Here is a 56,040-nt window from a genome sequence, read left to right on the forward strand (position 1 = left end):
CCGCCCGTCACCTCACCGGTGGCGGGCGGCCGGCGTCTCAGGCCGACTTCTCGTCGAGGCCGTCGGCGAACAGCAGCCAGGCCTCCGCGCACTCGCGCGCCAGGTCCGCCACCATCGACGCGCAGTGCGCGGGCACCGCGTCGGTGATCCCGCTCCACCCCGACGGCGACAGACTGTGCAGGTCCAGCATTCGCAACAACGTCCGCCCGTTCTCGGTGAACCGCAGCGACGGGTCGCGGCGCAGCGCGTAGACCGCGGCCCCGTGGTTCGCCGGCCGCACGGGCGGTTGGTGCTTCGGGCGTTCCGGTTGCGGTACGGGCGCCTGCACCCGTTCCGGCTCGGTGGTGCGGGCCGGGGTGGCGCGCGCGAGCACCCGGCGGGTCCGGCCGTCGAGCCCGACCCTGTCCCCCGACTGAGGAATTTCCTCACTTGACATCCGCGACCGCACCGCCCCCGCCGTCTTCGGCGAGATCCCCGCGACGGACGCGACGCGGCGGTCCGACCAGTCCGGGTACGCCCGCACGATGCGGACGGCCGCGGCCCTGCGGTCGGCGAGGCTCAACGGCAGGCCGTGGCCGCCGTTGGCCTCGACGGCGAGCACGAACGCCGCCGCCTCGTCGCCGTCGAAGAAAACGACCGGGATGTCGTTCTCACCTCGGGCTATCGCGGCCTGGACCCGGTGCACCCCGTCGATGACGCGCATCGTTTGGCGGTGCACCACGATCGGCGGCAGGTCCTCGACACCGGTGAGCACGCGGACGTGCTCGGCGTCGACGCCGGCCTGCCGGGGCGTGTCAGCCGGTCCCAGCAGGGAGATCGGCACGGTGACGCGCTCAGCCGGTTCCCGGACGGCCCAGTGCGTGCCTTCCTCGCGCAGCAACTGCACAGACAACTGTCTCCCCCAACAGTGTGGAACGCATGGTCGAACCACGGCCTCGGCCGTGTGGTGAACGGACGACCCGGCGTGGCGCCGGGCGGGTCTCAGCCGCGGGCAGGTACCTCCAGCCCGAGGTGGTCGCGCAACGTGCGGCCCCGGTAGTCCTTGCGGAACAGGCCGCGCTGCTGCAGCACCGGCACGACCAGTTCGGTGAACGCGGTCACCGAACCGGGCACGTAGGCCGGGTAGATGTTGAAACCGTCGGCCATCCGCTCCTCGAACCAGAGCTGGATCTCGTCGGCGATCTCCTCCGGGTCGCCGACGACGACGTGCGAGAGCTGTTGCGGGGTGCCGTGCACGAGGTCCGCGTAGGTGATCGTGCCGGCGGTGCGCCGGGTGAGCCGGGTGATCTCGGCGAGGCGCCGCTGTCCGTCCTCGGACACCCGCGCCAGCACCTCGACCGGGACCACGGCGGCGAGGTCGTTGCCGCGCACGTCGACGCCGAACGCCTCGGACGCGGAGGTGAGGTTGCGCTTGAAGCCCTCGCCGATGCCGCCCGCCCTGACCAACTCGCTCGCCTCGACCTCGGGGTCGAGCAGGATCAGCGAGTTCAGGTGGTCGTGCAGCGCGACGGCCTCCTCGGTCGTCGGCGCGACGATCGGGGTCAGGCCGGGCACCACCGTGACGTGGTCCTCGCGGCCGTAGCGGGCCGCCCGCGCCTTGATGTCGGCGTAGTACTCCTTGCGCTTCGCGAGCGTCGGCTGCGGTCCGGCGAACACCATGTCGGCCTGGCGCGCGCCCAGTTCGCGTGCCTGGTCTGAGGTGCCCGCGTTGAGCAGGACGACGTGGCCGCTCGGCGGACGGGGCAGGCCGAGCGGTCCGTCGACCTGGAAGTGCTCGCTGCGGTGGTTGATCGGTTCGTCGCCCGAGTCCCAGAGCTTGCGCGCGATCTGCAGCGTCTCCTCGGCCCACTCGTAGCGCTTCTGCGTGTCCCAGTGCTGCTCGCGGCTGTAGTTCAACGCCGCCGCGGCGTCCGCGCCGGTCACCAGGTTCCAGGCCGCGCGGCCCCCGCTGACGTGGTCGAGCGAGGCGAGGTTGCGGGCCACGCCGTACGGGTCGGAGTACGTCGGGTTCGCCGTGACGACGACGCCGATGTGCGTGGTGGCGGCGGCGATGGCGGCGGCCGCGGCGAACGGCTCCAGCCGGGAGATCTGCGCCGGATTGCTGTGCTGCAGGGAGGGGTCGCACGCCAGGCGGTCGCCCAGGAACACGAAGTCCAGCTTCGCGCGTTCGGCGGTGCGGCTCACCTCCTGGATGAGGTCGATGTCGTAGGCCGCGTCGGGGCTCGCGTCCGGGTGCCGCCAGCCCGCCTGGTGCGTGCCGGTGGCCCAGAACATGAGACCGAGGTGCAGTTCGCGGTCAGCGGGCATTGCTGGTGAGCTCCTCGTCCTTGGTCAGGGCAAAGCGGTTGGGCGCCGGTGCCAGGCCCAGCCGTGCGCGCAGGGTCGTGCCGGCCGGGCGGATCCCGTCCCTCAGCAACGGCAGCACGTCCCGCAGGAACGCGGTCAGCTCGCCCTGGGAACCGCACCGCACCAGGACGTGCGGGTGCCGCAGCCGTGCGGCGACCTCCTCCCGGCCACCGGACGCATCGGCCATGAGAGCGTGACCTTCTTGCGGTGTGGCGGAAAACAGGACGTCGGCGTGGTCGGCGAGAACGTCGTCGGCAGTCGCGAACACCACCGGCTGGCCCTGCGGCGGGCGGATGACGTTCAACGGCCCGCGCACGGCGAGCGCCTCGCCGACGTGGTCCACGACGTGGATCCGGTCCGCGTCGACGAACCTGCCGGTGTCCTTCTCGTGCACGAACGCGCCGTCCTCCCAGCTGTCCCACAGCGCGCGGACCAGCGGCACGAACTCGCGGGCCCTGACCAGCGGGTTCCTGGCCGGGTCGTGGCCCTCGCGGCGGTGGTTGGCGTCGGAGGCGGGGTCGGTCGTGCTGTCGGCGAACCAGCCGACGCGTCCCGCGCTGATGTGGTCGAGGGAGGCGATCTGGCGGGCCAGGCTGTAGGGCTCGTGGTAGCTGGTGGCGGCGGTGACGACGATGCCGATGTCGTCGGTGTGCGCGGCCAGGAACGCAGCGGCGATGAGCGCCGTCGGCGGGCTCGCGCCGTCCGGTGCGGCGGCGGTGCGGTCAGGCAGCACCAGATAGTCGACTCCGGCTGTTTCCGCAGCCTGCGCGGTCACCACGAGTTCGCTCACCGGACGCGTCAAGTCCATTCCGGACAATTGAACGCCGACGGTCGTTGCTGAGGACGAATAAGCGCCGGAGCGCATGCGCCAACCCCCACACAGTTGTTGGTTCTCGAGGTAGCCGTTCGTGGCACGCGTCGCACCGGCAGCCCCCACGGCCGAACGCCAGTAAACCGGCGCGGTGCGAATATCGCAAGATGAGCAATGACCAGGAACTGATTACAAGCAGTCGTGCGAGCACGATGATTTGCGGTCCCCCGCACGGCAACTGCCGGTCAGCGCCGGGCCAAGATCAACCGTTCAGCGCATTGCCTGAGCACACACACTTCCAGACAGTCCGCGGCTCCTTCCTTTGATACCGCCGAACGGTGTACCTCCACCTCGCTCCCACCAATGAGCGATTTCGGCGGTTCCGCCACTTCATGCCGATCTGACATCCGGAAAACATCTGCGCTTCGGGTCGTCGTCACCCAGCGTAAAAAGAAAATGCTCCATCCGAGTGAGAACGACGGCGCTCCCATTGCCTTGCCGGTGTGCGGACGCCACTTATACCGTCCGAACCGTCCGGTTATCGGGGGAAGGAATTTTGTGGACGAGCAAGAATTCGACGTGGTGGTCGCCGGCTCCGGCGGCGCGGGTCTGCTCGCCGCCGCACGGGCCGCCTCGGCAGGACTGTGCGTTGTCGTGCTGGAGCGCTCGGACGTGCTCGGCGGCACGACCGCCGTCTCCGGAGGGATGCTGTGGGTGCCGGACAGCTCCGTCATGAGGCGGGCCGGGCTGCCCGACTCGCCGCAGGACGCGCTGCGTTACCTGGAGCGGGTCGCCGAGGGCACCGTCGAGCGCGACCGGCTGGAGCACTACGTCCGGACGTCACCGGAGATGCTCGACTGGCTGGAGGAGCACACCGGCGCCCGGTTCTTCCCGATCGACCGCCCCGACTACCACTCCGGCTGGCCGGGCGCGGTGGACGTGGGCCGGTGCGTGGACAACGAACCGTTCGACACCGCCCCCTTCCCCGGACTGCTGGAGCGCGTGCGCCGGGGCCCCCAGTTCCCGCCGCTGACCTACGACGAACGGCACCGCGCCCGCTTCACCGGTCCGGACGAATCCCTCCTGGCACAACGACGTGAGCGCGGCGTCCTGACCGTGGGCGCCGCTCTCGCCGCCGCACTCGTGGCCGCCTGCGACGCGCTCGGCGTGACCTTCCGGACCCGCACGCGTGCCACCGCGCTGACGTTCACCGATGGTTCGGTGTCGGGCGTGAGCTGCGAGGACGGCCGCACGTTCGCCGGTCGCGCCGTCGTGCTGGCCAACGGCGGCTTCGAGTGGGACCCGGCGTCGGGCGCGTTCCTCGGCGACACGCCGGTGGTCCCGGTGAGCCCGCCCGTGAACACGGGCGACGGCCTGCGCATGGCCCTGTCGGCGGGCGCCGCCGTCGAACGCATGAACCAGGCCTGGTGGGTGCCCGCGCTGCGCGGCGTCCCGGAGGAGTACGACGGCGCCCCGCTGACGCGGCACCTGGTGGGCGAGCGCTGCCTGCCCGGTTCGATCATGGTCGACCGGCACGCCCGCCGGTTCGTGAACGAGGCGGTCAACTACCACGACATCACGCGCGTGCTCTTCAACTTCGACGCCGACGGCCACCACCCCGCGCACCTGCCGGTGTGGCTGGTGTTCGACGAGAAGTTCCGCACCAGCTACAGCGTCGGCCCGGCTTCCCCGCGCGCACCGGCGCCGTCGTGGCTGACCAGTGCCGCCACCCCGGCACTGCTGGCCGAGGCGATCGGTCTGGACCCGGCGGAGCTCACCAAGACCGTCGACCGCTTCAGCGCGCACGCTCGAGCGGGCACCGACCCCGACTTCCACCGCGGCGAGACCTCACACGACCGCTACTACGGCGATCCACGCGTGCCGGGCAACCCGTGCCTGGGCGAGCTGGTCACCCCGCCGTTCCACGCGGTGCAGGTGGTGCCGGGAGCGCTGGGCACCAAGGGCGGCCCGGTCACCAGCACGTCCGGCGAGGTGCTGACCCCGTCCGGAGAGGCGGTGCCGGGGCTCTACGCGTGCGGCAACGTCTCGGCCGGCGTCTTCGGCCCCGGCTATCCGGGTTCGGGCGGCACTCTGGGTCCCGCACTGACCGCCGGTTATGCGGTGGGAACGGCGCTGGCGGTCGCCCTCGGGTGATCAGTACGGTCCCGTGAGGCCTGTTCGCCGCTCCCGCGTGTCCCTCGGCGAATGGCGCTCTGCGAGGGCGCGTCCTCCAGCCGGAAGAACGACGACGGCGAATCCGAATCGACCTGGAATCCTTTGTTCCGGGCGATTTCCCGACGACCGGTGCCGAACGTCGAACATCGTGTGACGCGTGGAGTCCGAACACCGGGAACGGAGTGCGGACCAGACCTGCGAGGTGTCAAAACACGACCCGATAGGCCTGACCTGCGCATCAAGCCGCTGCAGGTTCGTACTCGTTGCTCAAGCCGCCGTGTACTCGCCGGCGACGTGCGGACCTGCAGTCACGCTCTGCGAGAGCCGAATCGAAAGTCGCCGGCCCGATCGTCAAGCCTCACCAGGAGGTTGCGGGCCTGCTGGGTGGTCCACGGCGCGTCAGGGTTGGCAGTAGTACCGAGGACATGGACATAGCGCTGTGTGTGCCGAAATTACATTCACGCAGGTTAAGCAACGTGACGACACTCGTGGATGACTCCGTCGAGGCGGTCCCCTCCGATCCATGGCTAGGCAGCGGTTCTGGATCGAGGTCTTCGCCAAGATCCCACGCTGGTGGCACGGCCCGGAACGATGCCGCTAGTCCGCAGGCTGGCGGTGCACGCTGCGCACCGCCGCCACGTCCGCGGGCACCGGCGGCCGTGCGGGAATCGCGGCGCTCAGCGCGTCGAGCCTGCGCCGGATGCTGCCCGCGACTCCCTTGCCCAGCACGAAACGGGTGGGCGTGGCCGCGCGCTGGGCGCCGTCGAGCAACCGGTGCGCGGCCTGGCTGCCGATGCCGGTGTTGCTCAGCACCAGGTGCCGCAACCGGTGCGGCCGCTCCGCCAGCGCGTCCGCGATGGCGGAAGTGGCCTGTGCGTCCAGCCGGTTGTCCTCGGCGCCCAGCACTCCGGCGGCCTTGACCCGGCCGAGATCGCACACCTCGACGCCGGCGGCCGCCGCCGCGGTCACCAGGCGGGCCGCGGCCCGCGGACCGATCCCGTTGCTGGCCACGGAGATCCGCCGCAGCCTGCCGGTGACGAACGCGTCGGCGATGGTGTGCGCGCCGTCGTCGCCGAGCCCCGCCGCGGACACGTACAGCTCGCTCACCGCGTCGGCGGCCAGCAACGCCGCGAGGTGGGTCGCGCCGGCCGGGCCGAGCGGATTTCCGCCGAGGTAAAGACGTTCCACCGGCCTGTTGCCCGTGGCCGCGGTGATCACGGCGGCCACCAGCCGTTGCACGGCCGTGGCGTCGAGGCCGGTCTGGACGAGGTCGAGCGTGCGCAACGACCGTGCGGACTCGACGAGCCCGGCCGCCGCGTCGCCGTCGCCGATCGGGTTGCGCTTGAGCCAGATGCCGGTCACCCGGCTCGCCTGGGGCGACATCCGCAGGTTGTCCGCGATGCGGCACGCGCCACCGGCGGTGATCCCGTTGCAGCCCAGGTAGAGCGTCTCGACCTCGCGCTGCACCGCCTCCCCCGCCACGTCGGCCGCGCCGTCGCCGAGACCGTCGGTGCCCAGCAGCAGGTGCTTGACCACGCCGGGCCGCAGCGCCTGCGCCACCAGCTCCGCACCACCCGGCCCGAGGTCCTGCTTGCAGAGGTCCAGCCTGCCGTCGGGCAGCGCGGTGCCGGTCGGGAAGTCCAGCCGCTCCCCCGCGGTCGTCCCGGTGCGCAGCCAGGCCAGCAGTGGTTCCAGCGAGCTCACCACGCCGCCTCCCGGTAGTCCTTGAGGAACACCCCGGCGACCGGCGATCCCGCCTCGCCGCGCACGATCGGGTCGTAGACGCGCGCCGCGCCGTCCACGACGTCCAGCGGCGTGCGGAACCCGACCTCCGCCAGCCGTGCCTTCTTCGGCGCCGGGTTCTCGTCGGTGATCCAGCCGGTGTCGACGGAGCACATGTAGACGCCCTGCTCCGCGAGGTCGGGCCCGCTTGTGCGGGTCAGCATGTTGAGCGCGGCCTTGGCCATGTTCGTGTGCGGATGACCGGAAGTCTTGTTCCGCACGGCGAACCGGCCCTCCACGGCGGTCACGTTGACGACGTACCGGCGCGGATGCGGCGACGCGAGCAACAACGGCAACAACCGGTCGCACAGCAACGTCGGCGCGAGCGCGTTGACCAGCTGCGTCTCCAGCACCTCGGCCGCGTCGAGCTCGCCGACCCTGGCGGACCACGAGTTGACCGGCGCCGTGTCCGGCAGCAGCCCGGCCTCGTCGATCTCCGCGAGAGCCAGCGCACCGCTGTTCTGCCCCAGCGCCAGCATCGGGCTGAACCCCGGCGCCAGCAGGACCTTCTGCGGTGGCGCACCGCTCTCACCGGCGATCAACGCCGCATACGACTCCGGCGGCCGGCGCACGGTCTGCGCCGCGTTGTTGACCAGCACGTCGAGCGGCCGCCCGTCCTCGCGCAGCGACTCGGTGAGCGCGAGCACCTGCCGCGGATCACGCAGGTCGATGCCGACGATCGTCAGCCGGTCCAGCCACTCCGCGCTGCCCGGAGCCTCCTCGAACCGCCGCCGCGCGTCGCGCGGGAACCTCGTCGTGACCAGCAGCTCGGCCCCGTCCCGCAGCAGCATCAACGCCACCTGGAACCCGATCTTCACCCGGCCACCGGTGAGCAGCGCCCGCCGCCCGCTCAGATCGGTGCGCGCGGTGCGGCGCTCGGTGTTCTCGCGCGCGCAGGAGGGGCAGAGCCGGTGGTAGAACGCGTCGGCACGCCGGTAGAACTCCTTGCACACGTAACAACGCCGGGCACGCGACAGCTCCCGTTCCGGCACGTCCTCGACCGGCGGCAGCGGCGCGTCCTCACGGCGGTCCAGCGCACCCGTGGCGGTCGCGGCGTCGACAGCCGCGTCGGCCAGGGCCTTTTCCCCGTCGCGCACCTTCTTGCGGCTCTTCCTGCCCTCACGCGCGAACGACTCGGCGACCCGTTCCGCCTTGAGCCGCACCGGATCATCCGCCGGAAGCGCGCGCAACCGCGCGACGGCCTCGTGGAACGTCGCGAGCTCGGCTTCGGTGATCCTGTCTGTCATGGTGTGGTCCCGGCCGGATTCGAACCGGCGTGATCCGCCCTGCAAAGGTGGCGCGACTGCCTCTGCGCTACGGGACCTGGCCTGCCGGGGCGGCCGGATTCGAACCGGCGTGATCCGGATGTGGAGTCCAGTGCGACTGCCTCTGCGCTACGACCCCGGCATTGGCGCCATCGTAACCAGCGGATCTTCCGTGCCGAGGGCACGGTCCCTACTGGACGGCGAACGGACCGTCGCCCACGAACGCGTACCGCGCGAAGCGCTCGCCGATCAGTTCGTGCGTGGCCGTGTCGGGGTGCAGGGCGTCGGGCAGCGGGTGCGTGACGGCGTCCTGCTCGCCGTAGAGGCGCGTGCCGTCCAGGTAGTGCAGGTTCGGGTCGTTCTCGCGGCGTTCGGCCAAGGATGCCAGCGCCTCGCGGATGATCCGCAACGTCAGCTGCGGCGCGTCCCCGTGCGGACCGGTGGCGGTGAAGACCACCTTGCCCGCGTCGAGCGCCTCCAGGTCCATGCCGCCCGGTCCCGGCGTGTCCTCGTAGCTGCCGCAGAAGATCGGCGACATCAGCACGAGCGGCGTGCTCGGATGACCGTCGCGGATCGTGTCCAGGAAGCCGTGCACGGCCGGCACGAACGCCCGCAGCCGCATGACGTCGAAGTTCACGACGTTGATGCCGAACTTGACGCTGATCAAGTCGGCGGGGCGGTCCCTCATCACCCGCGCGACGAACGGGTCGACCAGCGCGCTGCCGCCGAACCCGAGGTTGTGCAGCTCGACGCCGCCCCGGCGCGCGGCGACCGCGGGCCAGGTGCGGGCCGGCGTGGCCGCGTTGGACCCGCTGCTGATCGAACTGCCGTGGTGCGACCAGATTCGGCGGTCCTCGCCGGCCGGGCGCACCGGCGCGTCCGTGCGCAGGGCGACCAGGTCGACCACCTCGTTGTGCGGCAACCAGATCTCGACGACCTTGTCGCCGGCGGCGAGATCGGTGAACCGCGCGGTGAACGCCGGCCCTTCGTGCACCTCACGCGCTCCGGTCCGCACGTCGACCTCGGCGTGGTCGCCGCCGACGAGTTGCTCGCTGACGAGGAGTTCGCCGTCGGCCACCAGATCGACGCTGCCCCGCAACCGCTCGACGCCGCGATAGGAGACCGCGCTCGGGTGCAGGACCAGCTCGATCACCCGCGCCTCGGTGGCCATCACCAGCCGCACGCCGGAAGGCCTGCTCTCCGCGGTCATCAGCTGCGGGTCGGGGAAGCGCTCACGCACCCAGGCAGGCAGGCGGTGCGGGCGCACACCACGAGCCGTGGCTTCCAGTTCGGCGGCGCCACGCACGAGCTCGTCGGTCAGAGGTGTGGTGATCATGTGCTCACCATGCTCGCACCGGTGCGGGCGGCGCGCTCGACACCCCAGTCGTAGAGCGCCTGCAGGGCGGGTCCCAGGCTCCGGCCCTCGTCGGTCAGCGAGTACTCGACGTGCGGAGGCACCTCGGCCCGCGCGACCAGCCCCGACTCCTGCAGCTCGCGCAGCCGCTGCACGAACATCTTCTCGCTGATGCCGGGCACCTTGCGCCGCAGCTCGCCATAGTGGTGCGGGCGTTCCTTCAGGTGCGCCAGGATCACCGCGCGCCACTTGCCGCCGATGACGTCGAGGGCCAGCTCGACCGGGCAGTTGTACATCGGCGCTCCTCACCAAAAAGTGCGTACTTGCCGGGCATTTCGCGTGCTGCTGGAGTGGCGTCGTGATCAACGACCAGTCAACACCTTCTCTCTACACGTGGGCCGGGGGCGCGGAGGCGCTGCTCCGGCTGACCGAGGCGTTCTACCGCAGGGTCGCGGACGACGCGCTGCTCGCGCCGGTGTTCGCCGGCATGGACCCCGGCCACGCGCGGTATGTGGCGCTGTGGCTGGGCGAGGTGTTCGGCGGGCCGGCCGCGTACACCGGGGAGCGCGGCGGCTACGAGTTCATGCTCTCCCAGCACCTCGGCCGGGCCATCACCGAGGAGCAGCGCCGCCGCTGGCTGAACCTGATCATGGACGCGGCGGACGAGGTGGCGCTGCCGGACGATCCGGAGTTCCGCGCCGCGTTCGTGTCCTACCTGGAGTGGGGCACGCGGCTCGCCGTGCAGAACTCCGCGGCGGACGCCAAGCCGTTCCACGGGGCGCCGGTGCCGAAATGGGGCTGGGGCGAGGCGCCGCCGTACATCGCTCCCTGATCCTTCCGTGGCGAGCACCACACCGCACTGACGGCATCCTCGTGAGACAGTTTGTTCAGAACGTGACACTTCGTTCAGAACAGGAGGTCGAGCGTGCCGGACAACACCGCGGACGCCGTGTTCGCCGCGCTGACACCCGTGCTCGACGGCATCGTGGCGACCTTCGGCCGCAGCTGCGAGGTCGTGCTGCACGACTACCGCGACCCGGAACGGTCCGTCGTCGCGGTCGCCGGGTCGGTCACCGGCCGCGAGCCAGGGGACGCGATGAGCGAGATCGGCCTGCGGGTGCTCGGCGCCGGAGCCGACGCCCGCAACGAGGTCGGCTACCTCACCCGCGCGCAGGACGGGCGGGTGCTCAAGTGCACGACGCTGCCGTTGCGCGACGCCGACGGGACGCTCATCGGCGCGTTGTGCATCAACATCGACGTGTCGGCCATCAACCGCGCCACCGGCGTGCTGTCCGACCTGCTCGGGCTGTCGCCGGTCGAGGAGATCAGCGCGACGACGAACTTCTCCGGCGACCTGGACCAGGTGGTCGAGTCGCTGATCGAGCGGGCCGAACGCGCGCACGCGGTGCCCGTGGCGGCGCTGGGACGCGAGGAGCGGCTGACGCTCGTCCGGTCGTTGAACGAGGCCGGTGTGTTCAGCCTGCGCGGCGCGCCCGCCCGCATCGCGAAGCGGCTCGGCATCTCCCGCACCGGCCTCTACAACGACCTGGCCGAACTCAAGAAGGACAAGCCGTGACGACGTTCATCAGCGAGGCGGAGTCGGCGGCCCTCGTCGACGACGAACTGGCGCTGGAGGCGGCGAGGGAGGCGTTCCTCGCCGCCCTGACGGGATCGACGTTCCCGGTCGTGATCGGGCATTCCTCCGCGCCGAACACCAGGTTCACCCTCAAGTCCGGTTCGGCGGGCGGGCTCGCGGGCGTGAAGATCGGCAGCTTCTGGCCGGACAACACCGATCTCCCCCGCCACAGTTCGACGATCGTGCTGCTGGACCCGGCCACCGGGCGGCTCAGCGCCGTGGTCGAGGCGGCGGCCGCCAACGCCTACCGCACGGCCGCCGCGGACGCGCTGGCCGTGGACGCGCTGGCCCGTGCCGACTCCCGGACGCTGACCGTCGTCGGCACCGGGCACCAGGCGTTGCACGAAGTGCGTGCGGTCAGCCGGGTGCGCCCGATCGAACGGGTGCTCGTCGTCGGCCGCCGTGCTGACGCGGCACGGGAGTTCGCCGCCGCCGTGACCGCGCGGACCGGTCTGCCGGCCGAACCCGCCGGTGCCGAGGCCGGAGTCGCCGCGGCGGACGTGCTCGTCACCGCCACCACGGCCCGGCAGGCGTTGTTCGACGCGAGCTGGGTCGCACCGGGCACGCACATCTCCGCCATGGGCGCCGACGGCCCGGGCAAGCAGGAACTGCCCGTCGCGCTGTACGGCCGCGCATCGCTGTTCTGCGACCTGCCGGACCAATCTCGTGCGATCGGCGAGTTCCAGCACGCCGGGTCCGTCACGCCCGTCGCGCTCGGAGCGGTGCTCGCCGGTGATGCCCCGGGCCGGACGTCGCCCGAGGAGATCACGGTGTTCGACAGCTCCGGCTTCGCCCTTCAGGACCTCACCCTGGCCGCCGCACTGCTGCGCCGCCTCTCGTCAGGAGCATCCGAATGACCGCTGTGGACACCCCGTTCGCCGTGCTGGACACCGACCGGCTGGACCGCAACGCCGCACGCTTGCGCGACCACCTGGCCGGGCTCGGCGTCCCGCTTCGCCTGCACGTCAAGACGTCCAAGTCCGTCGAGGTAGCCCAGCGCGTCCACGACGGCGGGCCGATCACCGTGTCGACGCTCGCCGAGGCCGAGCACTTCGCCGACGCGGGCTACCGGGACGTCCTGTACGCCGTCGGCATCGACCCGCACAAGCTGCCACGCGTCGCCGAACTGCTTCGCCGCGGCGTGCGACTGACCGTCCTGCTCGACTCCCTCGCCCAGGCCGAGGCCGTGACCTCGTTCGCACGCAAGGAGAATCTCCGCATCCCGGCGTTGATCGAGATCGACTGCGACGGGCACCGCGGCGGCGTCACGGTCACCGACCCCGCGCTCCCCGGAATCGGCCGGGTGCTCGGCGACCACCTCGCCGGGGTGCTCACCCACGCGGGCGAGTCCTACTTCGCTTACACACCAGAGGCTCTGCACAAGGCCGCGCAGAACGAACGCGACACCGCCGTCGCCGCGGCCGCGGTCCTGCGTGCCGCCGGCCTCCCGTGCGAGATCGTCAGCGTCGGCTCCACCCCCACCGCCCACGCCGCGACGGACCTGACCGGCGTCACGGAGGTCCGTGCGGGCAACTACGTCTTCTTCGACCTCGTCATGGCGGGCATCGGCGTCTGCACCACCGACGACCTCGCCCTCACCGTGGCCGTCACGGTGATCGGTCATCAGCGCGACAAGAACTGGGTGATCACCGACGGCGGCTGGATGGCGACCTCGCGGGACAGGGGCACGCAGGCGCAGGCGGTCGACCACGGGTACGGCCTGGTCGTCGACGCCGGCGGCACGCTGATCCCCGGCCTCGTCATGACCGGGGCGAGCCAGGAACACGGCGTGCTGAGCACGCGGGACGGCGCACCGGTGCCCGACCTGCCGATCGGCACGCGCCTGCGGATCCTGCCCAACCACGCCTGCGCGACGGCCGCCCAGCACGACCGCTACCACCTCGTCAGCGGCGAGGTCTGGCCCCGTCACCGCGGCTGGTGACCGCTAGAGCGCACTGAGCCAGGAGTGGCCTGGATGCACCTGGGCCAGCCACTTTCTGCAGCGCACGACGCCGCTGCGGTCCGAGCAGGGCAGCACGCCGTCGAAGTCCTGCTGGTCCTTCGGCCGCACCTCCTTGGCTTTGAAGAGCAGCACCAGTTCCGGTGCGAGGAAAGGAATCCGGTCCGCCGTGCGTTCGATGACCACGTCGTACGGCTACCGGATGTCCTCGTCGCGCCGGCCGATCCACGTGCCACCGTCGTGCGGCTCGCGGAAGACGTCGCACAGCCAGTCGCCGGTCGCCGGGTCCCGCAACCAGGTCGCTGTGCGGACGGGTCTGCTCACCTCGGAACAGGTCCAGCGCCCAGCCCGCCGCGACGTACCAGGGAGTGCTGACGCCTGCCAGCAGGCGCGCGATCTCCTCGGGGCGCCACGCGTTCTCCCAGCGGGCTTCCAGCTCCTGGTCGTCCAGCACCACACCGAGTTCTGCCATGCCGCACAGTGTGCGGCCGTGGTCAGGCGGAGCGCGTGTACTGCACCGAACCCGTGCTCGTCCTGAGGGTCAGGATCGCGTCGGCGATGGAGAACGTCGCCGCGCCACCCGCTCCGGCGCCGGCCTTGCCGGTCAGGGTTCGGTCACGCCCGGGCCGTGACCGTCGCGGCCTTCGGTGCCACGGGACGACGGGCGCGAGGTGTGCGGCGCTCCAGGATCCAGTCCGTGAGCAACAGCAGGAGCAGAGGGCTGAGCCAGACGCCGATGCTCGTCGCGGTGTTCCGCATCAGCTCCTCGTTGCCCCCGAACGCGCTGTCGACCTGGGGCGTCAGCACGATCACGGCCGGGACGTTGATGACCCGGCTCAGTGCGATCGACATCGCGAGGGCGAAGCTGCGCGACATCCACCTGCGGTGCTCGTCGTAGCGGCGCAGCAGGGCCATCCGCAGGCCGATGACCGTGATCACCAGCCACAGCGCCGATCCCACGAGGTTGGCGACGAGCACCGACGGGCCCGCCACGGTGTGCCAGCCGACGTACAGGCCGAGCACCCCGGCGGGCAACGCCCCGGCGTAGACGTAGATCCGCCCGGTGATGCGGTGGCCGGTCCGGTGCCGCGCGCGGAACGCCGGCCAGACCTGGAAGCAGGCGGTCGCCATCGCCACGGCGCCGAAGAGGACGTGCGCGACCAGCAGCGGGTAGTAGAGGTCGTTGCCCTCCGGTGGTTTCAGGCGGGAGTGGGCCGGATCGAAGGTCAGGTAGGGCGGCACGGAGAACGCCAGGAACGTCGCCACCACCAGCATCAGCGGCGCGATCCAGGGCCGGCGCCACCAGCCGGCCTTCTGACGTGGCGGAACCGGTGCGTGCGTCGAGGTCATGACAGATCCGTTCGAGGTGGGGACCAGGCCGAAACTATGTACACCATACATAGAAACGTACGACGTACATAGTTTTAGGATGACACCGGGCGACCGGACGGGATGGCGGATGACGACACGTGACAGCAAGGACTCCGATCTGCAGCGCAGCCTCACGCTGCTGTGGACGGAACGCCGCCGTGGTCAGCGGGGGCCCCGCTCGCGGCTCAGCGTGGAGCTGATCGCGCAGGCCGCGGTCCGGATCGCGGACGCGGACGGGCTGGAGGCGGTGTCCATGCAGCGGGTCGCCACCGAGCTCGGCTACTCGACGATGTCGCTCTACAACCACGTCCCGGGCAAGGACCTGCTGCTGGAGGTGGCCGCCGACGTCGGCGCGGGCGCTCCCCCGGACCTCGGCGGCACCGCGGACTTCCGGGAGGCGGTCCGGCGGTGGGTCGGCGCGCTGTGGGCCGGTTTCCACACCCGTCCCTGGATGTTGCGCGTGCCGCTCGACCACGCACCCGTGGGTCCCAACCAGCTCGCCTGGCTCGACCGCCTGCTGCGTCCCCTGCTGGCGGCCGGACTGCCCGGCGGCGAGGCGAGGGCCGCGGCCCTGCACCTGACCGCCGTCGTCCGCGGCACGGCGCAGATCAGCATGAGCATGGCCGGAGAACCCAAGCGCGACAACGGGATCCCGCGCGCCGGCGCGGACCTCACGCACGTCGTCGCCGAATTCCTCGATCCGGCGGACTACCCGGCGCTGACCGCCGTCCACGCGGCCGAACTCGCCGCCCCTGCGCGGGCGGACGGCGACGTGCTGCCGTTCGAGCTCGCCTTCGGCGTGGACCGGTTCCTGGACGGGATCGAGGGCTGGGTGGCGGCAAATTCGCGTGACTAGGCGCTTGCGGGCTCTGCTACGGTGTCCGCGATGATCACCAACTCGAGCAGATCGGGGGTCCCGTTCACCAAAGGTGAGTGCTGATGCACCACTCGACCGTGAATGGATCCTCCCGCCTCACCTTCTGGTCGCACGTGCGCGAGTTCGCCGTGCCGGCGTCGATGATCGAGTCCGCGACCGCCCGCCGTCAGGCCGGTGACTGGTCCGGAGCCTGTGCTGCCGCACGGGTCGATGTCGACATCAACCTCCGTGCCCTGAGTCGTACGCGGGGCAAGCAGTTCGCGGACCTGGTCCGCACCGATCTGCGTCATCTGGCCCCCGACCTGCTTCGGTGGCACTTCCCTCGGATCAGGCCGGACGGCGTGTTGCGTCCAGGCCTCACCCTTTCCCTGGCCCGGTATCGACCACCGGACGGTGGCGACGAGGTGCATCTCGTCGCACGCACACCGCCCGCCTGGGCCGCTGCGGGGCAACGGATCAGCCTCGCGCTGTGGGAGAGGTCCGGGACCTTGAGCAGGGCCGGCAGCCATCCGCATCCGCGGCCCGATCGGCGTTTCCGGCTCGATCTGCACCGTCACCTGTGGGATGCCCGCAGGGCTTCCGAGCTGCGAGAACGGTGCGGTGCCGCGCAGTGCGACCCCGAGCAGCCGGACGGCCGCGCCACGCACCGGTGGGCGGCCGAGGCCGCGCTGCTGCTCCGTGCGGAGGGGTGGCCGGGCAGCGCCGTCGTGGTCCGGCTCACTTCCCGGCAGCAGGTCGTGCTCGACCTGGACGCGCCGGGGATCACCGCGACCGCACCGCGTCGCTGCACGCTGCCGGTCCTGCCGGACGCGGCGACCTGGGTGCCGCCCGACCTGGAGCTGTGGCACGCCGGCATGATCGCCGCCGACCGGCTGCACCCCCTCGTCAGGTCCGCGCTGCTGCCGGAGCACCGGCCGGCGAGTGCGCCGGGAAGTCCTGACAGCACAGCGAGTTCACGCCTCGTCGACTGTCGTGGCGCCCTGCACCGGATCGGCGTGGTGGACGGGGTGCTCGTCCCGCTCGACCACGATCCGGACGAGATCCGCCGGGAAGAGCTGCTGGCCGCACTGGGTGGCCAGAGCCTGCCGTGCCTGCACGCGATCGACACCGCGCATCGGCACCCGGAAGATCTCCTGGACATCCGCGCCCGGCTGGACCACGGCGACGTCGCCGGTGCCCTCGCCGTCGTCGAAGGCCTGCTCGGACCGGACGCGCTGCTGCTCAGCGGGGCGTTGCGCGACGAGCTGGAGACGGCGGCGCGGCGCAAGGTCCTGCACGGGCTGTACCGGGCGGAACTCCACGACGTCCGGTCACTCCGGTCCATTGAGGACTGCCACCGGCCGGGCCGCCGCGCTCGCCGGCGGCACGCGGCTCTCCGCCACGCCTGACTCACCCACCCTTTCCTCGCCCGGCCGGCGCACGGCCTCAGACTTGAACCAAGGTGATCGACACATGCCCTCTGCCACGACTGTCCACATCGGATCGACGAGCACCCGGCCGCTGGACGTGGCCGCCGACCTGCTCGCCCTGCTCGGCGACACGAACACCGAGTGGCGCGCCGACCCGCAGCTGGAGGCCCTGACACTGGCCGTCTCCGCCGACCTGCCGGTGTTGCTGTGGGGTGAGCCCGGAATCGGCAAGACCGCGGCTCTCACCCAGCTCGCCGACTCCCTCGAACTACCGCTGACCACGGTGATCGCCAGCGTGCACGAACCCTCCGACTTCTCCGGCCTGCCGGTGGTCGGCGACGACCCGGCGACGCAGGGCGTGCCGATGGCGCCTCCCGACTGGGCGGTCCGGCTGGTCAGGGCCGGGCGCGGACTGCTGTTCCTGGACGAGCTGTCCACCGCGCCGCCCGCCGTGCAGGCCGCGTTGCTGCGAGTGGTGCTGGAACGCCGGGTCGGCGCGCTGCGCCTGCCGCCGGGCGTCCGGATCGTCGCGGCCGCCAACCCCCGTTCCTCGGCCGCCGACGGCTGGGAGCTGAGTCCGCCGCTGGCCAACCGGTTCGTCCATCTCAAGTGGACGTTCGACCACGAGGTCGTGGTGCGCGGGCTGGGCGGGACCTGGCCGGTCGCCGCACTGCCGCGGCTGGCCCCGGAAATGGTGCCCGACGCGGTGGCGTTCGCGCGGCGGGCGGTGTGCGCGCTCCTGGCCGCCCGGCCGAACCTCGTCCACCAGCTGCCCAAGAACGAGACGCTCCGCGGCGGCGCCTGGCCCTCACCGCGCACCTGGGAGATGGCGCTGCGCCTGATCGCCTTCGCCACGGCGGCCGGCACCTCGCGGGACGTGCTGTCCATGCTGGTGCGGGGCACCGTCGGAGAAGGTCCCGGGCTCGAACTGCTGGCGAGCCTCGACCGGCTGGACCTGCCGGACCCCGAGGAGTTGCTCGCGGATCCGGCGGCGGCCGTGCTGCCCGAACGCGGCGACCTGCGGCAGGTGGTGCTCGACGGAGTCGTCGCGGCGGTGCGCAACCGGCCGGACGAGGCCCGCTGGAACGCGGCGTGGGCGCTGCTGACCCTCGCCGTCGAGACCGGCGCGCCGGACCTGGTCGTCGTGCCGGCGAGCACGCTCGCCGCGCTGCGGCAGGACGACTGGCAGGTTCCCGCGGCGATCGAGCAGCTGGCCGGAGCGGTGTCGCTGTCGCAGCGCGCGGACCGGGCCAAGGCACGCGCCAGGACCGTCGTGGGTGCCCACTGATGACGACGCGGACACTGGACGAGGAGAAGCTGTTCGCCGCCCGCCTGTACGCGGTGCACTGCCGGCCGTACCTGGCGACGGCGTTGTTCGCCCTGAAAGTCGTGGAGTCGCAGCAGGTGCCGACGATGGCGGTCGACCGGTACTGGCGTTGCTACGTCTCGGCGGCGTTCGTCGACGCCAGACCGGTGGAGGAGCTCGCCGGGATCTGGGTGCACGAGGTGTCGCACCTGATCCGCGACCACCACGGGCGCGGCGACCGGTTCGCGGCGCGCCACGAACTGACCGGGCCGGGCGAGCGGCTGCGGATGAACATCGCGGCGGACTGTGAGATCAACGACGACGTCTTCGGCGACGGCCTGGTGTGCCCGGACGACGCCGTGCTGCCGACCGCGCTCCGGTTGCCGACGGGCCAGCTGATGGAGGACTACCTGCGGCAGTTCCGGCTCGGCCCGCACACCAACGCGTTCGCCTGGCTCGACTGCGGCAGCGGCGCGGACGGCCTGGAACGGGAGTGGGAGTTCGGGGCGGACGGCGCGCACGGGCTCACCGCGCAGGAACAGGACGCCGTCCGATTCCGCGTGGCGCAGAGCATCACGGGCCACCCCGGCTCGCTCCCCAAGGGGTGGCGGCGGTGGGCGGAGGAGGCGTTCCACCCGCCGCAACCGTGGCGCGAACTGCTGGGATCGGCGGTGCGTTCCGCCGTCTCCGGCCCCGGCGTGGGCGAGGACTACACGTACGGCAGGCCCGCCCGCAGGTCGGCCAGCGTGCCGGGGGTGGTCCTGCCGAGCCTGCGCCGCAGGCCGCCCAAGGTCGTCGTCATCGTCGACACGTCCGGGTCCGTGAGCGACGCCGAACTGGGCAGCGCGCTCGTCGAGATCGCCGCGATCGTCCGCGCGGTGGGCGGCCGCCGTGATCTCGTCTCGGTGCTGTCCTGCGACGCCGCCGCCCACATCACCGGTCCGCTGTGCCAGGCGGAAGGAATCCCGTTGGTGGGCGGCGGTGGCACGGACCTGCGGGAGGGCTTCGCCAAAGCCCTGCGCACGCGACCGGACGTGGTCGTGGCCCTGACCGACGGCCAGACCCCCTGGCCCGACGCGGCACCGCCCTGCCGGACGGTGGTGGGCCTGTTCCCGCGACCACTTCCGTCCGGCGAGGACGACGAGGACGATCCCGACTACGTTCCGGACACACCGCCCGGCTGGGCGCGGGTCGTCACCATCGGCTGACCGGACGCGGCGCCCGCGCGGGTCGGTGTGCAGCTCGCACCCGGCCACACGCCGCCGGAGTGGCCGGACGGCCCGACCCAGCAGCAGGTCCACCTCGACCTGTGGGTCGAGGACTTCGCCGAGGCGCACGAGCAGGTCATCGCACTGGGCGCCAGGGTGCTGAGGCCGGCCATCGGGAACACCAGCGGGGACGACTTCCAGGTGTACGCCGATCCCGCCGGTCATCCCTTCTGCCTGTGCTGGCTGGTGGCCGACCAGCGCAAGTGACCTGTTGGCCGCAGGTCGTTGCGGCAGAAGGCGCAATTCCCCGCAGCTGACATCCCCGGAGAGATTCGGCGCGTCTCTACGCACGAGAGGCCGCGCCGAGCGGCCTGTGGAAAACTGGGGTTTCATTTGCGTGCTTTGATCATCGGTGCCGCGGTCGTGCTGACCGCGGCACTGGCGCCCGGTGCCGCCCAGGCGGCACCTCCGTCCAACGACGACTTCGGCGGCGCCACCACGATCACCTCACTCCCGTTCTCGTCCACTGTGGACACCCGAGAGGGCACCGCGGCGGACGACGACCCTTCCCACTGCTGGTGGAGCACCAGCAGCGTCTGGTTCCGCTACACCGCACCATCCGACGGTTTCGTCCGGATGACGACCGACCGGCCGGACGACCAGAAGCCGGCCGTCTCCGCCTACACGGGCGAGCGGGGCGCGCTGACCTGGACACCGGGGGCCTGCCAGTACCCGCACGGCGGCGGTTCGGACACGTTCGCGGTGACCGCCGGCACCACCTACCACTTCCTGGCGCAGGACACGCGGTTCGCCGGGCCGGTGACGTTCGGGCTCGAGCTCGTGCCGCGGGCTGCCCACGACGATCAAGCGTCCGCCGCGGACATCCGGCTGGACGCCGACGTCGCCGGTGACACCGGGGCCGCCACGATCGAGACCGGCGAGACCAGGCCGGGCTGCGACAGTTCCTCCACCCGTTCGCTGTGGTTCCGCTACACGGCCGACCGTGCGCTGTTCGTCTCGGCGAAGGTCACCGAGAGCCGGAACAGCCCGGGTGTCGCCGTGTTCCGCGGCAGCGCTCTGGCCGAGGTGGACTGCCGGCAGAGCGCGCACGACCCGGCGATCTTCGCCACGACGCCCGGTGAGACTTACTACATCCGAGTCGCCGACGACGTGTACGGCGCGGGACCGCTGACGTTGCGGCTGGCCGAGGCGCCGCGGATCAAGCCCACCGCCTGGTGGGTGTCGCCGCAGCAGCCCGGCGTCTTCGACGACGTCCGGTTCGGCATCGATCCGGGCGATCCGGCGGGACGCTGGCTCGCGGGTGGCGAGGTGCGGTTCGGGGACGGCACGTCCGCCGCGATCCCGGCGGTGCCCGGCATGGCGGAGGTCTGGCACCGGTACGCCGCCGACGGCGAGTACGAGATCACGATCACCGGTTACACGGCGGACGGCCGATCCGGCTCCTCCACGCAGAAGCTGAAGGTCGAGACGCACGACGTGACCGTGTCGAACGTCGTCGCGCCCGCGACCGCGACGGCTGGCGAGACCGGGCGGGTCGAGGTGTCGGTCACCAGCACCCGCTACGCCGAGGGCATCGTCGTCGAACTGCTCCGCCGCAGGCCGGACGGCTACCACGACGTCGTCGGCACGGTGCGCGGACAGGTGGCGAAGGACGGCACGGTGGTCGTGCCGTTCACGTACACCTACTCCGCGGAGGACGCGGCGCTCGGCAAGGCGACGTTGAAGGCGCGGGTTCGCCTCGACGGCCGTGAGGACAACAACCCGGGCGACAACGAGCGCCAGGTCGAAACGACCGTGGTGGCAGCGAAGTAGGTCTGCCGGGCCGGGCACCGTCCTGTGAGGACGGTGTCCGGCCCGATCAGAAGCCGCAGCCCTCCGGCGACCAGTCCCGGGCGTTCGCGTCGCCGCCGTCCGCCCGGACGACCCGCACCTCGACGCACAGCGTGCCCGACGCGGTCAGCTCGACCGACGGCTCGCTGACGGTGCCCGTCTTGAGTTCGTCGTTGGTGCGCCAGACGAACGTGTCGCCGGGCTGCGGTGACGGGTAGGTCCACGAGAAGCGGAGCGTCTGCGGGTTCACGCGGGTCACGGTGACCACGACCTTGCCGACAGTTCCGCCCTCGGCCGCGCTGTCCGGCTGCGCCCCGGCCGGCAACCGCACGGAACCCCTGTCCTGCAGGAGAAGCGCGCTGGTGATGCCGACCACGGCGACGGCCCCGGCCACTCCGGCGTACAGCGGCCAGCGAGCCTTCCTGCGCGCGGGCGGACCGGCCGGGACGACGACCGCCGCCAGTGCGGCGGTCGGAGCCGACTCGTCGTGGATCTTCCGCAGCCGCTCGGCGAACTCGCCCGCCGACGCCGGTCGCACGGAGGGATCGGCGGACATCGCCTGGCGCAGCAGCACTTCCAGCGATTTCGGTGCCCTGCCCGACGGCGGTGCGGCGCTGAGCAGGATGCGCTGGGTGATCGCCACACGGGAGTTGTCGCCGCGGGGCACCACGAACGGCGAGTGGCCCGCGAGCAGGTGCCAGAGCGTCGCGCCGAGCGAGAAGACGTCCGCCCGGACGCTGTGCGCACCGCTGCTGAGCACCTCGGGCGCCGTCCACAGCAGGTGATCCCCGCCGGTGGCGCCGAAATCGGTCAGGTACACCTGCCCGTGCCCGTCGCGCAGCAGGTTGGCGGGCTTCACGTCGCGGTGCAGGACGCCTGCCTGGTGCGCGGCATGCAGCGCGTCCGCGACGGCGACACCGATCTCCAGCACACGTGCGAAGGGCAACGGTGCCGCGGCGGCCAGATCACCGTCCGGGAAGTACCGCATCACCACGTACGGCAGGCCCGCGCGGGTCCGTCCGGCGCGGTCGACGCTCGCGATGCCGGGATGCCGCAGACCGGCCACCGTCCTGATCTCGGCCACCCGCGGCGGGTCGACGAGCAGCTTCACCGCGATCTCACCGTCCGCGGCGCGGTACAGATGAACGGTCCTGCCTAGCGGTCGGGCGTACCGGAAGCCGGGGATCTCCGGTAACTCCTCTGTCATTCGCCACCTCTTGGCCGGCGGCGCCGGTCGGGTGGCCCCGCCCACCCGTCCGCGCCGGACACTCTGCAAGGGTTGGAATATTCCACTCCTGGCCAGACTGTCAACCGTCAAACCACCAGTTGAGACGCGGCGGGACCCCGGACGAGCGGACGGGCGCCCGGCCCGGGCGCCCGTCGCTCACCTCAGTGCCGGCCCCAGTTGGGGACGTCGTGGCCGTCCATCGTCACCTCGAACTGGTCGTACTTCGCCATCAGCGTCAGCAACTCGTCCTCGGAGGGCTTGTTGCCGTCGGCGTACATCTCGGCGAGTCCCCGGAAGTACTCCTCGCGGTTGAGCGCCGGGGTGAAGATGATCAGCATCGTCGCCTGGTCCTCGTACGGGTTGTGGAACCCGTGCGAGACGCCCATCGGCACGTTGACGTAGGTGCCGGGCGGTGCGGCGAACGACTTGCCGTCCAAGTGGAGCTCCACCATGCCGTGCAGGACGTAGAACGCTTCGAGCTGTTCGTTGTGGACGTGCGGCGAGGCGCCGGGCGCTCCGGGGGCCATCCGGTGCTCGTACAGACCGAGCCTGCCGTCCGTCTCACTGCCCCTGGCCTTGAAGGTCGTGTGGGTGGTCGTGCCGATCTGCACCGACTCGCCCTCGCCGGGAAGCAGGATGTTGGAGACTTGCGTCATGTCTGTTCACTCCTCGTTGCTGGCGATGTCGTCCTGGTTGAACCACGAGAGGTAACGCTCGCCCGTGTCCGGGAACACGGTGATCAAGTTCTTGCCCGCGCACTCGGGCCGTGCGGCCAGCACGCGGCAGGCGTGCGCCGCCGCGCCGGAGGAGACGCCGACCAGGAGTCCCGCCGTCCTGGCCAGTTCCCGCGCCGTGTCGTAAGCGTCCTCATCGGACACCGTCAGGACCTCGTCGATCAGGTCGACGTCGGTCGTCGCCGCGACGAAACCGCCGTTGAGGCCGGGGATGCGGTGCAGGCCGCCCCATCCCCGGCTGAGCACCGGTGATCCCTCGGGCTCCACGGCGACCACGCGGATCGCGGGGTTGCGTTCCTTGAGGTACTTCGCGGTGCCGCTGAGCGTTCCGCCGGTACCCACACCGCAGACGAAGACGTCCACCTCGCCGTCGGTGTCGTTCCAGATCTCCGGGCCGGTGGTCGCGTGGTGCGCGGCCACGTTGTCGGGGTTCTCGTGCTGGCAGGCGAACCACGACCCCGGCCGTTCGCGGTAGATCTCCTCGGCCTTGGCGATGGCCGCGACGTAGCCCTCCTGGTACGGGGTCAGCACGATCTCCGCGCCGAACGCCCGCAGCAGCTGGATGCGTTCGCTGGTCGCGCTGTCCGGCAGCACGATCACGCACCGGTAGCCGCGTGCGGCGGCGATCGCCGCCATGGAGATGCCGGTGTTGCCGGACGTCGCCTCGACGATGGTGCCCGAGCCCCTGGTGAGCTGCCCGCGCTCCTCCGCGCCGTTGATCATGTAGAGCGCGGCGCGGTCCTTGACGCTGGACAGCGGGTTGGCCATCTCCAGCTTGGCGTAGAGGTTCGCGGTCGTCACGCCGAGGTCGAGCTTCACGGTGGGCGTGCCGCCGATCAGGTCCACGAGCGACTCGGCGGGTGGTCGTTTGGTGAGCGGCTGACTGAGCCGGACGTTCACGAGCTCTCCGATCGGTTCGGTGTCACCAGCTGGGGAACACGGCCGCACCCTTGTGCTTCTGCCCCGCGACCACGACGGACTGGCGAGGCCTGGCCGCCTTCGCGACGCTGCGGCTCGACTTCAGGTTCGGGATGGAGAACGGCGCGAGGACCCGGGAGTCCGCCGGCACGTCCCGGATGACGAGCGCCTGGGCGCCCACCACGGAGTCGTGGCCGATGGTGACCGGACCGAGGATCGTCGCGTTGGCCCCGACGACGACCCGGTCGCCGAGCTTCGGGTGCCGCCGCGAGCCCTCCGGCCGCTGGTTGTCGTGCCACCACCCGACCGCGCCGAGCGTCACCTGGTGGAAGATCGTGACGTCGTCCCCGACGACGACCGTCTCGCCGATCACCACGCCCGCGCCGTGGTCGATGAAGAAACCACGGCCGATCGTCGCACCGGGGTGGATCTCGATCCCCCCGGTCAGCAGTCTCGCGATGACCATGACCAGCCGGGCGCCGCGCCGATGTCCTCGCAGGTGCAACCAGTGCGACACGCGATGTCCCCAGATCGCGATGACCGTCGGGTGCAGCAACGCCTCGCTGCGCGACAGGATCGACGGGTCGCGGTCCATGACCATGTCCAGGTCGGCGGTGATCACGCGGAGCAGCGCCCTCGCGTTCACCGGACCGCTCCCGCGGTCTCCTTCTCCTTGCGGAGCTGCCCCATCCTGTTCTCCGCGTAGGCCACGCCGACGAGCACGACCAGGCCACCGGCCAGGAGGTTCCACGTCACGTGCTCACCGAGGAACAGCACGCTGACGAGCACCGCGAACACCGGCACCACGTAGTTCACCGCGGAGGCCGTCGTGGCACCGACGTCACCGATGAGGCGGAAGTAGAGCACGTAGGCCAAGCCGGTGCTGAACAGTCCGAGCAGCACGATGCTCAGCGTCACCGGCCCGGTGAAGTCCGGCGTCCGCCAGCCGAGGAACGGCGTGACGACCGCCTGCAGCACGGCCGCGGACACGAGCTGCGACGCGGCCAGCGACAACGGGGCCAGGCCGAGCGGCGACAGGTACTTCCGCACGTACACGAAGCCGATCGCGTAGCTGATGGCCGCGCCGAAACAGGCCAGCCGCCCGCTGAGCGAGCCGAGCGACTCGTGCCACGGGCCGATCAGCAGCACCACGCCGACGAAGCCCAGTGCCAGGCCGACGGCCTTGCGGGAGGTCGCCCGCTCGGTCGGCAGCGCGGCGGTGGCGAGTGCCAGCGTCAGCAGCGGGGTGGCGCCGATCAGGACGCCCGCGATGCCGGCGCCGGTGGTCTTCTCGCCGTAGGACAGCAACAGGAACGGAATCACGTTGCCGAACAGGCCGGCGGCCGCGATGTGACCCCAGACCTGAACGGACCTCGGGAGGGCGACCTTGCGGATGGCCGCGATCGAGAGGAGCACGGCCGCGCCCAGGATGAGTCTGCTCAGCACCAGCTGTCCCGGTGTCAGACCTTCGAGGGACACCTTGATGAACGTGAAGCTGCTTCCCCAGAGCAGCGCCAGTAGCAGGAAGCGCGCGACGGATGCCTTGTCCATTGCTTCTCGATTCGGATCATCAGTCAGTAGTCGTTTGGACACTTCAGCAGAGGGGGCTCGGGGCGTACTAGAGCGAGCCGCACGCGGGGCAACCATTCGCGGCGCCCGACTGGTAGTAGCAGTGACGGACACAGCGGAAAGGCCGGAAGTGCTGCATTCACCTGAAGGGTTCGAGGAGTTCGTGGCGGTCGCGTCGCCACGGCTGCTGCGAACGGCTTTTCTGCTGACGCGGGACACCGGCCACGCGGAGGACCTGCTGCAGACGGCGCTGGCCAAGGCGTGGCGCTCGTGGCATCGCGTCGACGGCGACCCCGAGCCCTACGTGCGGCGGATCATCGTGACGTCCCACGCGACCTGGTGGCGGCGCCGGTGGAGAGGCGAGGAACCGACAGGTGAGCTGCCGGAACGTGCGGGCGAGCCGCCGCAGGACGCGGTCGGCGAGCGCGAGTGGCTCTGGCAGGCGCTGGGCCGGTTGCCGCGCAGGCAACGCGCCGTGCTGGTGCTGCGGTTCTACGAGGACCTCACCGAGGCTCAGGTGGCCGGGCTGCTCGGCTGTTCCGTCGGCACGGTCAAGAGCCAGGCGAGCAAGGCACTGGCGAAGCTGCGGCTCGACGACACGATCACGTTCGAAGGTGTGTGGCGATGAACCTGAGCGACCTCACCGAGGTGCTGCGCGAGCGCGCCGAGATCACCGACTCCGCCCACGAGGCACGCATGGCGGGCGTGCGGGCGAGGGTGACCGCGGGCAAGCGCCGCCGTGCCGTCCTGGGCGTCGCCGGCGTGGTGCTCGCGCTCGTCGGCATCGTCTTCGCGCTGCTCCCCCGCATCGAGCAGTCCGAACCCGCCGTGCCGCCACGCAGCCTGCCGGAGTACCAGGACGGCGCCCGGCTCGTCGCCCAGGCCTGGGGTGACCTCCCCTCGACCAGCACCACCCTGCGTTTCGTGCCGAAGTCGCTGGACCTCGTGCTGTTCACCCACTGCGAGACCGGACGGGGCGACGGCATGTTCACCACCCTGGTCGTCAACGGCCACCCCTACACCGAACGCGACGGGTGTGGCGGCTCGCGCAGGGTGCGCGACTGGGGCGTTTTCGACGTCGTGGTGGGGCAGCCGTCCGTCATCACGCTGACCGTGGAACCCCGGCGCACGACGGCCAAGGGCACGTTCGCCGTCGGTATCGGTGAGGTGGTACCGGTGAGCGAGTACTCGTTCCCCCCGCGCCCCCAGACGCTGGCGACGTTCCCCGCCACCCAGCCGGAGCCGGCGATCGTGCTGCGGCCCGACCCGGCGACTCCGGCTGGACAAAGGGAGGTCACGATCGAATGGCCGGGCGACAACCTGATGGAGTTGCGGTCGAACACACCCGGCAGGATCCGGGTGCTCGTCAACGACGTCGTCGTCCTGGACTACTCGCACTGGTCCTACGGCGTGGGCACCTCGTGGCTGCAGCCCTCCGACTGGGAGAACGTCGACGGGCTCGATCTCGCGAAGGGGCAGGCCGTCAAGATCACCGTCATCCCCGAACGCGTCACGGGCGACTGGGAGGTGACGCTCGCTGCTCAGTGAGGATCCGCGTCTGCTCGCGCAGCACGCCGATCGTGTTCGCCACCCAGTCGGCGATCACCGCCTGCTCGGCGGGCGTGTAGCGATCGGTCAGCTCGGCCATCGCCTTGCTCAACCCGGCGAAGGCGTCGCCGAACGCGCCGGGGACCGCCGTGATCACCAGCCGGCGGCGGTCCTCCAGGTCCGGCTCGCGGCGGGCCAGTCCGGCCCGCACGAGGCGGTCGACCACGCCGGTGACCGCACCGGGCGTCAGGCCGATCTCCCTGGCCAGCTCCCCCGCGGACACCGACCCGGCGCCCATGATCACGGCCAGCGCGCGCTGGTCGACGGCCGTCACCCCGAGGCTCGCGCCCACCGCCTCGTGGAACGCGACCACGGCGGTGCTGAGCTCACGTCCGGCGTCTCGACCTTCCACGCCGCCACTTTACCGCAGTCGATATTTCAGTATGCTGAACTAAATTGTTCAGTTGACTGAAGCATCGAGGGGGAACAGATGAGTGAGTTCACACTGGCGTTGGAGGTGCCGAGGTGGACCTGGTGGTGCTACACGCGTCACCTGGGGCTGGTGGTGGGCCTGTCCTTGATCGCGTCGGTCCAGCGGCTGATCACCGTGAACTGGTCGGAGGACATCAACCCCGTGGTCGCGACGGCCTCCGAGGTCGTCGTGCTCGCCGCCCGGATCGCGCTGGTGGTGCTCGTGTGGAGGATCGCCGTGGCCGGGCGGACGTTCCGCTGGAGCGCAGGCCGCGAGTTCGCGCGCCGGCACTGGCGCAGCCTCGTGTGGCAGGTCGTCTTCCTCGCGGTGGCGTTCGCGGTGTTCGAGGTGCTTGCCGAACACGTGGTGTCAGCGCTGCTGCCCCCGTCGGCCAGGCAGACCTACCTGGCCGTGCTGTTGTTCCTCAAGAACCCCACGATCATCGCGCTGACGTTCGTCTGGTGGATCGGCATCGTCAGGCAGACGTTCACCGACGTCTCGGAACGCCCTGTTGAGAGTGGAGTGCCCAGCTGACGGCCTAGGCTCTCGTGCCATGTTGGTCGGCCGGGATGGCGAACGGACCCAAGTCGAGCGGTTGCTGAGGGACGCGTCCTCCGGTGTCAGCGCGGCACTGGTCGTCCGGGGCGACGCGGGGATCGGCAAGTCCGCGCTGCTCGACCACGCCGTGGCCTCGGCCGGGGGCATGCGGGTGCTGCGCGGCGTCGGCATCGAATCCGAGGCCGAGCTGGCGTTCGGCGCGCTGCACCTGCTGCTGTACCCCTATCTGGACCGGCTCGACCTGCTGCCCGCCCCGCAGGCCGCCGCGTTGCGGGGCGCGTTCGGGCTGAGCAGCGACACGGCGACGCCGTTCCTGATCGGCGCGGCCACGCTGACGTTGCTGGCCGAACTCGCCGCGGAGCAACCGTTGTTGTGCGTGGTCGACGACGCGCAGTGGCTCGACCGCGGGTCGTCGGACGCGCTGCTGTTCGCGGCGCGCAGGTTCCAGGCGGACCCGGTGCTGATGCTGTTCGCGGTCCGCGACACGGCCGTGCCGTTCCCGACGCCCGGCATCGAGGAGCTGCGGCTGCCGGGCCTGGCGCCGGACGCGGCGGCGGGGTTGCTCGACGAGCGCAGTCCCGGACTGACGGCGCCGATGCGGGCACGGGTCCTGGAGGAGGCCGACGGCAACCCGCTCGCGTTGCTCGAACTCGGCGCGGCAAGGCTTGCCGCGCAACGGGAAGGGCGGGCGGAGCCGGCGCACCAGGTCGGGCCGTTGCCGGTCACCCTGCGGGTGCGGGACGCGTTCCACGCGCAGATCACCGGGCTGCCTCTTGCGTCCCAGTCGATCCTGCTGGTCGCCGCCGCCGACCGCTTCGCAGGCATGGACACGGTGCTGCGCGTCGCCCGTGCGCTCGGCGCGGACACCGCCGACCTGGACCCGGCCGAACGCGCGGGCCTGATCAGCGTGACGGACGGGGAGCTGACGTTCCGGCACCCGCTCGTGCGCGCCGCTGCCTACCAGTGCGCCACCCACCACCAGCGGATCGCGGTCCACCGGGCCTTCGCCGACGCCCTCGTCTCCCCGGAGGTCCTCGACCGCCGGGCCTGGCACCTCGCGGCCGCCACCACCGAACCGGACGAGGCGGTGGCCGCCGAGCTCGAACGCACCGCGCTGCGGGCCGAACGGCGGGGCGGGGCCATGGCCGTGTCCGCCGCGTACGACCGCGCCGGCCGGCTGAGCGTCGACCCCGAGCTCAAGGCACGGCGCATCGCCAAGGCGGCGCTCGCCGCCTACGACGCGGGCAAGCCCGACCGCGCGGCCCGCCTGGCCGTCGAGGTGACGTCCCTCGCCACCGATCCGGCCGTCATCGCGGACGCGACGCTGCTGCGGGGGCAGATCGAGTACGAGCGGACGTCCCCCGAGGCGGACGCCGCGCTCGCGGCCGAGGCGGCGAAGCTGGTCAAGGAAAGCGATCCCGAACGGGCCGTCGTCATGCTGACCGAGATGATCTGCGCCGGCCGGGACGCGGGCGCCCTGCCGGTGGTCGCCGAGGGCGGGCGGATGATGGCCGGGCTGGCGCTGCGGCCGGGATCGCGGCCGCGCCTGGCCGCCGACGCGCTCATCAGCTGGGGCGACCTGCTGAGCGGCCGGCCCGAGCACGCCCGCGCTCCGCTGCGCGCGATGCTGGAGATCGGTCACCTGCCGGACGAGGACGTCATGCACCGGGTCGTCGCCGGGTTCAGCGGCCTGATGCTCGCCGACGACCACGCGACCATCGCGGCGATGGAGGCGATGGTGGCGGAGGCGCGCGCCACCGGAGCGTTGACCTGGATCCCTTACGCACAGGAGATCCTCGCCTTCGCCCAGGCGTTGCACGGCGACTTCGTCGCGGCGCGGACCAGCCTGGCCGAGGCGGTCGCGCTGAGCACCGAGTTCGGCATGGCCATGGAGGTCGCCGTGCTGCGGTCGACGTCCGTGTGGCTGGCCGCGGTGACGGGCGACGAGGCGCGCTGCCGTGAGCTCGCCGCCGAGGTGCTGCCGGTGCTGCGGGGACGTCACGCCGTCGGCACCGCGATGGTGGGGTGGGGCCTCGGGCTGCTCGACCTGGCCGCGGGGCGGTACGGCGCGGCGTTCGACGCGCTGCACGCCGTGTGCACCAGCCCGGCCAGGTACGACTTCCTCGTCCGCGCCGTCCCGGACCTGGTGGAGGCGGCGGTCCGCGACGGCCGTCCCGAGCGCGTCACCGAGCAGCTCACGGCGTTCGACCGGTGGGCTGCGCACGTGGACAGTCCTGTCGCGGCAGCGCTGTCGCGGCGCTGCCACGCGATGGTCGAGGACTCGGAAGAGCACTACCGGGCGGCGCTCGACCTGCACGACGGGCGGTTCGACCTCGCCAGGACCCGGCTGCTGTACGGCGAATGGCTGCGCCGCCGGAGACGGCGCGGCGAGGCGCGCACCGAACTGGCCGCCGCTCTCGCCGGTTTCACCCGGCTGGGCGCGTCGACCTGGCAGGCACGGGCGACGGCCGAACTCACCGCCCTCGGCGAACGCCCCGCGCCCGAACCGGCCGACGTGCTGAAGAACCTGACCCCGCAGGAGGTGCAGGTCGTCCGGCTGGCGGCCACCGGCCTGAGCAACAAGGAGATCGGCGCGCACCTGTTCCTGAGCCCTCGCACCATCGGCCACCACCTGTACCGCGCCTACCCGAAACTGGGCGTCACCAAGAGGATCGAACTGACGCAGCTCGGCCTCGGATGACTTAACCGCGACCGCTCCCGCCGGTCCCACGCCAGTCACGTGACCGATGTGGACCAGGGCGACCACGGCATAGCTTCTTCCCCGACGAGAAGGAGAAGAAGATGTTGCTGGAGAACAAGACCGCGGTGATCTACGGGGGCGGCGGCTCGATCGGCGGCGCGATGGCGGACGCCTTCGCCGCCCAGGGCGCGCGGGTCTTCCTGGCCGGCCGGACGCCCGCGAAGCTCGACACCGTCGCGGAGCGGATCCGTTCGGCGGGCGGCCAGGTGGAGACGGCCGTCGTCGACGCGATGGACGCCTCCTCGGTGAACGACCACATCGACGCCGTCGCGGAGAAGGCCGGCAGCGTGGACATCTCGGTCAACGTCATCACCGGCGAGGGGATCTTCCAGCCCTTGGCCGAGATTTCCACGGAGGACTTCGCCGCGTCCATCGGCAGGGCCCTGACCACGCAGCTGATCACCACCAAGGCCGCGGCCCGGCACATGGTGAAGCAGGAGTCCGGCGTGCTGCTCTTCTTCGGCGGCTCGGACCACGCGAACATCAGCCCCGGCATGGGCAACGTGCAGATCGGTTTCGACGCCGTCGAGTCGTTGCGCCGCCAGTGGGCCGTGGAACTGGCACCGCACGGGGTCCGCACAGTGACGCTGCTGACCGGCGGCATCATCGACACCTTCCCGGACACCCCGGAGATGGAAGGCCCCCGGCAGCACATCGTCGACGCGTCGCCGTTCAAGCGCGCCGCGACGATGGCCGACGTGGGCAACGTCGCCGCGTTCGTCGCGTCGGAGCACGGCCGCAGCATCACCTCGACGCAGGTCAACATCTCCTTCGGCGCCTGCTACGGCTGATCCGCGGACCGGGTCACCTCCGAGGACGGCCGTACCTGCCGGGAGTCACGCCGAACCAGCGGCGGAACGCGTGGGTGAAGCTCGCGGCCTCGGCGAAACCGAGCCGTTCGGCCACCGCCTCGACCGACAGTTCCCCGTCGGTCAGGAGCCGCACGGCTCGTTTCGCGCGGACCTCGTCCAGCAGTGCCTGGTAGCTCGTGCCGGACGTGGCCAGGCGGCGGCGCAACGTGCGCGGACTGATGCCCAGCGTCCGTGCCACCGCGGACATGCTCTCCTCGAACCGCACCGAGGACTCGAGCAGGCGGCGCACCTCCTGGGTGACCCCCGGACTCTCCCTGCGGCGCGCGGCGAGGGTCCGGCACTGCTCCTCGCACATCGCCGTCGTCTCCGGACTGGCCAGCCGGAGGGCCTCGGCCAGCACCGAGACGTCCACAACGGACTGATCGGCGCCCGCCGCGAAGCGTGGCCGGACACCGAAGACCTCTTCGTGCCCGCGGACGTCCGGCGGTTCGGCGTGGGCGAAGTCGACACCCAGGACCGGCACGGCACCGGTCAGCAGCTCCCCCACGACGGTGTGGATCGCGGCGAGGTCGCGTTCGACCAGGAACGACGCCACCTCGTCCGGCAGCGCACCGCTGTCGAGCGCCAGCACGAGCCGGTCGCCGTCGATCACGGCGGTGGGGGCGGTGAACGCGAAGCTGAGGTCGAGGTAGCGCAGGGCCGTGGTGATCGCGTCCTGGAGGGTGGCCGCGCTGAGGAACGCGTAGCCCAGCACGCCGAACGTGGTGGCGTGGTACCGGCGTCCGACGGCGACACCCGCGTGCGGCAGCAGGCCGGCGAGGTTGCGCACGACCGCGAGCTCCTGGCGGGCCTCGATCTCGGCGACCGGGTCGGCGAGCAGCGCGGCGTCGATCTCGCTGCCGTCGAGCAGGCTGTCCGCCGCCAGCCCGTGCTCGGCGCCGAAGCGCAGCAGGAGTGCGACGCTCGCGACGCCGCGGGGGAAGTCCCAGTGCCGGACGACCGGCTCGGCCAACGACCTCATGGCCGCGATTGTCAACTGCGCGGCCGGTGTTGTCCTGGTGCGAACGGGTGGTTGTTCCTAGCGTCGATCACGTGAGAGCACAACCCGAGGTGGTCGTCATCGGTGCCGGGTTCGGCGGGCTGGGTGTCGCGTTGTCGTTGCACAGAGCCGGGTTCGACCGGTTCACGGTGCTGGAGCGGGCGAGCGACGCCGGCGGCGTCTGGCGGGACAACACCTACCCCGGCGCGGCCTGCGACGTGCCGTCCTCGCTCTACTCGTACTCCTTCGCCCCCAGCACCTCGTGGCCACGCCGGTACTCGGCCCAGCCGGACATCCTGCGCTACCTGCGCACCACGGCGGCCGTGGTGCGCGACCGGATCAGGTTCGGCGCCGAGGTGGTGGCGGCCTCGTTCGACGAGACGCGCACCCGGTGGCGGGTCGACCTGGCCGACGGCGGCACCGTCGAGGCCGACGTGCTGGTCTGCGCGGTGGGACAGCTCAGCACGCCGTCGATCCCGGCTCTGCCGGGCCTCGGCAATTTCACCGGAGAGGTGTTCCACAGCGCCGCGTGGCGCCACGACGTCGACCTGCGCGGCAAGCGGGTGGCCGTGGTCGGCACGGGTGCGAGCGCGGCCCAGTTCGTGCCGCGGATCGCGCCGGTCACGGGCCGCCTGACGGTGTTCCAGCGGTCGGCCCCGCACGTGCTGCCGAAGCCCGACGCGCGGCTGACCGGCCGGTCGCACCCGTCGAGGTTGCGTGCCGCGCGAGGCGGGGTGTGGCTCGCGGGCGAGGCGCTGACCGGGTTGCTCAACGCCGGACGGCTGTCCCGCGCACTCGTCGCGGCCGTCGCCGCCGCGCACCGCCGGGTCCAGGTCCGCGACCCCGCGCTGAGGGCGGCTCTGCGGCCGGCCACGCAGCCCGGCTGCAAGCGGGTGCTGTTCAGCAACGACTGGTACCCGGCCCTGACCCGGCCGGACGTCGGCGTGGTGACCGAGCCGATCACCGAGGTGACCGAGAACGGCCTGCGCACGGGCGACGGGCGCGAGCACCCCGCGGACGTGCTGATCTGGGGCACCGGGTTCACGGTCGCCGGCTTCGGACTCCCCCTGCGGATCACCGGGCGCCGCGGTCAGGACCTCGCCGGGGCGTGGGCCGGTCGTGCCCGCGCCCACCTGGGCCTGACCGTCCCCGGCTTCCCGAACCTCTTCCTGGTCTACGGCCCGAACACCAACCTCGGGGGCAACTCGGTGATCACCATGATCGAGGCGCAGTGCCGGTACGTGGTGTCCGCCGTGCGCCACCTCGCGGAGACCGGCACGGTGCTGGAGGTGCGCCGCGACGTGGCCGAGGCGTTCGACCGCGAGATGACCGCCAGGCTGGCCAAGGGCGTGTGGAGCACGTGCTCGTCGTGGTACCGCACCGCCGACGGGGCGATCACCACCAACTGGCCGGGAGGCACCTGGGAGTACCTGCGCCGCACCGCACGGCTGCGGGCGGAGGACTTCGAACCCGTCCACAGCACCGTGGAGGTGTGAGCCGTGGACTACGACGTGCTCGTCATCGGGTCGGGGTTCGGCGGCGCGGTGACCGCGCTGCGGCTGACGGAGAAGGGCTACCGCGTCGGCGTGCTGGAGGCCGGGCGGCGCTTCGCCGACCACGAGCTGCCCGAGACGTCCTGGCAGGTGCGCGACTACCTGTTCGCCCCGTCCCTCGGCTGCACCGGCATCCAGCGGATCACCGCGCTGCGCGACGTCGCCGTGCTCAGCGGAGCAGGTGTCGGCGGCGGATCCCTGGTGTACGCCAACACCCTGTACCGGCCACCGGCGTCCTTCTTCCGCGACTCCCGCTGGGAGCACATCACCGACTGGGAGGACGAGCTCGCCCCGCACTACGACCAGGCGTCACGGATGCTCGGGGTGGCCGACAACCCGTGTCGGACCGACGGTGACCGGTTCCTGCGCGACGTGGCGATCGACCTCGGCGTCGAACCCACGTTCCGCACCTCCCAGGTCGGAGTCCACTTCGGACCGAGCGGCACGGATCCCTACTTCGGCGGCGCCGGACCGAAGCGGGACACCTGCGTCGGTTGCGGCTCGTGCATGACCGGCTGCCGTCACAACGCGAAGAACACGCTGCCGAAGAACTACCTCCACCTCGCCGAACGAGCCGGGGCGCAGGTGTGGCCGTTGACCACGGTCGTGGACGTGCGACCGCACCTGAGCGGGTACAAGGTGACCGCACGACGCACCGGAGGACGGGCGACGCGTACGTTCACCGGCTCGCAGGTCGTGTTCGCCGCGGCGTCACTGGGCACGCAACGGCTGCTCCACCGCATCCGCGACCGCGGTGGCCTGCCCGGTCTCTCGCCGCGGCTCGGGTTCCTGTGCCGCACCAATTCCGAGGCCGTGGTGGCCGTGCGGACGCCCGGCGGCCGGGTGGACCACTCCCGCGGTCTCGCCATCACGTCGTCCATCCACCCGAACGCCGACACGCACGTCGAGGTGGTCCGGTACGGAAGGGGCAGCAACCTCATGGGACTGCTGATGACGACGCTGGTCGACGGTGGTCCCGCGCGGTTGCGCCGCGGCCTCGCCCAGCTCCTCCGCGAACGCGGCTCGGTGCTGCGCATGCACACGCCGCGCGCGTGGTCCGAGGAGACGATCGCCCTGCTGGTCATGCAAAGTCTCGACAACTCGCTCACCACCGTGTCCAGGCGCGGGCGGATGACCACCACGCAGGGCGAGGGCGCTCCGAACCCGTCCTGGATCCCCGCCGGGCACGACGTGGCGCGGCGGCTCGCGGCCAAGGCGGGCGGGGTGGCCAGAGGGGCGTGGACGGACCTGGTGGACATCCCGCTGACCGGGCACCTCATCGGCGGCTGCGTGATCGGCGACTCCCCCGCCACGGGCGTGGTCGACCCGTACCAGCGCGTGTACGGCTGTCCCGGCCTGCACGTCGTCGACGGCTCCGCGATCCCGGCGAACCTCGGCGTGAACCCGGCGCTGACCATCACCGCGCTCGCGGAGCGGGCGATGTCGTTGTGGCCCAACAAGGGCGAGCCTGATCCGCGTCCGGAACCGGGCGCCGCATACTTGCGGGTGAACGCCGTGGCACCGCGCCGTCCGGCGGTCCCGGACGGCGCGCCCGCCGCGTTGCGTCACGACGTGGAGGTGCACGATGCCGAGTGAGTGGCCCGCCGAGCCGTGGGACCTGCACGGACAGGGCTGGCTCACCTTGTGGACGGCACCACGTTCGGCCGTGCCCCTGCCACCGCCGGACGTGGTGCCGTTGAGCCTGTTCGGCCGAGTGCTGGTGGTGTCGGCGTTCGTCGACTACCAGCCGCCCGGTGTACTGGCCTACCACGAGGTGATGGCCGCGGTTTTGGTGCGCCGGAAGGCCCGTCCCGGTCTGTCCATTCTGGACATCATGGTGGACGACAGCGCCTCCCAGCAGGGTGCGCGAGCACTGTGGGGAATCCCGAAACTGCTGGCGGGCTTCACCTTCTCCACCGAGCCGCACCTCGATGCGACAGCTCACGACGAAGGCGACGTCATCGCTTCCGCCACCGAGACCCGCAGATCGTCGCGATCATTTCCCGTCCGCTTGACCACGTCGGTCTGGCAGACCCTGCGCGGCAAAACACAGCGCACGGAACTACGCACGTCCGCTCGGGTCAGCCTCACCCGCCTGCACTGGCGCATCACGCCGGACGGCGAACTCGGCTGGCTCCGCGCGGCGCGGCCACGCCTGCACCTGGCCGTCTCCACCCTGCACATGCGATTCGGATCTCCCTGACGATCTCATGAGGAGAAGCTCATGCGCGTTCTCGCGATCACACTCGCCCTGGTGGCCTCGACGCTGGCCACACCGGCGTTAGCCGCGCCACCGGACTACGGCCTACAGGGCGCGTATCCGGTGGCGTACAGCGATGTCACCGCCGTGGCGGGCGGCAGGTCCGTCCCGGCGCGGGTGCACTACCCGGCGACGGCCTCGGGCGTGAACCAGCCGGTCGCCACCGGCCGGTTCCCCGCGATCGCCTTCGGGCACGGCTTCTTCCAGGCCACGTCGAAGTACACGAGCACGAGCACGCACCTCGCCTCGTGGGGCTTCGTCGTGGTGGTGCCCACGACCCAGGGCGGTCTGAGCCCCAGTCACAGCGCCTTCGCCGACGACCTCAACACCGGCCTCACCTGGCTCGTCGCCCAGGACGGCACGGCGGGTTCCCGTTTCCGGGAGCACATCACCACCACGGCGCTGGGTGTCTCGGGGCATTCGATGGGCGGAGGCGCCGCCGTCCTCGCCGCCGCGCGCAACCCGAAGATCACGGCGGTCTCGACCTACGCGGCGGCGGAGACCAACCCCTCCGCGAAAGCGGCGGCCGCGACGCTGCGGGTGCCGGCGCAGTTCCTCGCCGGATCGCAGGACACGATCACCCCGGTCGGTGAGCACCAGCGGCCGATGTTCGCGGCCAAGCCGCCGTCGAAGCAGCTCCGCACCATCACCGGCGGCTTCCACTGCGGCTTCATGGACTCGTCGGGACTGTTCTGCGACAACGGTTCCATCACCAGGGCCGCTCAGCTCGTCGCGGCGAAACGGGTGCTCACGTCGTGGTTCCGCCACTACCTCGCCGGCGACGCGGCGGCCCGTGACTTCGTCTGGGGCACTCCCGCCCGCACCGACTCGGCGGTGACGTTCGAGGGAACCGAGTGACCGTCACGGCCAGAGCGTTGCCGCCGTGCGAACGAACGAAGCCAAGGCCTGCGACCGGTTGCCCGGCTGCCACGCGAGCACCGTGGTGACGTCGGGAGCGTCGACGACGGGCACGGCGACGTGCTCCGGCCACTGCCAGGCGCGGCTGGAGGCGGGGATGACGAGCAACGTCCTGCCGAGCGCCACGAGCTGAGCGAGCTTCGACTGCGTGCGCACCTCCGGACCCGGTCCGTCCGGATAGGACCCGTCGAGCCGGGGCCACCGGGCGATCGGCAGGTCCGGCACGTCGCGGACCTCGGCGAACGTGAGCTGATCACGTGCCGCGAGGGGGTGCGCCGCGGGCAGGATCGCGACCTGACCCTCCGTCAGGAGGTCCTCGGTGTCGAACCCGGCGAGGTCGTCGAACGGACGGTGCATGATCGCGACGTCGGCGCTTCCGTCGCGCAGCAGCCCCGCCTGCTCGCCGACCTCGCACAACAACACCTCGACCGGCGTCTCGGCCTCGGCCGCGCCGAGCAGCCGTTGCAGCAGTTCGTGGGACGCCCCCGCCTTGGTCACGAGCACCAGTGGCCGGCGGGGGTCTCCCGCGCGGCGCGTCCGGCGCGCGGCGGCCGCGACCGCGTCGAGCGCCGGGCGTGCCTCGTGCAGCAGCACCCGGCCCGCGTCGGTGAGCGCCACGCCCCGGCGGTCGCGGTCGAGGAGCTGGACGCCGAGCCGGTGCTCCAGCTGCCGGATCGCGCGGGACAGCGGCGGCTGGGCGATCCCGAGTCGTTCGGCGGCGCGGCCGAAGTGCAGCTCCTCCGCGACGGCGACGAAGTAGCGGAGTTCGCGGGTCTCGAGATCGTGCACGCACTTCAGCGTACTGATACCCGTGGAGTATCACAGCGTACTGAATCGATCTTGGACAGGTCGCGCCCTCTGCGCCGAGCATGGCTCACGTGAGCGACAACAGGACCGCGCTGGTCACCGGCGCGAACAAGGGAATCGGTTTCGCCATCGCCCAGGGTCTCGGGGCGATCGGGTTCACCGTGGCGGTGGGGGCACGTGACGACCTCCGGCGCGCGGATGCCGTGGAACGCCTGCGCGCCAACGGCATCGACGCGTTCGGGGTCGCGCTCGACGTCACCTCCGACGACAGCGCCACCGCCGCGGCGAAGGCCATCGAGCAGACGACGGGCCGGCTCGACGTGCTCGTCAACAACGCGGGCATCAGCGGGCGCACCGACGGCGGCGTCCAAAATCCGTCCACATTGGACCTGGACGTTGTGCGCACGGTGTTGGACACCAACGTGTTCGGCGTCGTGCGCGTGACGAATGCGATGTTGCCGCTGCTGCGCGAGGCGGAATCACCGCGCATCGTCAACATGTCCAGCAACATGGGTTCACTCGCGCTGCAGACCGGGCCGCCGCTCGCCGCCTACGCACCGTCGAAGACGATGCTCAACAGCATCACCGCGCAGTACGCCCGCGAACTAGCGGACACGAACGTCATCGTGAACGCCGCCTGTCCCGGTTACGTCGCCACCGACTTCACCGGCTTCGCCGCGCCGCGCACGGCGGAGCAGGGTGCCGCGATCGCCGTCCGGCTCGCCACCCTGCCGGACGACGGGCCGCGCGGCGGCTTCTTCGACGACGACGGCGTGATTCCCTGGTGACGTCAGAGTCCGGCGAGGCGGACGACCGCGGCGAACCCGTCATCGGTGCCGGGCCAGTGCGCGCGGACGGCGTCGATGCCCGCGCGGCGGACCACGCCGCGCAGCACGGCCGTGACGATGATCGCGTCGTCCGCGTACCCGAGCACCGGGATGAAGTCCGGGATCAGGTCGATCGGCAGGGCGAGGTAGACCATCAGGAGCCAGAGCCGGACCCGGACTCCGCGCGGCAACGACCTGCCCGCGGCGAGCCTGCGCACGAGGCGCAGCACGTCGGGCAACAGGCGCAGCGCCTCGCGCAGCAGGCCTCCGCGCGGGCGGACGACCACCAGCGCGACGATCAGCGCCAGCCAGGTCAGTGCCAGGGCGACCGCCACGCCGATCAGCAGGTCCCACCAGAACGAACCGGTCACGCCCGGTCCGCGAGGCGCTCCACGTCGGCGACCTTCCCGGCGAGGATCAGCACGTCACCGCTCTCGATCACGGTGTCCGCGGTGGCATAGGTGAAACCGTCCCCCGGACGCTTCACCCCCACCACCGTCACCCCGTACTTGGCCCGCAGCTTGCTCGTGCCGAGCGGCTTGCCGATCGCCTCCTTCGGCGGCCGGGCCTTGATCATCGCGTAGTCGTCCTCGATCTCGATGTAGTCGAGCACGCGGCCGGCCACGACGTGCGCGACGCGTTCGCCCATCTCGTGCTCGGGCAGTACGACGTGGTGGGCGCCGACGCGTTCGAGGATGCGGCCGTGCTCCCGGCTGATCGCCTTGGCGAAGATGTCCGGGATGCCGAAGTCGACCAGCACGGCGGTGGTCAGGATGCTGGCTTCGAGGTTGTTGCCGATGCCGACGACCGCGCGCTGGAACTCGTCGACTCCCAGCTGGCGCATGACCTCGGCGTCGGTGGTGTCGGCGACGACGGCGTGGGTGACGTCGTCGGCGTAGCGCTGGATCAGCTTCGGGTCCGAGTCGATCGCCATGACCTCGGTGCCCAGGGCGATCAGTTCGAGCGCGACCGACCTGCCGAAGCGGCCCAGACCGAGCACTACGACGCGGGACGGGTGCTTATCCGACAATGGGTCGCTCCTCGGGTAGTTCGTAGCGCCGGCGGCGTTCCCGCAGCGCCAGGGACGAGACCAGGGTGATCGGCCCGACCCTGCCGATGAACATGAGCACGATGATGACGAACTGCCCGGTCGGGGACAGCTGCGGGGTGATGCCGGTGGACATGCCGACGCCGCCGAACGCCGCCGTGGTCTCGACCAGCACGGCGTCGAGGCGGAACGAGGTGGTGGCGAGCAGGACGAGCGTCGCGACCATCACCACGCCCACGCCCAGCAGCGCGACCGTGACCGCCTGGCGCTGCACCTCCGCGCTCAGCCGGCGGCCCATGACGTGCACGCTGGGCTCGGCGCGGACCTCGGCCAGCAGCACGAACGCGAGCAGCGCGAACGTCGTGACCTTGATGCCGCCCGTGGTGCCCGCGCTGCCGCCGCCGACGAACATCAGCACGTCGTACACGAGCAGGGTGGCGGGTTGCAGCTGCGCCACGTCGACGGTGTTGAACCCGGCCGAGCCGGGCATGACGCCGTGGAACAGTCCGATCAGGAGCTTGTCGCCGACGCCGTACGGCCCGAGCGTGCCCGAGCGGGCCCATTCCACGACGAGCACGACCAGGGCGCCGAACGCCATCATGCCCAGGTACACGGGCACGGTGATCTTGGTGTGCAGCGACCACCGCTTGCGACGGCGGCGCAGGAGCTCGAACAGCACCGGGAAGCCCAGCCCGCCCAGCACCGAGAGCGCCACGATCGGCAGGCACACCCACGGATCGGTGGCGTACCGCATGAGGCTGTCGGGGTAGAGCGCCAGGCCGACGCTGTTGAACGACGAGATCGAGTGGAAGACCCCGGAGTACAGCGCGCTCCCGAACGACTCGCCGTAGCCGAGCCAGAACCGCAGCGCCAGCACGACCGCGCCGATCGCCTCCACGACCAGGCTGACCGTGACCACGCCCGCGACGACCCTGCGGACCTGGCCGAGATTCAGCGTGTTCGTCTCGGCCTTCACGGTGAGCTGCATCTGCAGGTTCAGCCGGTGCGAGACCAGCAACGCCAGCACCGACGCGAGCGTCATGATGCCGAAGCCGCCGATCTGCCACAGCACCAGCAGCAGCACCTCGCCGAACACCGACCAGTGCGAGCCGGTGTCGACCACGGCAAGCCCCGTGCCGCTGATGCCGGAGGCCGCCGTGAACAGCGCGTCCATGAACCCCGTGGCCTGGCCCGACTCGGCCGAGACCGGCAGCATCAGCAGCACGGTGCCGGCGACGGTGGCCGCCAGGAAGGCGAGTACGACGAGGCGGGCGGGGTGCCGCCACCCGTTGATCACCGCGACAGCCTAGATCGTCCGGCCCGGCACGTCGGGACGCGCCCGGACGTGCCGGGCACGGGTTCACCCGGATCCGGCGGGACACGGCCGGACATGGGTGGGACCGCGCCGGAGGCAGCCGCGCGGGCACGGCGGGGGCACTCGCGGCGGGCACGCCGGACGAGTCGCGGCGGGCACGCCGGACATGCCCGCGCACCTCGGCACACGCACACCAGGCACCCCAGCCGGACGTGCCGGGCGCAGCCTCACCGGGGTCCGGCGGGGCTGCGCCGTCCCGTCACCTCCCGGCGGCCTGCCGGTCCAGTTGCTCCCGCACGCTGCGCGGCCGCATGTCCGTCCAGTGCTGGTTCACGTGGTCGAGGCAGGCCTGGCGGCTGGACCGTCGCCGGCCAGAGGGCGGGCTGGCCCTCGTCGTTCACGACCACGAAGAAGCGGCCGTCCTCGTCATCAAATGGGCTCGTGCGCATGGAAGATTCCTGACTGGAGGGTGCGGTCGTCGGCACCCCGTTCAGCACCGCGAGGCCGTCCGGGCCGCACACCTCGATGGGCCCGAGAATCCTCACCTCGCCACCAGTTCCCGGCACATCGCTTTACGTTGGTGGTGCGCAACGCGCTGGTGGCAGCGCTGATCATGGGACGGAACCGGCAGTTCGCCGCTGCTCAGCGCAGCAGCTCCGCGAGGTGGACCACGTCGCCGCGAGCCCACGTGCGCTGCCCTCCGCCGTGCAGGACGACCCTCGCCTCGTCGTCGCCCAGGGCCACCTCGGCCACCTGGCCGATCGGTCCTATCGAGCCGTGCAGCCGGACGACGTCACCCGGCTCCAGTTCGCCCGCGCGACACGTGTCGACGTTGCGGGCCGTCGAGGCAGGCCGCAGCCGCGTCGTGAAGAGCCACCACGCCAGTCCGGACAGCACCGGGGCCGTCAACGTCAGGACACCGGCGGCGACCGGGAACTCGGTCACCAGCGCGGCCGCTCCGACCAGCGCCTGCAACAGCCCTGCCAGCGCGGCCAGCAGCACCGAGCTCACGGGATGATCGCCGACCTGCAGCCAGCCCGTCGTGCGCACCCAGCCCTCGGCGGTCAGCCCGCGCGGCCGTCCGCCGTCCACCCTCGTGGGCGTCGAGCCGGCGTCGGCCTGTTCGGCGAACAGGTCCAGATGTTCCTCAGTCCGCACGCTGCCACCTCAGCTGTCCCTTGGGGCCGCGGGTGCAGACGATCTCGGTCCCCTTGGGCGAGGTCTTGCGTGCCCCTTCGAGGAAGCAGCGCCTGCCCACGAACCTGCCGAGCCACTCCTCGTCGCCGGGCTCCGCGGTGGTCGTGGACGGAGGCTGCGGGGACGGCTTCTCGATCGTCGTGGTGATCACGGGCGGCGGTGGCGTCGTCGTTGTCGTCGGGACCGGCGTGGTGGTGGACGAGGTCTGCGGCGTGCTGGACGACGTCGCGAACACGTCGTCGCGGTAGCCGGTGCACCCACCCGCCCACAAGCCGCGGCGTTGCCGGCGCGCGGCCGACTCGACCGGTGCGAGATCCCCGCGAGCCGCCAGGTCCGCGGACGCCGTGCCCTCACCGACGACCGTCTGCGCGTAGTCCGTCCCGTCCGGCAGCTCCACGTCGACCAGGAGCCGATCGGTGCCGGTCTCGCCGTCGCTCTTGGCGGTGAGCCGCACCTTCTTGCCGCGCAACAGGTTCTCCGCGGCCGCCAGGGACTGCGACTGCCAGCAGGGCGCCGCGTTCACCCCGGCGACGCGGGCACCGAAGACCCGTCCGGTGTCGGGCTCGACGCCTTCGAACAGGTCCACCCCGGACACCGCGCGGACGGTCACCTCGAAGGAGTCGCCCCGGTGCACGGCCACCCCGGGCCCGCCGCGTTCGGAGGGACGCGCGTCGCCGCTGAAGCCGGCCGCGCCGGTGACGGCGAGCGCCCCGAGGACGCCGGCACAGGCGATCGCGAGTCTCGTCCGCTGGCCGCTGCGCCACCAGAAGCGGCGAACGGGCCCCGGACTCGTGGGCTCGGAGGCGTTGAGCAAAGGGCGCTCCCAGCTGGTTCGTCGTTGTCCGAGGCAGTGTTGTCGCAGGTAGCACGGCCGTCAAGAACGAAAAGGGTTCAATCGGCTTCCTATGTGATCCTTCACAGAACGCCCGCTGTGATCGCATCCGCACACACCGCGACCCGTCGTAGCGTGCACGTCGGCAGAAATTTTTCGTTATCACCGGCCGCCGGGGACATCTCCTGGTCAGAGACCCCGGACTGGCAAGTGAGGTGGGCATGGCGATGACCGAGGAACCCGGCGTCGCGACGGTGACGGCCGCGCGGGACGGCGACCAGCGTGCGCTCGACGACCTGGTGAGCGGGTACCTGCCCCTCGTCTACAACATCGTCGGGCACGCGCTCGGCGGTCACCCGGACACCGACGACGTGGTCCAGGAGACCATGCTGCGCGCGGTGCACGGCCTGCCGGGGCTGCGCGATCCCGCCGGGTTCCGGTCGTGGCTCGTCGTGATCGCCATGAACCAGATCCGGCTGCGCCACCGCGACCACCAGCGCCTGCCGATCACCGGCCCGGTGCCGGAGGACGTGGCCGACCCCGGCGCGGACTTCGTCGACCTCACGATCATGCGGCTGCAGCTCTCCGGACAGCGCCGGGAGGTCGTCACGGCCACCCGGTGGCTCAGCGAGGACGAACGCGAACTGCTGTCGCTGTGGTGGCTGGAGGCGGCCGGACGGCTGACCCGCGCGGAGGTCGCCACCGCGCTGGAGCTCACGCCGCAGCACACCGCCGTGCGCGTGCAACGGGTCAAGGCCCAGCTCGACGCCGCGCGCATCGTCGTGCGGACGCTGGAGCGCACACCGCGCTGCCCGGAACTGGCCCACGTCGTCGCGGAGTGGGACGGCGTGCCCAGTCCGTTGTGGCGCAAGCGGATCGCCCGGCACAGCCGGGACTGCGCCCGCTGCGAACGCTGCGGGCGCGACCTCGCGTCCGTCGAAGGGCTGCTCGCGCGACTGCCCCTGGTGCCGCTGCCCGCCGCGTTCGGGTTCGACCCGGCCGCGCTCACCGGGTCGCACGTGTCGATCACCCAGGTCACCTCCACTCCCGTCACCGGCGGCAAGGTCAGCCTGCTGCTGAAGGGCGCGCTGGTGAAGCCCCTCGCGGCCGCCGCGGCCGCGGTGCTGGCGGCCGGCGTCGTGGTCGCCGTGCTGCCCTCGGGCGAGGAGCCGGTCGCCCGCGCGATCCCGGTGGCCACCGCCGAGAGCACGACGTCCCCGCCGGCCACCACCACCTCGTCCGTCCCGTCATCGGCACCGCCGTCGACGACCACCACGTCCGCCAAGCCCGTGCCGCCGCCCGCCGTTCCCGTGACGGCGTCGGTGAAGAAGGGCGTGAGCACCTGGAACTTCGACGGTGTCGGCAAAGCGCTCACCGACGTCCGCGCGGGCTGGTACTACAACTGGGCCGCGCACCCGGACGGTGTCCCCACGCCTCCTAACGTCGAGTTCGTGCCGATGATCTGGGGCGCGAAGTTCACCGACGACGCGACCCTGGCCAAGGCGAAGGCGAACGGCAAGGTGCTGCTCGGCTTCAACGAGCCGGACTTCCCCGACCAGGCGAACATGACCCCGGAACAGGCGCTCGACCTGTGGCCGAAGCTGGCCGCGACCGGCCTGCGCCTCGGCAGCCCGGCCGTCGCGCACAGCGGCGACAAGGCGGGCGGCTGGCTCGACCGGTTCATGACCGGTGCGGCCCAGCGAGGCCTGCGCGTCGACTTCGTCACGGTGCACTGGTACGGCTCCGACTTCAGCGACGCCGCCGTCGGGCACCTGCGGAACTACCTCGCCGCGGTGCACGCGCGGTACGGCAAACCGATCTGGCTGACCGAGTACTCGCTGATCGACTTCTCCGGCGGCACGGCCCGCTTCCCGACCCGGGCACAGCTCGCCGCCTTCGCGAAGGGCTCCAGCGCGATGATGGAGGGCCTCCCGTACGTCGAGCGCTACGCCTGGTTCGCACTGCCCGCGGACAAGCCCGGCACCGGCCTCTACACCCCCGGCGGCACCCCGAACGAGGCCGGTGAGGCGTACCGCGCCGCGGGCTGATCCGCCGTCGTCGAGAATCACGGGGTGTCGACCGAGACGAACGCCCGCCTGCTGGTCACCGGGAGCACCGGGCCCGCGATCACCGACCTGGTGGTCCCGGCACTGCTGCTGCGCACCCCCGGCGCCGCGTGGCACCAGCTCGTGCACATCTACGTGCCGGCCGGTCCCACCGTCGCCTTCAGCGGCAGGGACCTCCGCTCGCCCGGCATCGCCGAGGCCACCGCACTGGCACGCGAGGCGGGCTTCGAGCCGGTGGTCAGGTCGCCGGGCGGGCGGATGGTCGCCTACGACGGTGGTGCGGTCGTCATCGACCACCTCGACAGCACCACGGACATCCGCCACGCGGGCAGCGCGACCTTCGCCGCGAACGCCGAGAGCCACGTCCGGGTGCTGCGCGGACTCGGCGACGTCGACGCGCGCATCGGCGAGGTGCAGGGCGAGTACTGCCCCGGCGAGTACAGCATCAACGTCGGGGGCGTCACGAAGGTCGTGGGTTCCGCGCAACGGGTCACCGCCACCGGTTCCCTGTTCAGCACGGTGGTCCAGGTCGCCGTCTCCGACCGGGTGCGCGCCGTGATCACGGACGTGTCGCGCGCGCTCGGTTACGAACTGCGGCAGAGCTCCATCGCCGGCCTGGCCGACTACGCACCGGCGCTGACCTCCGCCGAAGTGGCCGCGGCGTTCGCCTCCGACTACCGCGACCGGCTCGGCCTGACCGACGGACGGCTGCCTGCCGCGGTGGTCGCGCACGCGTCTCAGGCGAGGGGCGGATCGCCGTTCCACGTCGACGACTGGACGCGGGCGAACCCGATGCCGGCGGACCAGGACAGGTAGGGCCCCACGGCCGGTTTTTGCCGCAGATACGTCGGGTATGTACGAATTCGTGACTGTCGATTCCGCAGAATTACTCGCCGAGGGCTACACCGCCGAGTTCCCGGACAACGACGAACCGATCCTCCTGGACGCGAACGGCCGCGAGGTGCTCACCTGGCAGGAGAACTACCCGTTCACCGAACGGATGCCCCGCGCCGAGTACGACCGCCTCAAGCGGCTGCTGCAGATCGAGTTGCTCAAGCTCCAGCACTGGGTGGCCGAGACCGGGCAACGGCTCGTCATCCTCTTCGAGGGACGCGATGCCGCCGGCAAGGGCGGCACGATCAAGCGGTTCACCGAACACCTCGACCCGCGGGGCGCGCGCACGGTCGCACTCGACAAACCGAGCGAGCGCGAACAGGGCGAGTGGTACTTCCAGCGCTACGTGCGCAGGCTTCCCACCGCGGGCGAGATCGTGCTGTTCGACCGGTCCTGGTACAACCGCGCCGTCGTCGAGCACGTGATGGGGTACTGCACCCAGGCCGAGTACGACCTGTTCATGCGGCAGGCACCGGTGTTCGAGCAGATGCTCGTCGAGGACGGCATGCTGCTCGTGAAGCTGTGGTTCTCCGTGTCGCGCAACGAACAGCGGACCCGGTTCGTCATCCGGCAGATCGACCCGGTGCGCCAGTGGAAGCTCAGTCCCAACGACATCAGGTCACTGGACCACTGGGACGACTACACCGAGGCCAAGGTCGCCATGCTGCGCTCCACGGACACCGAGATCGCGCCGTGGACGGTGGTCAAGAGCAACGACAAGAAGCGCGCCCGCATCGAGGCCATGCGCAGCGTCCTCGCCCGTTTCGACTACCACGACAAGGACCTGGAGGTCGTCGGCACTCCGGACCTGCGCATCGTCGGCCCCGCGGCGACGCTGCTGGAAGAAGGCGAGGACGACACCGCCCTCAGCCCGACCCCCATCGCTCCGAGCGCCGAACCGGGTCCGGGTCTGCACCCGTGACGCGACCGACCCTGCGGGCCAAGCACCTGGCATGAGGGCTCGACCACAACGACGGGCTACCCCACACCCCCAGACGTGAGCGGGTCCGGCTCAAGTTTGCAGGAGTACGCGGGGACCTTTCGTACTCCAGGAGGGCACGCGGGGGCCCCGCGTGCCAGTGAGAACCACGGCGGACGGGTGGTGGTCGGGTGCTCAGGCCGGCGTCAGCGCGTCCAGCACGGACGAACGCACGCCCAGCACGCTCATCAGTTCCAGTGCCTGCAACGGCCGCAGCACCGCGGCGGTGTTCGCGACGACCACGAGCGCGCTGCCCCGGCGCAGGCACAGGTCCTGGTGGTCGAGCAGCAGGCCGATGCCCTGGGCACCGAGGAACCGCACACCGCTCAGGTCGGCGACGACGGGAGCGGGCGGGGTGACCGATCTGACCGCCTGACCGAGGCGTTCGGCGAGGTCTGGGACGGTCGTGAAGTCGATCTCACCGGCCACGTGCACGAGGACCGCGGCGCCCACGCTCTTGCAGTCGGTGCGGAAGGGGACTTGACCGTCAGTGAGCACGTGGCAACCTCCAGTTATGACGGCACGCATGACCGTCCAACGGGCTGGTTGCTCAACCCATGTCGACGGTAGCGCAGTCCACGTGTGTACGCGGATCGGCCTCCTCCGGCCAGCAGCCGAAAGCCAGGTTCCCCCAGATGGACCACCGAAAAAGAGGCGTAACATCGGTCCTCGTGACCGGTTTCTTCCACGAGACCGCCTTCTACGGCACCGACGACGACTTCCTCGCGCACGCCGTGCCGTTCATCGAGGACGGTCTGCGCGGCGGTGAGCCGTGTGTCGTGGCGTGCTCCGAGCAGAACACCGCATTGCTGCGCGGTGCGCTCGGCCGCACCGATGTGATCTTCCGGCCGGCCTCCGACCAGTACTCCCGCCCGTCCGACGCCATCGCGAGCTACCGCGACCTCTTCCGCGAGCACACGGCGGACGGTGCGCGCCATATGCGCGTGGTCGGTGAGGTCCCCCACCCCGGCACGGGTGCGAGCTGGGACTGGTGGGCGCGCTACGAGGCCGCGGCGAACCAGGCGTACGCCGAGTTCCCGGTGTGGGGCCTGTGCCCGTACGACACGAGGACGACGCCCGCCGCCGTGCTGGCCGACGTGGTGAGCACCCACCCGAACGTCGCCACCGCGCCCGGCACGCACGAGCCCAACCCCGGCTACCGCGAGGGTCTCGCCGCGTCCCAGCAGCTCCCGGACGCGCTCGAGGAGGGCGTCCCGCTGCTCGAACTCGTCGACCCTGCGGCCGGTGCGGTCCGTGAGGCCGTGGGCACCGCGATCGACGGGATGGACCTGGACGAGGACGCCGCGCACGACGCCGTCTACGCGGCCAGCGAGATCGTCACGAACGGCCTGACGCACGGCATCAGGCCGGTCCGCTTCCGCCTGTGGGCCGACGGGTCACGCGTGGTGCTCGCGGTGAGCGACCACGGGCCCGGCCCGTCGGATCCGATGGCGGGCCTGGTGCCGACGACCGAGACGAGGTCGGCCGGGCTCGGGCTGTGGATCCTGCACCGCACGTGCGACTACGTGTCCATGGGCCGCGACGCCGACGGGTTCACCGTGCGGGTCAGCGTGGGCGGCCAGACGTAGGGCAGGTCGTCCGGCACGGCCGGGAAGAACCTGCGGTAGTGGGCGGGGTCCTTGCGCACCAGGGCCGACTGGTGACTGAGGTGCACCTCGGGGTCGCCCAGCCAGGCGGGCAGTTCGTCCGCGGCGGCCAGCTCGTCCTGAGTGCGCACGACGACGATCCCCCTGGCCTGGGCCAGGTCGGACCGCATCGTCGTCTCGCAGGTGTCCCGGAACCCCTTCGAGCGCCACTGCGCGCAGATCTCGATGCCGTACCGGACGAGCGCTTCCTCGTGGCCCGCCCACATCTTCACCGCCGGGTGGTGGCGCCAGCCGTGGCCGGGCACCAGCAGCGCGCGCTGGACCTGGAGCGTCTCGACCCGTTGCTTGCCGAGCCGGCGGTGGTCCAGCACACGCGCCGTGGCGGCGAAGTCCGGGAACGGCAGGAAGGTCTGCATGGCTCAGAGCACGTACTTGGCCGCTTCGGCAGCACGTTCCCGGTCGACGTGCACCTCGTACCGGCGTGCCTGCAGGGTCATGGTGCTCGCGAAGTCACGGCGTCCGCGCGTGCTCCAGTGCGCCACGAACCCGAAGACCGCGCCCCAGAACGCGCCGACGGCGAGGCTGATGAACACGAACCAGGCCCAGGTCTGCCCGGCCGTGAACAGCCCGAAGAGCACGCCGATGAACACACCGAACCACGCACCGCTGGCCGCGCCCGTCGCCGCGGCGCGGGCCCGCGTCATGCGTCCGGTCACCTGCTCGACCGTCCGGACACCGTCGCCGATGATCCGCACGCTCTCCACCGGGAACCCGTCGTCGGACATCCGGTCCACGAGGCGCTGGGCGTCGAGGTAGTTCGGGAAACTGGCCAGCAGGGACGAGTCCGCCTGGCTGACTTCCGTCTGGGTCACTTCGTGCTTGATGTCCACGTCATCCGGTTACCCACGGCCACCGCGTTCAACACGATCAGCTTCCCCTGCCGGTCTTCTCCTGGAGGCGGTCGATGAGCTGCGACGCCTCCACCTTGGTGAGCTCGGCAGGCACCTCCTCGCCCGCTTCCTGGGCGAGGGTGTGCAGGTACGACTCCTGCGGACCGGTCATCGGCTCGTCACCGGTCGTCCAGTCCTGCGGGTCCTTCTCGGGCGTGCGGTTCACCGCTGTCCCCTTTCACTCGAACGTGCGTTCGAGGTACCCAGGGCGGCGGTGCTCCAATCACCGGCCGAGAACGACGTCACCAGGAGTCGACGGAGCCGGTACGGCCATCGAGCGCGAGACACCGCTGAGCAGCCGGTGAGCGACGGTCAGCAGCATCCGGGCCTCCATCCGCTCGCTGTAGCGCAGGTGCTCACCCGCGGCTTCGACACAGCCCACGACCCGCGGCGACACGGCGGCGTGCGCGGCCGAGCAGGCCGCCAGCGCCTCCTCGAGGCCTCGGCGGGCCTCGTCCGGGTCGACACCCGCGAGCGCGGTGCAGACCGCGTTGTCCAGCTTCTCCAGCACGACCGCGCGCTGGTGCCGCGACGACGGTTCGTCGAGTTCGGTGGTCATGGTCATCGCCTGCCTTCACAGCCGGAAGCTCCGCGCCGACTGCTTGACGCGCACGCGCCCGTGTACCCGGTTCGAGCGCCCTCAAACCAGCACTTCACCGGATGCGGCTACGGTGTCGGAATGCGTGTGACCTGGCGCGAGAAGAACGCGCGACAGTGGATCTCCGAACTCTCCGACCGGATCGGCGTGGCCGGGTGGGCGACCCTCGCTCTCACCCCCGCTCTCGCCGCCGAGGTCGACCAGCACGGCGCCGCGGTGCGCGACATCCTCCTGCTCGGCGTCGAGGGAGCCGGCACGGTGGGCGCGGTCGTGCTCCTCGCCGCGTACGGCCGGGGCCTGCTGGACAACGCGCTCGACCCGGACTGGACACCCACGTCGTGGCTCGGTGTCCGCCTGATGGCCGTGTGTCAGCTCGCGCACCTGCACGACGCGAGGCCGTTGACCGACGACGTGCACGCGCTTCCGAAGCTCACATGAGAACGAGGCGCACCCGGCCGGGTGCGCCTCGTCGGTGAACCTCGGTCAGCGCTCGTCCGGCCTCCGCTCGCCGAGCACCGGGTCCTGCCCGGGCACCGGCCGCGCGGCGGTGGGCACCTGGGCGGCAGTGGGCACCGGCGCGGTGACGGGTTCGGCCTGGGCCGGGGTACCGGTGCGCACGGCGTCCTCACGCCCGCGCTGGTACGCCTCCGCCTGGGCCTGGGCCTGCGGCAGCTCCTGCTCCGCGCGTCCCAGCCAGCCTTCCCAGCGCTGCTGCATCGGCTTCACCAGGCCACCGCCCACACCGACGACGAGGATGCCGCCGGCCGTGGCGAGCACCGCGATCAGCACCGGCGTGGTGACCGTGGTGGCGACGCCGATCTGGTTCAGCGCGGCGATGATGCCGAGCGCCCAGATGAAGATCGACGCGATGTTGGCGAGGACGCGGCCGTAGGACAGACCGCCCAGCGCGCCGCCGATGAAGTCCTTGGCGGCGTTGGCGACCGCGCCCGCCACGACGACGATGATGATCGCGACCGCGGCCTTCGGCAGCCACGACACGATGCCGGTCAGCAGCTGGGAGACGGGGTTCGGGCCCCAGACGCCGAACGCGATCTGCAGCGTGATCAGCACCAGTGCGTAGTAGACCAGCTTCGCGAGCAGGTCAGAGGCGTCGTACTTGCTGTTCGCGAGCATCCTGCGGATGCCGCCGCGCTCCACGAGACGGTCGAAACCGACGCGTTCGAGCACCTTGTCGACGAGCTTGCTCACCGCCTTCGCGACGAACCAGCCGATCAGCAGGATCAGCAGGAACGCCGCGAGCTTGGGCACGAACGTGGCCACGGCGCGCCAGGCGTCAGTAAGCCCCTGTTCGAAGTCCATGTCGAACTCCCTTCGCACGGGCGCCCGGCCGGGCCACCCGCACCAGGCAGTACCCGGCGCGGGCGCTCTTCACACGGACTTCATGAGACTTGCCGCAGCTCGCGGTCACTGGCCACGAGGTGCTCCCAGGTCCGGCCGCGCTGGCTGGGCGGTGCGGAACCGTCCGCGGTGCACACCGGGTACACCAGGCCGAAGGGAACAGGCTGATCGAACTCGTCACCGGTGCGAACGTCGACGAGACGACGCAGATGTGCCATGACAACCACTCCTCACGACCGCGCTGAGGACGCACGCGTCCGGGCAACCACCCGAACGGTGGACCTGGGGTTTGGGATCATCGAATACCCCGTGAGCTGCGCGAACATTCGCGAGATCGTTGCTACATAAGAGTGAACTCTTCTGTCCACAGTGGACTAACGCGCCGTGACCGTCAGGGTGAAGGTGCCGTCGTGCGGCACGGTGAGGATCTGCATCCGGCGGCCGGGATAGGTGATCGTGGACGCCGGCCGCAGCCGCGGCTGGAGTTCCCGGCCCCAGTCGAACCGGATCACCGTGCGGCCACGGGTGAGCGTGAGGCCACGCGAGTCGAGTGCCACCGTGTCGGAATCCTTGACCACCAACGGAATCTGCTCGGTGGCCGCGCTGCCGGCCCGCACCGACCGCACCATCCGGTCCCCCACCGCCACCTCCGTCACGACCGAACCGGACGGCGTGCGGTAGCGGAACCGGTACGGCTCACCGCCGAGGAACTCCGCCTGCTGCGGGCCGTCGGAGTCCGGCACCTGACCGGGGAGCACGGTGGCCCAGCACGCGTGGTCGTTGTTGTTGATCGACTGCACCAGCGTGCCCGCGACGGGGTGCCACAGGAACGTCAACCCGGTGCGCGCCAACGAGGTCGCCCGGCGCGTGCCGAAGTATCCGCCGACATACCAGCGTGGCCGGCGCACGAACAGGAAGTCCTGTCCTTGATCGCTGCGCCGCTCGGTGAAGTGCGCGCGCCGGTAGGGCAGCCGCGCGATGGCCTCCGTCCTTTCGACACGGCTCGGGTAGCGCTCGCCGTAGATCGCGTGCGCGAGGATGCGCGGTGAGGTGTCCGGCTTGACGAGCGCGGGCACCGGCGCCGAGGAGGCCGCCCAGGCCGTGCGCGCGGCGGCCAGGTCCTCACGGCTCGACACGAACGCGGCCAGGTCGGGCACCTCCGGCACGAACTGGGCGTTGAGCGCGGTCCGTTCCGGATCGGGCCGCACGTCGGCGTAGAACTTCGAGGACGTCCGGGAGTTCGGGGCGATGTTGGCGAACCAGCCGGACCCGTCCGGTTCGCGCAGCAGGTTGTAGCCGAGCCAGTCCGTGTACTTCCGGGTCATGGCGACGAGGTTCGGGTCGCCGGTCTGCCGCCACGCGTCGGCCATCTCCGGCAGCATGACCTCGAAGTTGTAGTTGGTGTCCGCGCCGGTCTCCTCGTAGAAGTACCCGGCGGGGCTCTGGCCGGTGGTCGCCAGCCGCCGGAACGCCTCGGTCAGCCGCTGCCGCAGCGCGGCGTCGGGGTCGTGCCTCAGTGCCAGCGCCGCACCGGCGAGGCCCGAGGTCGTCTGGTTCGCCCAGGTGAGCGGCGCCTGCCAGACGGTGCCGTTGGACGGGTCGAGGAACCACGTCATGGCCCGTCGCAGCGCGGCGCTGATCTGGGCCTGCCGCGACCGCAGTGCTCCGGCGCGTCTCAGCAGCGCGTTCGTCTTGCTCAGGTAGCCCATGGCGAACCCGGTCGCCGCCAGCGAGTGCTGGTCGCGCGAGTACTCCGGCCACGACCCGTCGGCGTGCTGCAGCCCGAGGTAGTGGCCGAGTCCCGCGTCGAGTGCGGCGAGCACCTCCGCGTTGCCGCGGTACGGGTTCCACGAGCGGGCCTGGGTCGCGAACCAGGCCAGCGTGTAGACGTGTTCCTGGACGCGGGCGTTGTACGAGGCGTTGGGGCTGCGCCACCAGCCCCCGCCGAAGAAGCCGCTCGCGTTCATGTCCGCGACCATCGGCGAGACGAGCATCAGGTACTGCGCGAACCGCTGCTCGCTCGGCGCGAAGGAGCGGCGGTCCGGGGTGACGGGCGGGGGCGCGGGCAAGGCGTGCGCCGATGCCGGCAGAGCGGCGAGAAGTCCGACGGCGGCCGCACCGGTGATCAGGCTACGACGGCTGATTGCGTTCACGGGCCTACCTCCTTGGTGCGGCACCCTCGCTCGCACACACCCGGCCCGTCAAGATGCTAATTCGAATTATTACAGGGTTGACGGCGACGCGGATGCTGTCGCAGACTCCCTGCCAATTCGAATTGGCAGGTGCTCATGGCGAAGAGGCTCACCCAGCAGGACATCGCCCGGATGGCGGGCGTCAGCCAGGCCACGGTGTCGCTGGTGCTCAACAACCGGACCGACAGCGGCGTCCGGATCGCGGAGGAGACGCGGGCCAGGGTGCTGGAGGTGATCAGGCGGACCGGCTACGTCGCGAACCCGATCGCGCGCCGGCTGCACGACCAGCGCAACCGCATCCTCGGCGTCTTCACCTACGAGGCCGTCTTCCCGAGCACCCGCGCGGACTTCTACCAGCCGTTCCTCGAGGGCATCGAGGAGCAGGCGGAGGAGGCCGGCTGCGATCTGCTGCTGTTCACCAGCGCCAAGGCGACGAGCGGGAAGCGGCGGATCTTCAGCGACGACAGCAGGATCCGGCTCGCGGACGGCTGCGTGCTGCTCGGTCGTTCGATCGACCGCGACGACCTGGCCCAGCTCGTGAAGGAGGCCATCCCGTTCGTCTCGGTCGGACGGCGTGACGACGCGGGCGGCCCGGTGCCGCACATCGGTGCCGACTACTCCGCCGCCGTGCGGGACCTGGTGGACCGCGCGGTGGCTCTCGGGCACCGCGACTTCGCCTACGTGGGCGCCGGCACGGGCGCGGAGTCGTCGGCCGACAGGCTGCGCGGGTTCAAGCAGGCCGTTGCGGCACATGGGGTCAAGGGCATGCACGTCCAGTTCGCCGGGCTCGGTCAGCTCCTCGACGCGGGCGTCACCTGCGTGCTTTCCGAGGAGGTTTCCGACGGTGCCGCGCTCGTCCTCGCCGCCCGTGAGCGCGGCCTGTCGGTCCCCGGTGACCTGTCCGTGCTGACGCTCGGCGCCGCCACCAGGCCCGCACCGGACGACGTCCGGCTCACCGGGTTCCGCATTCCGCGCCGCGAGATGGGGCGGCGGGCGGTGCAGGCGCTGACCGAGGTCCTCGAACACGGCACCACCCCGCAGGAGCTGCTGGCCTGCGAGTTCGTCGAAGGCACCACGCTGGGCCACTCCACCGCCCCGCGTTGATCTGGAGGAATCTGTTGCCGCACAACACTGACGTCGTCGTCGTAGGTGGCGGACTGGGCGGAGTCGCCGCGGCCCTCGCCCTGCTGCGCGCCGGCCGCCGGGTCGTGCTCACCGAGGAGTTCGAGTGGCTCGGCGGGCAGCTCACCAGCCAGGCCGTGCCACCGGACGAGCACAGCTGGGTCGAGCGCTTCGGCGTGACCGCGTCGTACCGCGCGCTGCGCGACGGCATCCGCGACTACTACCGCCGCCACTACCCGCTGACCCCGCGGGCACGGGCCTGGCGCGAGCTCAACCCCGGCGCGGGCAACGTGAGCCGCCTCTGCCACGAGCCCCGCGTCGCCGTCGCCGTGATCGACGAGATGCTGGCGCCCTACCGGGGCAGCGGCAAGCTCACGGTCCTGCAGCCCGCCCGGCCGATCGCCGCACGCACCGACGGCGACCGGATCGTGTCGGTCACCGTGGAGCACAAGGGTGCCGAGGTCGAACTGGCCGCGCCGTACGTCCTCGACGCGACCGAGACCGGTGAGCTGCTCCCGTTGTCCGG

The 56,040-nt window shown here is 71.4% G+C and carries 58 protein-coding genes, 2 tRNA genes and 2 pseudogenes (1 of these 62 cut by a window edge); 28 read left to right on the forward strand and 34 right to left on the reverse strand.

The window, feature by feature from the left end:
• Positions 1-37: 37 nt before the first annotated feature.
• The 3 genes from AB0M48_RS31960 to AB0M48_RS31970 form a co-directional block, all read right to left on the reverse strand.
• On the reverse strand, positions 38-886 hold the full coding sequence (locus AB0M48_RS31960) for a ParB/RepB/Spo0J family partition protein (RefSeq protein ID WP_363849330.1): 849 nt from the start codon (positions 884-886) through the stop codon (positions 38-40).
• Positions 887-981: 95 nt separating this feature from the next.
• The gene (locus AB0M48_RS31965; protein ID WP_363849074.1) at positions 982-2,307 is read right to left on the reverse strand and encodes an LLM class flavin-dependent oxidoreductase; all 1,326 of its coding nucleotides are present in this window, start codon (positions 2,305-2,307) and stop codon (positions 982-984) included.
• A complete protein-coding gene (locus tag AB0M48_RS31970; protein WP_363849075.1) occupies positions 2,297-3,154 on the reverse strand; it encodes an LLM class flavin-dependent oxidoreductase in 858 nt (285 codons plus the stop codon). The genes AB0M48_RS31965 and AB0M48_RS31970 overlap by 11 nt, the downstream gene beginning before the upstream one ends.
• Before the next feature lie 561 nt (positions 3,155-3,715).
• Between AB0M48_RS31970 and AB0M48_RS31975 the strand changes: the two genes are divergently transcribed.
• Positions 3,716-5,311, forward strand: a complete 1,596-nt coding sequence (locus AB0M48_RS31975) for an FAD-dependent oxidoreductase (protein ID WP_363849077.1) — start codon at positions 3,716-3,718, stop codon at positions 5,309-5,311.
• 618 nt (positions 5,312-5,929) lie between these two features.
• Here the strand turns inward: AB0M48_RS31975 and AB0M48_RS31980 are convergent.
• From AB0M48_RS31980 to AB0M48_RS32005, 6 genes are all read right to left on the reverse strand, one after another.
• Entirely contained in the window at positions 5,930-7,039 is a 1,110-nt protein-coding gene (locus AB0M48_RS31980; RefSeq protein WP_363849079.1) for a ribonuclease inhibitor, read from the reverse strand.
• Entirely contained in the window at positions 7,033-8,361 is a 1,329-nt protein-coding gene (locus tag AB0M48_RS31985) for an SDR family NAD(P)-dependent oxidoreductase (RefSeq protein WP_363849080.1), read from the reverse strand. The genes AB0M48_RS31980 and AB0M48_RS31985 overlap by 7 nt, the downstream gene beginning before the upstream one ends.
• A gap of 4 nt (positions 8,362-8,365) precedes the next feature.
• Positions 8,366-8,438 (reverse strand) — tRNA-Ala (locus AB0M48_RS31990).
• A 7-nt stretch (positions 8,439-8,445) separates the two neighbouring features.
• Positions 8,446-8,519, reverse strand: a tRNA-Trp gene (locus AB0M48_RS31995).
• A 50-nt stretch (positions 8,520-8,569) separates the two neighbouring features.
• The gene (locus tag AB0M48_RS32000) at positions 8,570-9,715 is read right to left on the reverse strand and encodes a GDSL-type esterase/lipase family protein (protein WP_363849082.1); all 1,146 of its coding nucleotides are present in this window, start codon (positions 9,713-9,715) and stop codon (positions 8,570-8,572) included.
• On the reverse strand, positions 9,712-10,029 hold the full coding sequence (locus AB0M48_RS32005) for a helix-turn-helix domain-containing protein (protein ID WP_363849084.1): 318 nt from the start codon (positions 10,027-10,029) through the stop codon (positions 9,712-9,714). The genes AB0M48_RS32000 and AB0M48_RS32005 overlap by 4 nt, the downstream gene beginning before the upstream one ends.
• A gap of 62 nt (positions 10,030-10,091) precedes the next feature.
• Between AB0M48_RS32005 and AB0M48_RS32010 the strand changes: the two genes are divergently transcribed.
• The 4 genes from AB0M48_RS32010 to AB0M48_RS32025 all read left to right on the forward strand — a co-directional run bounded on the left by AB0M48_RS32010 (position 10,092) and on the right by AB0M48_RS32025 (position 13,311).
• Positions 10,092-10,565 (forward strand): group II truncated hemoglobin, encoded by a 474-nt coding sequence (locus AB0M48_RS32010; protein WP_363849085.1) that lies wholly within the window; start codon positions 10,092-10,094, stop codon positions 10,563-10,565.
• 93 nt (positions 10,566-10,658) lie between these two features.
• Positions 10,659-11,309, forward strand: coding sequence for a PAS domain-containing protein (locus AB0M48_RS32015; protein WP_363849087.1), 651 nt, complete (start codon positions 10,659-10,661; stop codon positions 11,307-11,309).
• Positions 11,306-12,226 carry an ornithine cyclodeaminase family protein gene (locus tag AB0M48_RS32020; protein WP_363849089.1) on the forward strand — a complete coding sequence of 307 codons (921 nt, stop codon included), beginning with the start codon at positions 11,306-11,308 and terminating at the stop codon, positions 12,224-12,226. Before AB0M48_RS32015 ends, AB0M48_RS32020 begins: the two co-directional genes overlap by 4 nt.
• Positions 12,223-13,311, forward strand: a complete 1,089-nt coding sequence (locus AB0M48_RS32025; RefSeq protein ID WP_363849090.1) for an alanine racemase — start codon at positions 12,223-12,225, stop codon at positions 13,309-13,311. The genes AB0M48_RS32020 and AB0M48_RS32025 overlap by 4 nt, the downstream gene beginning before the upstream one ends.
• Before the next feature lie 3 nt (positions 13,312-13,314).
• Here the strand turns inward: AB0M48_RS32025 and AB0M48_RS32030 are convergent, their stop codons facing one another.
• The 3 genes from AB0M48_RS32030 to AB0M48_RS32040 all read right to left on the reverse strand — a co-directional run bounded on the left by AB0M48_RS32030 (position 13,315) and on the right by AB0M48_RS32040 (position 14,679).
• Positions 13,315-13,515: a hypothetical protein gene (locus tag AB0M48_RS32030; protein ID WP_363849091.1), complete on the reverse strand. Its 201-nt coding sequence runs from the start codon at positions 13,513-13,515 to the stop codon at positions 13,315-13,317.
• A gap of 9 nt (positions 13,516-13,524) precedes the next feature.
• Complete coding sequence (locus AB0M48_RS32035) at positions 13,525-13,653, reverse strand: hypothetical protein (protein ID WP_363849093.1); 129 nt, start codon at positions 13,651-13,653, stop codon at positions 13,525-13,527.
• 291 nt (positions 13,654-13,944) lie between these two features.
• On the reverse strand, positions 13,945-14,679 hold the full coding sequence (locus AB0M48_RS32040; RefSeq protein ID WP_363849095.1) for a DUF2306 domain-containing protein: 735 nt from the start codon (positions 14,677-14,679) through the stop codon (positions 13,945-13,947).
• Positions 14,680-14,788: 109 nt separating this feature from the next.
• On the opposite strand from AB0M48_RS32040, the gene AB0M48_RS32045 reads away from it, so the two are divergent.
• The 6 genes and pseudogenes from AB0M48_RS32045 (at position 14,789) to AB0M48_RS32070 (ending at position 21,333) form a co-directional block, all read left to right on the forward strand.
• Positions 14,789-15,556: a TetR family transcriptional regulator gene (locus AB0M48_RS32045; RefSeq protein ID WP_363849096.1), complete on the forward strand. Its 768-nt coding sequence runs from the start codon at positions 14,789-14,791 to the stop codon at positions 15,554-15,556.
• A gap of 83 nt (positions 15,557-15,639) precedes the next feature.
• A complete protein-coding gene (locus tag AB0M48_RS32050) occupies positions 15,640-16,965 on the forward strand; it encodes a hypothetical protein (RefSeq protein ID WP_363849097.1) in 1,326 nt (441 codons plus the stop codon).
• A gap of 64 nt (positions 16,966-17,029) precedes the next feature.
• Positions 17,030-18,274 (forward strand): MoxR family ATPase, encoded by a 1,245-nt coding sequence (locus tag AB0M48_RS32055; RefSeq protein WP_363849099.1) that lies wholly within the window; start codon positions 17,030-17,032, stop codon positions 18,272-18,274.
• Entirely contained in the window at positions 18,274-19,500 is a 1,227-nt protein-coding gene (locus AB0M48_RS32060) for a VWA-like domain-containing protein (protein ID WP_363849100.1), read from the forward strand. The genes AB0M48_RS32055 and AB0M48_RS32060 overlap by 1 nt, the downstream gene beginning before the upstream one ends.
• A 9-nt stretch (positions 19,501-19,509) precedes the next feature.
• Positions 19,510-19,767 (forward strand): annotated as a pseudogene (locus AB0M48_RS32065) (VOC family protein); the annotation flags it as partial.
• Positions 19,768-19,902: 135 nt separating this feature from the next.
• Positions 19,903-21,333, forward strand: a complete 1,431-nt coding sequence (locus AB0M48_RS32070; protein WP_363849102.1) for a hypothetical protein — start codon at positions 19,903-19,905, stop codon at positions 21,331-21,333.
• A gap of 46 nt (positions 21,334-21,379) precedes the next feature.
• Here AB0M48_RS32070 and AB0M48_RS32075 read toward each other — a convergent pair whose 3' ends face one another.
• The 5 genes from AB0M48_RS32075 to AB0M48_RS32095 all read right to left on the reverse strand — a co-directional run bounded on the left by AB0M48_RS32075 (position 21,380) and on the right by AB0M48_RS32095 (position 25,782).
• Complete coding sequence (locus AB0M48_RS32075; RefSeq protein ID WP_363849104.1) at positions 21,380-22,558, reverse strand: serine/threonine-protein kinase; 1,179 nt, start codon at positions 22,556-22,558, stop codon at positions 21,380-21,382.
• 182 nt (positions 22,559-22,740) lie between these two features.
• Complete coding sequence (locus tag AB0M48_RS32080; protein WP_363849106.1) at positions 22,741-23,235, reverse strand: cupin domain-containing protein; 495 nt, start codon at positions 23,233-23,235, stop codon at positions 22,741-22,743.
• A 6-nt stretch (positions 23,236-23,241) separates the two neighbouring features.
• The gene (gene cysK, locus AB0M48_RS32085; RefSeq protein WP_363849108.1) at positions 23,242-24,213 is read right to left on the reverse strand and encodes a cysteine synthase A; all 972 of its coding nucleotides are present in this window, start codon (positions 24,211-24,213) and stop codon (positions 23,242-23,244) included.
• A gap of 22 nt (positions 24,214-24,235) precedes the next feature.
• Complete coding sequence (gene epsC, locus AB0M48_RS32090; RefSeq protein ID WP_363849110.1) at positions 24,236-24,877, reverse strand: serine O-acetyltransferase EpsC; 642 nt, start codon at positions 24,875-24,877, stop codon at positions 24,236-24,238.
• On the reverse strand, positions 24,874-25,782 hold the full coding sequence (locus tag AB0M48_RS32095; RefSeq protein ID WP_363849112.1) for a DMT family transporter: 909 nt from the start codon (positions 25,780-25,782) through the stop codon (positions 24,874-24,876). The genes epsC and AB0M48_RS32095 overlap by 4 nt, the downstream gene beginning before the upstream one ends.
• Before the next feature lie 121 nt (positions 25,783-25,903).
• Here AB0M48_RS32095 and AB0M48_RS32100 point away from each other — a divergent pair, with 121 nt between their 5' ends.
• Positions 25,904-26,428, forward strand: coding sequence for a SigE family RNA polymerase sigma factor (locus AB0M48_RS32100; RefSeq protein WP_363849114.1), 525 nt, complete (start codon positions 25,904-25,906; stop codon positions 26,426-26,428).
• Entirely contained in the window at positions 26,425-27,348 is a 924-nt protein-coding gene (locus tag AB0M48_RS32105) for a hypothetical protein (protein WP_363849116.1), read from the forward strand. The genes AB0M48_RS32100 and AB0M48_RS32105 overlap by 4 nt, the downstream gene beginning before the upstream one ends.
• Here the strand turns inward: AB0M48_RS32105 and AB0M48_RS32110 are convergent.
• The gene (locus AB0M48_RS32110) at positions 27,311-27,760 is read right to left on the reverse strand and encodes a MarR family transcriptional regulator (RefSeq protein ID WP_363849118.1); all 450 of its coding nucleotides are present in this window, start codon (positions 27,758-27,760) and stop codon (positions 27,311-27,313) included. The two genes, AB0M48_RS32105 and AB0M48_RS32110, sit on opposite strands and share 38 nt — an antisense overlap.
• Positions 27,761-27,838: 78 nt before the next feature.
• Between AB0M48_RS32110 and AB0M48_RS32115 the strand changes: the two genes are divergently transcribed.
• From AB0M48_RS32115 to AB0M48_RS32125, 3 genes are all read left to right on the forward strand, one after another.
• Entirely contained in the window at positions 27,839-28,354 is a 516-nt protein-coding gene (locus AB0M48_RS32115; protein ID WP_363849119.1) for a hypothetical protein, read from the forward strand.
• A 19-nt stretch (positions 28,355-28,373) separates the two neighbouring features.
• Positions 28,374-31,079: an AAA family ATPase gene (locus AB0M48_RS32120; protein ID WP_363849121.1), complete on the forward strand. Its 2,706-nt coding sequence runs from the start codon at positions 28,374-28,376 to the stop codon at positions 31,077-31,079.
• 101 nt (positions 31,080-31,180) lie between these two features.
• On the forward strand, positions 31,181-31,930 hold the full coding sequence (locus AB0M48_RS32125; RefSeq protein WP_363849123.1) for an SDR family oxidoreductase: 750 nt from the start codon (positions 31,181-31,183) through the stop codon (positions 31,928-31,930).
• A gap of 13 nt (positions 31,931-31,943) precedes the next feature.
• Here the strand turns inward: AB0M48_RS32125 and AB0M48_RS32130 are convergent, their stop codons facing one another.
• Positions 31,944-32,972 carry an AraC family transcriptional regulator gene (locus AB0M48_RS32130; protein WP_363849125.1) on the reverse strand — a complete coding sequence of 343 codons (1,029 nt, stop codon included), beginning with the start codon at positions 32,970-32,972 and terminating at the stop codon, positions 31,944-31,946.
• Between the two features lie 71 nt (positions 32,973-33,043).
• Between AB0M48_RS32130 and AB0M48_RS32135 the strand changes: the two genes are divergently transcribed.
• The 4 genes from AB0M48_RS32135 to AB0M48_RS32150 are packed head-to-tail and all read left to right on the forward strand — an operon-like array spanning position 33,044 to position 37,661.
• On the forward strand, positions 33,044-34,486 hold the full coding sequence (locus AB0M48_RS32135) for an NAD(P)/FAD-dependent oxidoreductase (protein WP_363849127.1): 1,443 nt from the start codon (positions 33,044-33,046) through the stop codon (positions 34,484-34,486).
• Between the two features lie 3 nt (positions 34,487-34,489).
• Positions 34,490-36,139, forward strand: coding sequence for a GMC family oxidoreductase (locus tag AB0M48_RS32140; RefSeq protein WP_363849129.1), 1,650 nt, complete (start codon positions 34,490-34,492; stop codon positions 36,137-36,139).
• Complete coding sequence (locus AB0M48_RS32145) at positions 36,129-36,746, forward strand: acetoacetate decarboxylase family protein (RefSeq protein WP_363849131.1); 618 nt, start codon at positions 36,129-36,131, stop codon at positions 36,744-36,746. Before AB0M48_RS32140 ends, AB0M48_RS32145 begins: the two co-directional genes overlap by 11 nt.
• A 21-nt stretch (positions 36,747-36,767) precedes the next feature.
• The gene (locus tag AB0M48_RS32150; protein ID WP_363849133.1) at positions 36,768-37,661 is read left to right on the forward strand and encodes a dienelactone hydrolase family protein; all 894 of its coding nucleotides are present in this window, start codon (positions 36,768-36,770) and stop codon (positions 37,659-37,661) included.
• A 3-nt stretch (positions 37,662-37,664) separates the two neighbouring features.
• Here AB0M48_RS32150 and AB0M48_RS32155 read toward each other — a convergent pair whose 3' ends face one another.
• A complete protein-coding gene (locus AB0M48_RS32155; protein WP_363849135.1) occupies positions 37,665-38,510 on the reverse strand; it encodes a LysR family transcriptional regulator in 846 nt (281 codons plus the stop codon).
• 80 nt (positions 38,511-38,590) lie between these two features.
• Between AB0M48_RS32155 and AB0M48_RS32160 the strand changes: the two genes are divergently transcribed.
• Positions 38,591-39,316, forward strand: a complete 726-nt coding sequence (locus AB0M48_RS32160; protein ID WP_363849137.1) for an SDR family oxidoreductase — start codon at positions 38,591-38,593, stop codon at positions 39,314-39,316.
• A 2-nt stretch (positions 39,317-39,318) separates the two neighbouring features.
• Here AB0M48_RS32160 and AB0M48_RS32165 read toward each other — a convergent pair whose 3' ends face one another.
• The 6 genes and pseudogenes from AB0M48_RS32165 to AB0M48_RS32190 all read right to left on the reverse strand — a co-directional run bounded on the left by AB0M48_RS32165 (position 39,319) and on the right by AB0M48_RS32190 (position 43,729).
• Positions 39,319-39,726: a DUF1232 domain-containing protein gene (locus AB0M48_RS32165; protein ID WP_363849139.1), complete on the reverse strand. Its 408-nt coding sequence runs from the start codon at positions 39,724-39,726 to the stop codon at positions 39,319-39,321.
• Positions 39,723-40,385, reverse strand: a complete 663-nt coding sequence (locus AB0M48_RS32170) for a TrkA family potassium uptake protein (protein WP_363849141.1) — start codon at positions 40,383-40,385, stop codon at positions 39,723-39,725. The genes AB0M48_RS32165 and AB0M48_RS32170 overlap by 4 nt, the downstream gene beginning before the upstream one ends.
• Positions 40,375-41,700, reverse strand: coding sequence for a potassium transporter TrkG (locus AB0M48_RS32175; RefSeq protein ID WP_363849143.1), 1,326 nt, complete (start codon positions 41,698-41,700; stop codon positions 40,375-40,377). The genes AB0M48_RS32170 and AB0M48_RS32175 overlap by 11 nt, the downstream gene beginning before the upstream one ends.
• Positions 41,701-41,977: 277 nt before the next feature.
• Positions 41,978-42,167: pseudogene (locus tag AB0M48_RS32180) on the reverse strand (MbtH family NRPS accessory protein).
• 193 nt (positions 42,168-42,360) lie between these two features.
• A complete protein-coding gene (locus AB0M48_RS32185; RefSeq protein WP_363849145.1) occupies positions 42,361-42,876 on the reverse strand; it encodes a hypothetical protein in 516 nt (171 codons plus the stop codon).
• Complete coding sequence (locus AB0M48_RS32190; RefSeq protein WP_363849147.1) at positions 42,866-43,729, reverse strand: hypothetical protein; 864 nt, start codon at positions 43,727-43,729, stop codon at positions 42,866-42,868. Before AB0M48_RS32190 ends, AB0M48_RS32185 begins: the two co-directional genes overlap by 11 nt.
• A 245-nt stretch (positions 43,730-43,974) precedes the next feature.
• Between AB0M48_RS32190 and AB0M48_RS32195 the strand changes: the two genes are divergently transcribed.
• The 3 genes from AB0M48_RS32195 to ppk2 are packed head-to-tail and all read left to right on the forward strand — an operon-like array spanning position 43,975 to position 47,629.
• The gene (locus AB0M48_RS32195; RefSeq protein ID WP_363849149.1) at positions 43,975-45,795 is read left to right on the forward strand and encodes a sigma-70 family RNA polymerase sigma factor; all 1,821 of its coding nucleotides are present in this window, start codon (positions 43,975-43,977) and stop codon (positions 45,793-45,795) included.
• Positions 45,796-45,819: 24 nt separating this feature from the next.
• Positions 45,820-46,629: a hypothetical protein gene (locus AB0M48_RS32200; protein ID WP_363849151.1), complete on the forward strand. Its 810-nt coding sequence runs from the start codon at positions 45,820-45,822 to the stop codon at positions 46,627-46,629.
• Positions 46,630-46,666: 37 nt separating this feature from the next.
• Positions 46,667-47,629, forward strand: coding sequence for a polyphosphate kinase 2 (ppk2, locus tag AB0M48_RS32205; RefSeq protein ID WP_363849153.1), 963 nt, complete (start codon positions 46,667-46,669; stop codon positions 47,627-47,629).
• 192 nt (positions 47,630-47,821) lie between these two features.
• On the opposite strand, the gene AB0M48_RS32210 is transcribed toward ppk2, so the two are convergent.
• A complete protein-coding gene (locus AB0M48_RS32210) occupies positions 47,822-48,184 on the reverse strand; it encodes an STAS domain-containing protein (RefSeq protein ID WP_363849155.1) in 363 nt (120 codons plus the stop codon).
• 173 nt (positions 48,185-48,357) lie between these two features.
• On the opposite strand from AB0M48_RS32210, the gene AB0M48_RS32215 reads away from it, so the two are divergent.
• Positions 48,358-49,275 (forward strand): sensor histidine kinase, encoded by a 918-nt coding sequence (locus AB0M48_RS32215; protein WP_363849157.1) that lies wholly within the window; start codon positions 48,358-48,360, stop codon positions 49,273-49,275.
• Here the strand turns inward: AB0M48_RS32215 and AB0M48_RS32220 are convergent.
• From AB0M48_RS32220 to AB0M48_RS32235, 4 genes are read right to left on the reverse strand one after another with little or no spacing between them, the layout of a single operon-like run.
• Positions 49,209-49,709, reverse strand: coding sequence for an MSMEG_6728 family protein (locus tag AB0M48_RS32220; RefSeq protein WP_363849159.1), 501 nt, complete (start codon positions 49,707-49,709; stop codon positions 49,209-49,211). The two genes, AB0M48_RS32215 and AB0M48_RS32220, sit on opposite strands and share 67 nt — an antisense overlap.
• A gap of 3 nt (positions 49,710-49,712) precedes the next feature.
• The gene (locus AB0M48_RS32225; RefSeq protein WP_363849161.1) at positions 49,713-50,165 is read right to left on the reverse strand and encodes a general stress protein; all 453 of its coding nucleotides are present in this window, start codon (positions 50,163-50,165) and stop codon (positions 49,713-49,715) included.
• Between the two features lie 55 nt (positions 50,166-50,220).
• The gene (locus tag AB0M48_RS32230; RefSeq protein WP_090064545.1) at positions 50,221-50,409 is read right to left on the reverse strand and encodes a DUF3072 domain-containing protein; all 189 of its coding nucleotides are present in this window, start codon (positions 50,407-50,409) and stop codon (positions 50,221-50,223) included.
• A 57-nt stretch (positions 50,410-50,466) separates the two neighbouring features.
• A complete protein-coding gene (locus AB0M48_RS32235) occupies positions 50,467-50,808 on the reverse strand; it encodes a hypothetical protein (RefSeq protein WP_363849163.1) in 342 nt (113 codons plus the stop codon).
• A gap of 114 nt (positions 50,809-50,922) precedes the next feature.
• On the opposite strand from AB0M48_RS32235, the gene AB0M48_RS32240 reads away from it, so the two are divergent.
• Entirely contained in the window at positions 50,923-51,279 is a 357-nt protein-coding gene (locus AB0M48_RS32240) for a DUF6401 family natural product biosynthesis protein (RefSeq protein ID WP_363849165.1), read from the forward strand.
• A 45-nt stretch (positions 51,280-51,324) separates the two neighbouring features.
• Here AB0M48_RS32240 and AB0M48_RS32245 read toward each other — a convergent pair whose 3' ends face one another.
• The 3 genes from AB0M48_RS32245 to AB0M48_RS32255 form a co-directional block, all read right to left on the reverse strand.
• Positions 51,325-52,161, reverse strand: a complete 837-nt coding sequence (locus tag AB0M48_RS32245; RefSeq protein WP_363849167.1) for a hypothetical protein — start codon at positions 52,159-52,161, stop codon at positions 51,325-51,327.
• 80 nt (positions 52,162-52,241) lie between these two features.
• Positions 52,242-52,418, reverse strand: coding sequence for a hypothetical protein (locus tag AB0M48_RS32250; RefSeq protein WP_166051932.1), 177 nt, complete (start codon positions 52,416-52,418; stop codon positions 52,242-52,244).
• A gap of 156 nt (positions 52,419-52,574) precedes the next feature.
• Complete coding sequence (locus AB0M48_RS32255; protein WP_363849169.1) at positions 52,575-54,353, reverse strand: hypothetical protein; 1,779 nt, start codon at positions 54,351-54,353, stop codon at positions 52,575-52,577.
• A gap of 135 nt (positions 54,354-54,488) precedes the next feature.
• Between AB0M48_RS32255 and AB0M48_RS32260 the strand changes: the two genes are divergently transcribed.
• Together AB0M48_RS32260 and AB0M48_RS32265 are read left to right on the forward strand one after the other, a co-directional pair.
• Complete coding sequence (locus AB0M48_RS32260) at positions 54,489-55,496, forward strand: LacI family DNA-binding transcriptional regulator (protein ID WP_363849171.1); 1,008 nt, start codon at positions 54,489-54,491, stop codon at positions 55,494-55,496.
• 14 nt (positions 55,497-55,510) lie between these two features.
• Positions 55,511-56,040, forward strand: partial view of an FAD-dependent oxidoreductase gene (locus tag AB0M48_RS32265; RefSeq protein WP_363849173.1) — the 5' portion only. It continues 1,066 nt past the right edge of the window; only the first 530 of its 1,596 coding nucleotides appear in the window; its start codon is at positions 55,511-55,513; the stop codon falls past the right edge of the window.

Origin of the sequence: Lentzea sp. NPDC051208, from assembly GCF_040682435.1 — a bacterium.
GTDB lineage: Bacteria > Actinomycetota > Actinomycetes > Mycobacteriales > Pseudonocardiaceae > Lentzea > Lentzea kristufekii.

Coding starts and splice junctions, on each gene's coding strand:
- AB0M48_RS32240 (WP_363849165.1), top strand. CDS start 50,923: ATGCGTGTGACCTGGCGCGAGAAGAACGCGCGACAGTGGATCTCCGAA.
- AB0M48_RS32040 (WP_363849095.1), bottom strand. CDS start 14,679: ATGACCTCGACGCACGCACCGGTTCCGCCACGTCAGAAGGCCGGCTGG.
- AB0M48_RS32025 (WP_363849090.1), top strand. CDS start 12,223: ATGACCGCTGTGGACACCCCGTTCGCCGTGCTGGACACCGACCGGCTG.
- AB0M48_RS32055 (WP_363849099.1), top strand. CDS start 17,030: ATGCCCTCTGCCACGACTGTCCACATCGGATCGACGAGCACCCGGCCG.
- AB0M48_RS31985 (WP_363849080.1), bottom strand. CDS start 8,361: ATGACAGACAGGATCACCGAAGCCGAGCTCGCGACGTTCCACGAGGCC.
- AB0M48_RS32050 (WP_363849097.1), top strand. CDS start 15,640: ATGCACCACTCGACCGTGAATGGATCCTCCCGCCTCACCTTCTGGTCG.
- AB0M48_RS32075 (WP_363849104.1), bottom strand. CDS start 22,558: ATGACAGAGGAGTTACCGGAGATCCCCGGCTTCCGGTACGCCCGACCG.
- AB0M48_RS32125 (WP_363849123.1), top strand. CDS start 31,181: ATGTTGCTGGAGAACAAGACCGCGGTGATCTACGGGGGCGGCGGCTCG.
- AB0M48_RS32250 (WP_166051932.1), bottom strand. CDS start 52,418: ATGGCACATCTGCGTCGTCTCGTCGACGTTCGCACCGGTGACGAGTTC.
- AB0M48_RS32000 (WP_363849082.1), bottom strand. CDS start 9,715: ATGATCACCACACCTCTGACCGACGAGCTCGTGCGTGGCGCCGCCGAA.
- AB0M48_RS31970 (WP_363849075.1), bottom strand. CDS start 3,154: ATGGACTTGACGCGTCCGGTGAGCGAACTCGTGGTGACCGCGCAGGCT.
- ppk2 (WP_363849153.1), top strand. CDS start 46,667: ATGTACGAATTCGTGACTGTCGATTCCGCAGAATTACTCGCCGAGGGC.
- AB0M48_RS32160 (WP_363849137.1), top strand. CDS start 38,591: ATGGCTCACGTGAGCGACAACAGGACCGCGCTGGTCACCGGCGCGAAC.
- AB0M48_RS32060 (WP_363849100.1), top strand. CDS start 18,274: ATGACGACGCGGACACTGGACGAGGAGAAGCTGTTCGCCGCCCGCCTG.
- AB0M48_RS32150 (WP_363849133.1), top strand. CDS start 36,768: ATGCGCGTTCTCGCGATCACACTCGCCCTGGTGGCCTCGACGCTGGCC.
- AB0M48_RS31965 (WP_363849074.1), bottom strand. CDS start 2,307: ATGCCCGCTGACCGCGAACTGCACCTCGGTCTCATGTTCTGGGCCACC.
- AB0M48_RS32045 (WP_363849096.1), top strand. CDS start 14,789: ATGACGACACGTGACAGCAAGGACTCCGATCTGCAGCGCAGCCTCACG.
- AB0M48_RS32220 (WP_363849159.1), bottom strand. CDS start 49,709: ATGCAGACCTTCCTGCCGTTCCCGGACTTCGCCGCCACGGCGCGTGTG.
- AB0M48_RS32005 (WP_363849084.1), bottom strand. CDS start 10,029: ATGTACAACTGCCCGGTCGAGCTGGCCCTCGACGTCATCGGCGGCAAG.
- AB0M48_RS32245 (WP_363849167.1), bottom strand. CDS start 52,161: ATGGACTTCGAACAGGGGCTTACTGACGCCTGGCGCGCCGTGGCCACG.
- AB0M48_RS32130 (WP_363849125.1), bottom strand. CDS start 32,972: ATGAGGTCGTTGGCCGAGCCGGTCGTCCGGCACTGGGACTTCCCCCGC.
- AB0M48_RS32115 (WP_363849119.1), top strand. CDS start 27,839: ATGAGTGAGTTCACACTGGCGTTGGAGGTGCCGAGGTGGACCTGGTGG.
- AB0M48_RS32145 (WP_363849131.1), top strand. CDS start 36,129: ATGCCGAGTGAGTGGCCCGCCGAGCCGTGGGACCTGCACGGACAGGGC.
- AB0M48_RS32080 (WP_363849106.1), bottom strand. CDS start 23,235: ATGACGCAAGTCTCCAACATCCTGCTTCCCGGCGAGGGCGAGTCGGTG.
- AB0M48_RS32120 (WP_363849121.1), top strand. CDS start 28,374: ATGTTGGTCGGCCGGGATGGCGAACGGACCCAAGTCGAGCGGTTGCTG.
- AB0M48_RS32095 (WP_363849112.1), bottom strand. CDS start 25,782: ATGGACAAGGCATCCGTCGCGCGCTTCCTGCTACTGGCGCTGCTCTGG.
- AB0M48_RS32105 (WP_363849116.1), top strand. CDS start 26,425: ATGAACCTGAGCGACCTCACCGAGGTGCTGCGCGAGCGCGCCGAGATC.
- AB0M48_RS32260 (WP_363849171.1), top strand. CDS start 54,489: ATGGCGAAGAGGCTCACCCAGCAGGACATCGCCCGGATGGCGGGCGTC.
- AB0M48_RS32195 (WP_363849149.1), top strand. CDS start 43,975: ATGACCGAGGAACCCGGCGTCGCGACGGTGACGGCCGCGCGGGACGGC.
- AB0M48_RS32235 (WP_363849163.1), bottom strand. CDS start 50,808: ATGACCATGACCACCGAACTCGACGAACCGTCGTCGCGGCACCAGCGC.